Raw genomic sequence first — 57671 nt, 5'->3', positions numbered from 1 at the left:
TACTTTTTTACTCGCTTTTATCGCTATGCACCTCATTTATGCGTGGGCAGATGCAACATTTTATCGTCCCATTACAGCACAACGTTCTAATCTTCCGCTCTCTTATCCAATGACAGCAAGGAAATTTTTAGAGAAAAATGAGCTATTAGATGCAGAAAGTTATCAAGAAATATTAACAAGTAGCGGACGTGCTGATGCACGTTATCTTGATTATCCAAAACGTACTATTAGATATGCTGCAACTGAACAAATGCCAAATATTCTTTTAATTAATCTTTCGGGTTTACACACAGCAGCTATTTCGGAAACAACAACACCAGCCTTATCGCAATTTGCACAACAAACCATTAATTTTCAGCAAAATTACAGCAGTAGTAATCAAGCACAAGCAGGTTTAGTTGGTTTATTTTATGGTTTACCTGGCAATTATTTGGATAGTATCTTATTTAGTAAAACACAACCTGTCTTACTCAAGCGTTTGCATGAATTAAATTACACAATCCAAGCACAACTCACACAAAAAAATGCTCAACCACTCTTTTCCGTGTTATTTGATAAAACTGAAAAGCAATATACCGCCAATAATATTACTGCCGTTAAACAATGGCAAATATGGTATGCTCAACAGCAAAAGATTGAAACTAAACCTTGGTTTAGCTTTATTGATCTATCTCTGACAACTATTCAACAACACAAAAATACGCAAAAAAATACAACAGATAGCATTTCTATTTATCAATATTCACAAAATTTATTACAAGTTGATCAAGCCTTTGCCGAGTTAATAGATACCCTAAAACAAAACCAGCAGTACGATAATACTCTGATTATTGTTACCGCTGATAATGGTTTTAGTGAAAATGAAGATTTGTCTAATTTTTCACCAGAAAAAATTAAAGTCCCGCTATTTATTCATTGGCATGAGAAAGCAGCAGAACAACAAACTTACCTAAGCAGCAATTTAGATATCGCACCAACTCTATTAAAGCATATTTTTAAAGCTGAAAATCCAGTAAGTGATTTTGCATTAGGTAACAATCTCTTTTCAGATAAAGCAAATCAAGACAAGTGGACATTAAGTGCCAATGCCCGTTGGACAGTTATTATTGATAATGATGGCGTACAATATCAAATTGATAAATACGGTAACTATAAGAAATTCAATGCTGCCTATCAACAACAAAACTCTGCACGTCCACCATTAGGTCTATTCTTAGCCGCTTTTAGTGAAATACGTTCTTTTACTGAACATTAATTTTGGCTAATTGCTGTTGCACACGCATAAGCAGAACTCCAAGCCCATTGAAAATTATAGCCACCTAACCACCCAGTTACATCTAAGACCTCACCGATAAAGTAGAGTCCTTTAACCCCCTGTACTTCCATTGTTTTAGAAGAAATATGTTGTGTATCCACCCCACCAAACGTTACCTCTGCGGTACGATACCCCTCTGTTCCATTCGGCATAAATTGCCAATGTTGGAATGTCTGCACTAAAGTAGCAACGACTGATTTACTTAGATCCGCTAAAACAATCTCTTTAATCCCTAAACGTTGCCAAAAAACATCAACTACTTTATTTGGCAACAACCGCTGTAAAGCAGTACATAATTGCAATTTAGGTGAGGTTTGCCTTAATTCCCATAAATATTCCGCTAAATCACAACTTGGTAATAAATCAATTTCCACCGATTCTGTTGGTTGCCAATAATTAGAAATTTGCAAAATTGCTGGTCCAGAAAGTCCTCGATGAGTAAATAACAGTGCATTACTAAAACATTTGCCATTTTTTGCCGTTACTGTAATTGGTAAAGAAATACCTGATAATACACCAAGAACTTTATCTTGTTCCAAGTAAGTAAAAGGTACTAATGAAGCTCTTGGCGGAACGATACTCAATCCAAACTGTTCTGCAAGTTGATAGCCAAATGCTGTTGCCCCTAATTTCGGCATCGATAGTCCACCTGTCGCTACCACAACATTATTTGCCTGAAAAACATTTTTATTGGTCAGTTCTAGCACAAAATGCTTATCCATTTTTTGCACTGATTCAATGTTTGTTTGCAATCGAATCTCAACTTTACCAAGCTGGCATTCTTGCAACAACATAGCAACAATCTGTTCAGAACCCTCATCAGTAAATAGTTGCCCTGCCTCTTTTTCGTGATAATTGATACCATATTTCGCTACTAAGGCAATGAAATCCCATTGGGTATAACGGGCTAATGCCGATTTTACAAAATGAGGATTTTGCGATAAGTAATTGACTGCACTCACCTCTAAATTCGTAAAATTACAATATCCACCACCAGACATCAGGATTTTTCTACCCGCTTTTTTGCCATTATCTAACACCAATACAGACTTTCCTTGCTGCCCAAGTTGTGCAGCACAAAATAAGCCTGCAGCACCTGCACCAATAATGATCACATCATAATGTTGCATTGATTAATTCTCTTTACTTGATATATCAATAATCATTACTTCCGAACGTGAACCAAGTCGAAATGGTACGCCCCAAAAACCATAGCCAGAGGTTACAAAAGTATGCATTTGCGCAAACTGCTGGTAACCATAACTTAATGGATAAACAAATTTCGCAATCAGATTACCAGGAAAGATTTGCCCATTATGCACATGACCAGAAACTTGAATATCTGCACCTACTCTAGCATTTTCTTCAATAGAAGCTGGACGATGATCCAACAATAAAATAGGGAGTGTTTTACGTTCGTTCATTGATATCGTTGATAAAATCTTTTCTATCGGCTGGCGTTGACGATCCATTTCATCATTGCGTCCAACGACAATAACACGATCTGATACTACCACTGCTTGATCTGTAAGTAAGTAGGTACCTTCACGTCTAATTTCATTCGCTATTTGTGCGGGTTGTTGAAAAAAATCATGATTACCGAGTGTAGCATATACCCCTAATGGAGCAGATAATTTTGCGAAATAAGGTTGCATATTCTCCGCAAAATATGCCTCAAGGTTATCATCTATAATATCACCAGGTAATAACACCATATCGACATTCTCTTGTGCAAAAATCTGCTGTAATTTTTCTAATTGTTTAGCACCAAATAACCGCCCCAAATGGAGATCACTCGCGACACCAATACGCAAGGGCGCTATTTGTTTATCAATCTTGACCGCATAATGTGTTACTTGTGGTACATAAGCCTGATAAACGCTAACACCAAATAATCCAAATAAAATTATTAACGCTATTCCTCGACTCAATAAAGGGTAGTCCGTAAATTTTACTTGCCAAATAGAAATAACTTTTTTAATCAAATACAACACTATCGTTGTCAACGTAACATACCACAAAGCTGTTAACAGCAAGGCTGAATAGCGAAACCCATTTGGAATGACACGCAATAACGAAAAGACAATTAAACCATTAATAACAAGGTAATTTATCCACACGAATTTGCGTTTATATTGTGCAACGACTGGTTTATTCATCATTAGCCAATCAAAAGCTTTTACCCAGATAAATATTAATAACTGTAATACGATTAGTACTAGACTAAACGTGATAACATAACGTAACAATGTAAAATCCTCCGATAAATAGCATTACGATGCTAATAAGGCATTCTTTTTTATTCAGTAAAAAATAATGGATAAATCTGCTATTCACAGAATTTACCCATTCACTTTAACAACAAGACTCTATTTAGCGAAGTTCATCTAACGCCGCTAACACCATTTCAGGCTGAATATCAATTAATGATTGATGATACCCTTGTTCACTATCCTTACTTTTACGAACCTTAATCAACCCACCGCTAATTAGGCGAATAATTTTTACTTTTTCAGCTAATGGTGGCGTATATTCAGGACTTGTCGGACCATAAACAGCAACTAATGGGCGTTTTAATGCCGCTGCAATATGCATTAATCCAGAATCATTACTTACCACTGCTGTGCAGCTTGCGATTAAATCTATCGCCTGCGGTAGCGAAGTCCCCCCTGCTAAATTAATACAATAACGTTGACACTCTGCTGGTAAACTTGCCCGAATTTCTTCACCAACTTGATGATCTTTAGCCGATCCAAATAAGCAGACTTGTTGTCCTCGTTCAATGAGCTGTTGAGCTAAATTAGCATAATGATAATGTGGCCAACGCTTTGCTGGACCAAACTCAGCCCCAGGGCAAAAACCGATAATTTCACGTTCAGTATCAATTTGAAAACGTGCCGTAAATTCACGCAGTGTTTCCTGTACTTGATGTAAATCGGTTTGTAAATAAGGATAAGGTAAGGGAAGATCTTTCGCTGCTGGAATAGTCCCTTTATCAAAAGCTAGCGCAATATAACGTTGTACCATCAAAGGGTACTCACGTTTATTACTGCGTAAATCATTTAATAACCAATAGCGACTTTCTCCCTTCCAACCTCGACGTAATGGGATCTTTGCAAATAATGGAATAAACGCAGATTTCAACGAATTTGGTAATACAATCGCTAAATCATATTGACCTCGTAATGCTTTACCAATTTGATAACGTTTACTGAGATTAAATTCACCATGTCCTATTGGCATAGCTAATGCCTGATTTACTTCAGGCATTCTCGATAACAATGCTCGACACCAATTTGGCGCTAAAACATCAATTTCACAATCAGGATAACGTTGTTTTAAAATTTGATATAAGCTATGCGACATCATCATGTCGCCGACCCAAGATGGACCAATCACTAAAATTTTCATCGAATTATCAATTATTTATTTAACCACGCCATATATTCTGCAACACCTTCAGCCACTTTTTTGAATGGCTTGTCATACCCTGTTGCACGTAATTTTGTTAAATCTGCTTGCGTATATTCTTGATAACGGCTCTTTAAATGCTCTGGGAATGGAATGGTTTCTACTTCGCCTTTACCATGATATTTCACTACGGCTTTCGCTACTTCTGCAAAACTTTCTGCATTGCCAGTACCACAGTTGAAAATACCTGAAATACCATGTTGCCAACACCAAATATTCACCGCTGCCACATCACCAACATACACAAAATCACGGCGGAAATGTTCGCTTCCCTCAAAGAGTTTTGGATTTTCACCTTTTAGTATTTGATTATTTAAATGGAATGCCACGCTCGCCATACTGCCTTTATGATTTTCACGCGGTCCATAAACATTGAAATAACGGAAGCCACATACTGGCGATTGTGCTTCAGGTAAAATTTGGCGTACATATTGGTCAAATAAAAATTTTGAATACCCATAAACATTAAGTGGGTGTTCAAATTGGCGTTCTTCAACAAATTCTAAACGATCGCCATAAGTGGCAGCAGATGAGGCATATAAGAAAGGAATTTGACGATCTAAACAGTAATGCAATAACTCTTTTGAATATTCATAGTTATTTTGCATCATATATTTTCCATTCCATTCCGTTGTCGCTGAACACGCCCCTTCATGGAATACCGCATCAATTTCACCAAGATCATCACCTGCGATAATAGACGCAATAAAATCCTCTTTATCACAGTAATCTGCAATATCTAAATCGGCTAAATTAGCAAACTTAGTTCCATCAGTTAAATTATCTACAACTAAAATATCTTTACGACCTAAATTATTGAGTGCTTTAACAATATTGCTACCAATAAAACCTGCACCACCTGTTACAATAATCATTTTTCTTCCTTCATTAGCTAAATAATATTGCCCGTTATTTTAATAGATTTATCTAGTTGGCAAAACAAAAAAATCCCGTCGTACTTCTCAGTTAAATACTAATTACTACCAATACTAGAGTTATATCAATAAAATATTCATCATTCCTTTTGATTATATTCACATCGCTTTTAGACTATTTGTTATTTTTCTAGAAATACCACTAAAGCCTTTTATGATAAGCCTCTCAACAGAATGTTTAACTATTTTTATACTATATACAAAAACTAATTAAACAACTGTTGCCATACTTGCCTGATAAACGTTCGTCTCTCTGCAAATTCAGCCTCTTCAACTACAGAGTTTTTCCCTGCTAAATTTAAATGATGAATATGATTGCGTAATTCCACATAAATCTCGGTCAATCGTTTACCGACTTCAGGAATAATAACTTGATATTTCACCATATCCTCAAAAATTCGCACATTATCTGACCAAGTAGTTAACTCAGGAATATCCATTGCATTTGCTAACATCAAATATTGCGCAATAAATTCAATATCCGTAATTCCCCCACGATCTTTCTTAATATCAAAATAGCCTGTTGGGGTATGCGATAAATGTTCATACATTTTTTCTCGCATTTCACGCACTTCAACTTTTAGCATGTCTTTCTCCTGCGGTGCAGATAATACTTCGTGGCGAATCTGTGTAAAACGTTGTTGCATTTCTGCTTCACCATATACTGGTCTGGCTCGTACTAATGCTTGCTTTTCCCATGTCCACGCTTCATGTTGTTGATAATCCTTAAATGCATTAATCGAACTTACCAATAACCCTGCACTGCCTGAAGGGCGCAACCGCATATCAACTTCATATAAGATCCCTGAATTAGTATTAATATTAAAAATACTATTAATTTTCTGGGCTAGACGTAAATAAAATTGTCCACTATCAATACTACGCTTGCCCCCCACAGTCTGCCCATTCATTGGAGCATCATATAGAAATACTAAATCAAGATCAGATTTATACCCCAATTCAATCCCACCTAACTTGCCATAACCAACCACCAAAAAACGCTTTTCATCTGCTTGAAGATGATCAGGCGTACCAAAGCGTTGCGTAACTTGTCGCCACGCTAAATTCACTACACTGGCGATAATTGCTTCCGCTAAATACGTCAGATGATCGCTTACTTTCATCACTGGCAATGCCCCTAAAATATCAGCCGCCGCAACCCGTAATTGCGTTGCTAGTTTGAATTGGCGCAATACATCAATCATCTGTTCTTCATCTTCTTGCGGTACACGCAACAGGTAATGTTCTAATTCAGCTTGGTATTGACTAAATGGTGGTGGTGATAATAAGGTATTTGGATTTAGCAACTCGTCCAATAACAATGGATAATCAGCAATTTGGCGAGCGACAAACGGAGATGCACTACACAGTTTCATCAATAATGTCCGTGAATTTGGATTTTCCCGCAGCAATTCCAAATAAGTCGTCCGTGTCGCAATACGTCCAATAATTTCTAGAATGCGTGGTACTAATACCACAGCGTGTTCCATTGCTAACATTTCATCAATTAATGTTGGCAATAATTGTTCTAATACATCTCGCCCTCGTACACCAATCGATTTGCGTAGCATCTCCTGTTTAAATTGCCAAAGATTTTCTGCAATCTGTTCTGCTTCTGTAATGGCTAATTTATGCAATAGCGTCATCACATCTTGATAGTTAAAACTAATCCCGAGAAAATCCTGCCACTCACTATTACTCGCTTCATCTTTTTCATCTTCACTACCAATAAGATGATGAAAAACTTCCCGAACATTCTGTTGATGTTGAGTCAGTACCTGATAGAAACTTTGCCAATCACAAATTGGGTATTCAAGCGTTACCAACTGCCCTTGTTGATTAAAATAGGTAAAGGCTCGGCAAGCCTCTACTAATCGTTGTCGATCTTGCTCATTGGTTGGTAGTAGCTGGGTTTGTTGATCATTAATCGCTTGTAAGACATTTTCTACTCTGCGTAAAAAGAGATAGGCTTGCGATAACTGAGTAACTTCTAATTGTGTCAATAAATCTAATTCAACTAATTTAGGTAAAATCAACAACAACTCTCGTTGTTGTAAACTTTTTTCTCGACCTCCACGGATAAGCTGGAATACTTGTACAATAAATTCAATTTCCCGAATCCCACCCGCACCTAATTTAATATTATCGACTAAGCCACGGCGACGAACTTCAGCATTAATTTTTTGTTTCATATCTCGCAATGATTGGATTGCACTAAAATCAATATAGCGACGATAAACAAAAGGTCTTAATAACTGATTCAAGTAACGATGATTAATATTTTGGCTATCTTCTCCCATAATCCGCGCTTTAATCATCGCATAACGTTCCCAATCTCGCCCTTGCTCTTGATAATAATCTTCCATTGCAGCAAAACTTAAAGCCAATGCCCCTGCCTCACCAAATGGACGTAAACGCATATCAACTCGATAGACAAAGCCATCTATAGTTTGTTGTTCTAATGCTTTGATAAAACGTTGTCCTAAACGCACAAAAAACTGCCCATTATCAATACTGCGTCTTGCCCCTACGGTTTCGCCATGATCTGGATAGGTAAAAATCAGATCAATATCAGAGGAAAAATTTAGTTCTCTGCCACCTAATTTTCCCATACCTAAAATAATAAGCTGTTGAGCTTCACCCTCTGCATTCGTTGGTGTGCCTAATTCACTGCACAGCTTCTGATATAACCAATCTTTCGTTACAATAATAATCGCTTCTGCTAATGCTGAAAGTTGGCGGAAGATCTGTTCAACTGATGCTAAATTTAGACTTTGACAAAAACTTAATTTAGCCATTTCCTGATGGCGAAATTGTCGCAACACTTGATAAAACACATTCTCATCAGTTACTGATGCGAGTTTCTCCGTTAAACGTTGTTTATAATTATTACACTCTATAAATTGTGGAAGGCTAACTAACCATTGTTGTAATAAAGTCGGATATTTTTGTAAAGTATCAGCAACAAAATCAGAAAAATAAATGGCTGTGGCTATCTGTTTTAAGGAATCTGGTAGAGTGGAAAAATCGAAAGATAAGGAATATTGTTCAGCGTATTCTGTCGTTTGTAATAGATCAAATAAGCGTTGTTGTTGTGCTTGCGAAAGTTGCATAAGCGTATCCTTATAGTAAATTTGCTTCACTATATTGTGTTCACTAGCAAAATACTAGCAAACACAAATACTGGTATGAGAATACTCTCTAATTTACCAATTTTTCTAAGGTCGCTAAAACAATTTGTGAAGATTGTTTGACGGCTATCGGTAAAAACTCATCAAAGGAAATATGGGATTCTTTATCGGCAACATCTGAAATTGCACGAATAACCACAAACGGTAGATTAAACGCATAACAAATATGAGCAATCGCAGCCGCTTCCATTTCAACAGCGGCAACTGCTGGGAAATCTTGACGAATGCGTGCTATGGTTTCTTGTCCATTAATAAACTGATCACCAGAGCAAACCAAGCCGATTACGGCATTTTTTCCTTGTTCATGTACTACTTCTGCTACGGTATTGATTAATTTTTTATCCGCACTAAATTTTTCTGGACAAGCTGGTAATTGCCCTTTGGCATAGCCAAATGCAGTAACATCTGCATCGTGATAACTCACATAATCAGAGACAATAATATCTCCAATATTCAGTTGCGGATTCAACCCTCCCGCCGATCCTGTATTGATAATACAATCTGGTTGGCAAGTAAGAATTAATGCTGTTGTTCCCATTGCAGCGGCACTTTTTCCTATCCCCGATTGTAATAAAGCAATATTGTGTTGCCCAATTTGACCTTCATAAATAGTGCAAGTAGCTAATTTTTTTTCTTGTTTATTTTTCATTAAACTTTGTAGAATCTCTACTTCCTGAGCCATTGCACCGACAATACCAATTTTCATTTTTGTCCTCATTATTCTTGTAAAAGTTTTGTCGTAAGTGAATCCAATACTGCAATAGTATAATCATCATTATATAGCGTACCTTCAGTTAATACATATCGTCCCGCTACAGACACAAATGGTAATGTAAATACACCATACTGTTTTGTTTCCATGATAGCTTGTTTAACTTTCGCTTCAGTAGCTGGGGAATTAAGCAGTTCAGAAAAAGCATTAATATTCACACTCTTTTTCGCTAGCCACTGTTGCAAAAACTCACCACGTTCTTTTCCTTTTTTGTCAAATTTTAATTCTGCTGTATCAAAAAGAAATAAATCCGCTAGATCGGGGCGTCCTAAATTTTCTAATGCATAATATACTGAAGCTGAATAATGACCATTTTCTGTTGCGGCAGGTATCCACTCAACTTCTACCTTATTTGGGTTTAATCGTTTATATAAACTCAAATTGTCCGCAGCAATTAAACAAATTCGACATTCATACGCAAAGAAAAACTTAATCCGAACATTTTTCTTTGTTAACGACGTTTCTTGTAACGGTTTTTTATAGGAAAAATAATCTTTGCCATCTTTAAAAATAGGTAATTGTTCTGCATAACTTATTGATAAAAAAGTGCTTATTATGATTAACAGTAAAAAACGCATTACAAATATCACGCTGTTCATGGATTATCCTAGTGCTTCTATATAATTGACCAATAATTGTACTTGTCTATTCCCACGATATTCATTTACTGCTAGATGATAGACTACTCTAGCTGACTTAATTGATAGATCTGGATATAAACGTGTATCCACATTAAATTGAATTGCATCTAGCAGATTCCCACCACCTATCGGCTCTACCAACATTTTTAAATGTTTTTCCCCCACAATCCGCTGTTGCAGAATGTTAAATTCACCATCAAATTGTGGCTCTGGAAAGTGCTGTCCCCATGGACCAGCAAACTGTAATTTTTCTGCGGTTTCCACATTCATTTGTTGTGAAGTTAATTCACCATCTGTATAAACCACACCCTGTAATGATCTTTCATCTAACCACTCTTTAGCATATTGGTTAAATAGCTGCTGAAACGTTGGAAAATATTGCTCACGAATACTTAATCCTGCTGCCATTGCATGTCCACCAAATTTAATCATAATTTCAGGGTGCTGGCAGTGTAAATATTCTAATAAATCGCGAATATGCAATCCTTCAATAGAACGTACAGATCCCCGTAGAACACCTTCCTCTTCTTGCGCAAATACCGCTGTTGGGCGGTGAAATTGATCTTTCATTCTTGCTGCTAAAATACCTAAGACCCCTTGATGCCAATCAGGTTGATATAATGCAATCGCAAAGGTATCTTGCTGATAAGCAGGTTTTAATTCACGTAAGAAATGCAGCGCCTCTTGTTTCATGCCATTTTCAATTTCTTTCCGAGTTTGGTTCAAGCTATCTAGCTCAAGCGCTAATGCTCGTGCTTGTTCCATGCTTTCTGCCAATAACAACTCAACACCGATTGACATATTATCAATACGTCCCGCTGCATTCAGTCTCGGTGCGATGGAAAAGCCTAAATTACTCGCCACTAACTGGGAAATATCTAAATTAGCCACTTCAATTAATGCGCGGATACCGCAATGGCAATTCTGCGCACGAATTCTTGCTAATCCTTGTGATACTAAAATGCGATTATTATAATCAAGTGGCACAACATCAGCGACGGTACCTAATGCGACAAAATCCAGTAACTCGGCAAAATTGGGTTCTTGGCGATGAATAAATAAACCTTTTTCGCGAAACGCCGCACGCAATGCCACCATTAAGTAGAAAGCAACCCCTACTCCAGCTAAGTATTTCGATGGAAAACTACAATCTCGCAAATTTGGGTTAACTATCACATCTGCATTTGGCAACTGTTCACCAGGTAAATGATGATCAGTAACAATCACTTCTACTTGATGTTGTTTTAGATAATCAATTCCTTCAAATGAAGACACTCCATTATCAACAGTAATTACCAATTCAGCTTGTTTTTTAATCACATCTTTAGCAACAGAAATACTTAAACCATACCCTTGCTCAAAACGATCTGGCACTAAATAATCAACTGATGTAAAACCTAATTGCCGTAGGGCAAAAACAGTTAATGCAATACTGGTTGCCCCATCAGCATCAAAATCGCCGACAATAACAATTTTTTTCTGTTGTTGATATGCGTTAACTAATAACTGCACTGCTTGTTCAAGGTGAGTTAATAATGCAGGCGGTAGCATAAATTTCAACGCATAGTTAAGATGTTGGTCAGTAGCTATTCCTCTACTACGATAAAGACGATCCAACAAGGGATCATCACTTACGCAAATTCCCTCTGGTACAACTCTCCTTTCTATTTTTTTTAGCACAACCACGACCTTATATTAACAACTTAACCTATATGACATTTTTATTGATGCTATTTTTAGAATGCAAACCAATTACAGATCTTGTAATACTTTCAATAATTCTTTTGGTGGGAGGTATCCCCCTAATAACTCACCATTAGGTAAAATAATACTCGGCGTACCATTTACCCCATATTGCAAACCTAGTCGATAATGTTTCGCCACCATGTCTGCTGTTTTTAATTCTTTTGGTAAGTTACCTTTCTCAGCTTCCTCTAGCGCATAAACAGGATCTTTTGCAACCCAAATGCTCTCCATTTGCTGTGCTGTTTTTGAACTAAGTCCTGCGCGAGGAAAAGCAAGATAACGAACAGTAATACCAAGATCATTATAATCTTTCATTTGTTCATGTAAGAGGTGGCAATAATGGCAGGTAATATCCATAAAAACCGTTACCACATATTTTTCATTCTTCGCTGGATAAACAATCATTTGTTCAGAAAGTTTATCCACTTGGCTCATCAGTAATTTATTAGAAAGATTAGCTGGTCCTTTATCTGTTACTTGATAAAGGCTTCCATATAACACATATTTGCCATCTTCTGACATATAGACAATGCCTTGATCAGTAATAGCCGCTTTCATTCCAGGCAATGGGGAGGGTTGAATTTCAACTTCTTTCACACCTAATTTTTTCAACTCTGCAGTAATTTTGGCATCATCTGCCAACGCCGTTGTCGCTGTAACCGTTAATAACAAAGCTAATATTAATTTTTTCATACACTATCCTTTTATGTATTGTTTAACTGGAGCAAAACTTCGCCGATGTTCTGGCAAAATTCCATATTTTGCTAACATTTCTAAATGAAATGCTGTTGGGTAGCCTTTATGGCGATCAAAACCATAGTCTGGATATTTTTGATGTAACTCAACCATTTCCTGATCACGTGCAACTTTCGCCAAAATTGATGCTGCACTAATTTCTGCAACTAAACTATCTCCTTTGACAACAGCTTGCGCAGGAATCCCCAGCGCTTGCGGAATACGATTACCATCAATTAACACAAAATCAGGTTGAATCGCTAATCCTTGTACCGCACGACACATTGCCAACATGGTTGCTTGTAAAATATTCAAATGATCAATTTCACTAGCCTCAGCACGCCCTAAACTCCAAGCTAACGCTTTAGCCTTAATTTCTTCAGCTAAAATTAAACGTTTTTTTTCAGATAACTTTTTGGAATCAGCTAACCCTAGAATCGGCTGATTAGGATCTAAAATCACCGCAGCCGTTACTACAGCTCCAATTAATGGACCTCGACCTACTTCATCTACACCAGCAATCAATTTTGCCTCTGGATAACAAAATACCATTATATGTTTGCCTCATTTGCTAATACACTCACAACCGCCTCTGCCGCAAGCTTATCAGCATCTTGTTGAATCGAACGATGTAAATCGGTAAAGGTTTGCCGTAACTGTGCTTTATGACGTAAATCTGCCTCTTCCGTTGAAAAATAAACAGCTAATTTTACCGCCAATAACTCGGGCTCACACTGTTCCTGAATCATCTCTGGAACTAATAAATCATTAGCTAAGATATTAGGTAATGAAATATAGTTAGTTTTAACTAAACGTTTTGCTAGCCAATAAGTACTTGCTTTCATTTTATAACCAACTACCATTGGCGATTTGCATAGCATCGCTTCTAAAGCCGCAGTGCCTGATGCTAGCAGAGTTGCTTCTGCTGCAATCATAGCTTGTTTTGCGTGCCCATCAATTAAAATCATCTCTAAATCAGGTGCAACCTGCTGCAAAATTTGCTCAAATTGTTGACGCCGCTTTTGATTTACTAACGGTACAAGTAACTTGATATCTGGATATTGCTGTTGCAATAAGATTGCCGTTTTAATAAACGTTTCAGCTAAAAAAGCCACTTCATTTTGCCGACTTCCCACCAAAATGGCTAAATAACGTTGATTTGGATCGATCTGTAATAATTCGCACGCGTCTAAACGATCGGGTTTAAGGGGTAACGTATCGGCTAGCGTATGCCCAATAAAACGACAAGGCACTTGATGTTGATCATAGAATGCTTTTTCAAACGGCATAAATACCAACATCATATTCACGGCTTCGGCAATCTTATGAATACGATTTTGTCGCCACGCCCAAACAGAGGGGCTCACATAATGTAAAGTCTTAATCCCTTGTTGCTTCAATTTATGCTCAACAGCAAGATTAAAATCTGGTGCATCAATGCCAATAAAAACATCTGGTTTAATCTCAATAAGATTTTCCAGCAAAGCTCGACGTATTTTCACTAATCGAGGTAAATGCTTCAGCACTTCAACGAGCCCCATTACACTAAGCTCTTCCATATCAAATAGCGTTTCGCACCCTTCTTGTAACATTTTAGGACCTGCTATTCCAATAAATTTAGCTTGTGGATAATGGATCTTTAAAGCACGAATTAACCCAGCGCCTAAAATATCACCTGAAGTTTCCCCTGCTACAATCGCAATCGTAGGGGCAGTAGGTGCATCAGTTATATCTGAAATGGTTTGTTGCATTTTTCCTCTCCAGAGTATAAATAAACCGCATTTTCTATCTATGCACTCATATGATAAAAAATGCGGTCAATGACGAAATATTAGCGAATAATGCCACGTGTTGAACGCTTAAAGAAGTCAATAAAGAAACTAATTGATGATTCTGTTTCAGCAATTTGTTCAATTTCAGGCATAACTTGTTCTAATGTTTTTTCACTACGATAGATCAATTTATACACACTGCGAATGACGTGCAATGTTGGTTTATCAAATCCTCGTCTTCTTAATCCTTCAATATTGATACCAAATGGACGAGCATGATTACCTTGCGCCATCACATATGGTGGAACATCTTGGCTAACCATTGAACCACCACCAAGCATAACGTGCGCTCCCACAATAACAAATTGGTGAATTGCAGACATACCACCAACAATCACAAAGTCATCTAGCTGTACATGACCTGCTAATGTGGCGTTATTAGCAAGAATACAATTATTTTTAATTTGGCAGTCGTGAGCGATATGCGCATTGACCATAAAGAGATTATTATCGCCAATCTTCGTAACACCACCACCTTGCACCGTACCTCGATGGATAGTAACGTGTTCACGAATACGATTATTATTACCAATAATCGTTGTTGTTGGTTCACCTGCATACTTCAGATCTTGGTTTACTTCACCAATCGTTGCAAATTGATAGATTTGGTTATTTTCCCCAATCTTCGTTTTCCCTTTAATCACAATATGCGAGTTCAAAACCGTATTGGCACCAATTTCGACATCTTTTTCAATAATACAAAACGGACCAACAACAACATTAGCCCCAAGGATTGCGCCCTCTTCGATAATTGATGTTGAATGGATTTTAGCACTTGGGTGGATCATCTTAAACTCCTCGTCTAGCACACATTAAGTCAGCTTCACACACTAATTGTCCATCAACGGTTGCAATTCCCTTAAAACGCATCACACCCCGTCTTTCACGTTCAAATTCAATATCTAATAACAGTTGATCGCCTGGCACAACTGGCTTTTTAAAACGCGCATTATCAATTGCTGCAAAATAATAAAGCTCATTTGATGATAACTGAGACGTTTTAAATGCTAATACTCCAGCAGCCTGCGCGAGTGCTTCTAAAATTAATACGCCAGGAAAAATAGGCTTTTGTGGAAAATGCCCTGTAAAACAGGGTTCATTTACACTGATATTTTTTACTGCCTTAATCCATTTTCCTTCTTCAAAATCTAACACACGATCAACCAATAAAAATGGGTAACGGTGTGGCAAAAGCTGCATAATTTCATTAATGTCAACTTGTCTTGGTTCTCGTTGAATTGTCACTTTGGTTGCCCCTTAATATACCTTTATTACTTATTGATATTTTTAATTCGTTTTTCTAATTCTTTGAGTCGTTTATTCATATCATTAATACCTAACGTCAAAGCTGCTGTTTTACGCCACTCTTTGTTTGGTTGTAATGGAATACCCGAAGAATAAACGCCAGGCTCAGTAATTGGGCGCATTACCATTCCCATTCCTGTTACCGTTACGCCATCGCAAATTTCCATATGCCCATTGATCACACTAGCCCCACCAATTAAGCAATAGCGTCCGACATGTAAACTTCCAGCCATAATCACACCACCAGCAACCGCAGTTCCTGTACCAATATGAACGTTATGCGCAATTTGGCAAAGATTATCAATAATCACATTATCTTCTATGACCGTTGCATCTAATGCACCACGATCAATACAGGTACAAGCACCAATTTCGACATGATTACCAATAATCACTGTTCCTGTTTGTGGAATTTTAATCCATTTTCCACGTTCATTTGCATAACCAAAACCATCGCTACCAATCACCGCCGAAGATTGGATTAAACAATCTGTACCGATTTCAACTGCATGATAGATAGAAACATTTGCCCATAACTTAGTTCTAGCACCAATTTTGGCATTTTTACCAATAAAACAACCTGCACCAATACAAACATCATCACCTAATACGGCACCATCTTCGATGACTGCATTAGCACCAATACTGACATTTTTTCCTAATATAGCTGTCGGCGAAATGACAGCACTATCAGCAATGTCGCTAGCAGGTTTCGGGGTGTTGTCCATATATTGCGCCAAAATCGCATAAGCCACATAAGGATCTTTTACAATAATAATATTTTGTTTTTCAGTACAATACGGAATATCTGCTTCACTTACCAATAAAACACCAGCTTGGCTTTCAGCAAGCAATGGGCGAAATTTTGGGTTAGAGATAAATGTTAAATGTTGTGAGGTTGCACGCTCTAACGGTGCAATACTTTCAACGAAAATATCGGCGTTACCCTTTAGAGTACCGCCGACTTTTTCCGCCAAATCACTTAGACGGTATTGTTGCATAATTCCCGCTAGTCCTTATTTTTTCTCAGAGACTGCTTCTTTTTTTAAGAGTTCAATTACTTGTTCGGTAATATCTTTACTTGAATCAGCATAAGCAAATGCAGTATCAGTCAAAACAAATGTATATTTCTTCTCTTTTGCAACTTGAGCGATTAAACCTTGTATTGATTTAATTGTTCTATCCTGCTCTTCTGCAACAAGTTCATTATATTTTTGCTGTAATTGATACACTTCATTATCGTGTGCAGCAATTAATTTTTGAATTTCTTCTTCACGTTTTTTGATATCTGCTTGGCGTAAATTTTTGCTATCTTTCTCTAACTTTTTACGCTTATCTTCAATTTCTTTTCTTTTTGGTTCTAGTTTTTTCACCAATTCAGCTTCTGCTGCTTTGTATTCATCTTGAATCTTAGCAATTTTTTGTTGAATATTGCTGCTATTTAATAATAGGTTACCATTTACATATGCAATATTTTCCTCTGCACTTGCCATAGAAGAAAATAATGTTGTACTTGCTAATGCAATAGCTAATCCTGTAACTTTTAATGCTTTTTTCATATAAAACTCCTAATTTTATGTTATAAACAATTTTAAGGGAGCTTATTTGAGTCTATAAACTGCAATAAGTTCCCCAAATATAATTAAAATGAACCACCAATACTAAATTGGAACTGTTCTACATCATCACCTTCATATTTTTTGATTGGTTTTGCATAAGAGAAAACCAATGGTCCTATTGGCGATTGCCATTGGAATGAAATTCCAGCAGAAGCTCTAACACGTGAAGGATCACTATAATCTACAACATCATATCGTTTAGATAATTCTTTATCCCATTTCGTATTCCATACACTTGCAGCATCTACAAAGAGTGATGTTCTGACCGTAGTTTGGCTTTTATCGCTGACAAATGGCGTTGGTACAATTAATTCAATACTGGTTGTCGCCATAGCATTACCACCAATAATATCTGTACTCTCTCCATTCATATAACATTCAAATTCATTATGAATCGCACCATTCAAACACCCATTAGGTGCATCTTTAGTAAGATAAAACGCATTCGGACCTACTGAACCATAAGAGAAACCACGTAATGAGCCAATACCGCCCGCAGTATAGTATTGATAGAATGGTAATTTCTTACCACCAAAGCCATTCGCATAATTAAGGCTTGCTTTACCTGAAATAACCCAAGTTTCTGCACGGTTCAATGGATAATAACCAATAACACTTGCATTTAATTTATAATATTTATTATCTGACCCAGGAATACTGATTCGACCACCAATATTCGCTTTTACACCTTGCGTTGGGAAGAAACCACGATTTAAACTGTTATAACCCCAGCCAAAGCTGAAATCAAAGTCATGATTAGAAAACTCCCAACTGTTTGCTTTGATTGATTGTAAATATAACGCTCGTTGATATTCTGGTTGAATATCTTTTAATTTATTATGCGCATATCCTAAGCCTAAATAGTAAGAGTTATTTTCATTTACAGGAAAACCTAATGTGGCATCAATCCCGTAAGACGTTTTTGAATAAGATGCTTGATTATTATTTTTTGAGTTATCGTATTTTTCATAATAAACATTACCACCAAGACTCACGCCATCTTTGGTAAAATAAGGCTCATTATAGCCTAGTGCAATGCTCATACCGTAATCGTTACGTGTACCAGATAGACTAGCAGATGCGCCTGTTCCTAAGAAATTATCTTGTTTCACACTTGCATTGTAACTAAATCCACTTTCTGTACCATAACCAATACCGAAATTAATGCTACCTGTATTACGCTCTTTTACTTTATAGATCACGTCCATTTGGTCATTTGTTCCTTTGACCATTTCTGTAAAACTATCTACTGTTTCAAAGAAACCTGTACGTTCTAAACGAAGCTTACCTTGCTGAATCGCTGCCAAAGAGTATAGCGAACCTTCTTGTTGGCGCATTTCTTGTCGTAATGTTTTATCTGCACTTGAATCATTACCTTTAAAGAGAATATTGCGCACATAGTAACGATGCCCCGCATCAACCACATACGTTAAATTCACTTCATGTTTTTCTTCATCAAATTCAGGTACTAAATTGACTTGTGGTGCAGCATAACTATTATCACCAAGAATTTGTTTAATACTCTCTTCAACATCTTTTGCATTATCGCCATTAAATAATTCACCCACATAGATTTTTTTCAATAATGGTTCTATTTGAGGCATCAAACCAGCTGTATCTCCTACAACACGAGCGCCACTAACTTTATATTGTTCACCTTCAAATAGATCAATGGTAATAGCAATATCTTTCTTATCATCACTCACTTTTGTCTTCACGTCAGTGATATTAAATTTCGGATAACCTTTATTTAGATAGAAAGTTTTAAGCGCTTGCAGATCATTTTGGAATTTTTGTTGATCTAATTTACTACTTGCAAAGAAATTCCACCATGAAGTATCAGGCTGTATTTCCATTTGCTCTAGCAATGTTTTACGATCAAATGCCTGATTCCCTACAAAATTGATTTCTTTAACTAACGCTCGCTCACCCTCAATAATATTTAGCTTTACATCTGCTTGATTACTTGAAACTTGATCAACTGCAAAATCAACTTGCGCATTATAAAAACCAATGGAGTGATAATAATTTATTAACTCATCACGGAACGCATTGAGTTTTTCACGGTTCAACAAGCTTCCTTTTTTGATATTGTTAGCATTTAAATTCTCCTGCAATGCGTCTTTCGGAATAGAATCATTACCAGAAAAGTCTAAACTATTAATCACTGCATGTTCTGCAATATGAATAACCAATGTATTTCCTTCACGAGAAGCTTGTACATTAGAGAATGAACCATTAAGGTACAGCGCTCGCACAAGATCTGAAATATCTCTATCAGTGATAGTCTGTCCAACTTTCACTGGCAAACGCGCTAAAATAGCGCCTTTATTCCCCTCTGAAATACCATCTAATCGAATGTCTTTCACGACAAATGGGGCTGCAAAACTTATGGTGCTACTAAATAATAAACTGGTTAACAAAATTTTCTTCATAGTAATCAATCCTGGTGTTTTCAATAACAGTAAAAATCCAACATTCAACTGCTGCATTATAAACGCATTATATCATTAAATAATACAAAAACTGTAAGCCATAATAATAACGCAATACCAATACGATACGCGATATTTTGAATTTTTTCTGGCACAGGTTTTCTGGTGATCCCCTCAATTAAGAGAAAGACAAGTTGCCCACCATCTAATACTGGCAATGGGAATAAATTCATAATCCCTAGATTTACGCTGATCAGCGCCATAAAGCGTAAAAAATAGGTTAACCCATTTTCAGATGATACTCCCGCCCCTTGAGCAATAGAGATTGGACCACCCAAGCTGCTTAGACTCACCTCTCCCGTAAAAAGTTTTCCAACAATCTTAATTGTTGCCCAAGAAAGTTGTCCGACCATTTGCCAAGAGTGCGATAACGCAGACAATAAGCCATAACGTTGTATTTCAATATCCGTCGCACTAAGCCCTTGAACAGCTGGCACTAACCCAACATATGCTTTACCTTTTTCATTTAATTGTGGAGTTAATTCAATATTTTTCGTGATGCCTTGCCGTTCAATACGAAGTTGTAAAGGTTGATTTGCTGAACCTTGAATTTTCTGCACAAACGCTGTCCAACTAAGTTTTTCGCCATTCACCGCTAAAATTTTATCACCTATTTGTAAACCACTTTTGGCTGCAGGCGAATTTTCAGCCACTTTAGCAATCACATTCTCCACTTTTGCACGTTTAGGCTCAATTCCCAAAGCGGTAAATGCCGTTTCATTACTTGGATCAAATTTCCATGCTGAAAGATCGATTGTACGATGAATAAGATGATCTGAGTTGTCATCTTGCAAACTAATTTTCACCTTGCCATCACCCATCTTTGCCGCCAACACTAAATTCACCTCTTCCCAATTATGGATCGGCTCATTATCAATCGCAGTAATACGATAGTTCGTAGGCAACTGCGCTTGTGCTGCTAATGAATCTTGACGTAACTCAGCAATAATGGGCTTTAAAGTTGGAATCCCAATTAAATAGACAAGCCAAAACGCGACAAGAGCAAATAAAAAATTAGCTAATGGACCTGCTGCATAAATCAGAATACGAGAGAAAACTGGCTGGCGATTAAATGATTTAGCAATTAATTCAGGTGCTACCTCTTCATTGCGTTCATCTAGCATTTTGACATAGCCACCAAGTGGAATCAGCGAAACAACAAACTCTGTACCATGTTTATCCGTTTTTCGCCAAAGTACTTTACCAAACCCAATCGAGAAGCGTTGTACCGCTACCCCACATTTTCTTGCCACCCAAAAATGCCCAAACTCGTGTACAAACACTAATACGGCAATAACAACAATAAATGAAATAACTGTCCACAAAAATGATGGCATAACTTATCCAACTAAGCTAATACAAAGAAAAAGGAACAAAACACTGGTAACGCTGCCGTTAAACTATCTACACGATCTAAAATGCCACCATGTCCAGGAATCAACTGACTACTATCTTTAATACCACAATGACGTTTAAGCATACTTTCGGTGAGATCACCCAAAATTGATACCATAACAGTTAATACCGATACCACAACCAAGCCCGCAAATGAAAGATTTGTTGCTTCATATAGTGGTGTAATCGTTAAAAAGATAGCCGCAACAATAATGGTTAAAGCAATACCACCGATTACGCCTTCCCACGTTTTCCCAGGGGAAACTTTTGCCGCTAATTTATGCTTACCAAATTTTCGACCAGCAAAATAAGCCCCCGTATCGGCAGCCCAAACCAATAAGAAAACATATAAAAGTAAGATAATTCCTTGATAACTACTGCTGTTATACTGATAAAAACGCAGTGCTAATAAACTTAGGAAAAAAGGCGTCAGTGTAAAAAATGCAAATAAAAGTTGTGCAATAGCTGATGTCCCCCAGAATGTCGTACTTTTTGGATAGGTAATGACCAAAATAAAGGCAATACTCCACCATACCAATGAAGAAACTATCAACAATTCCGAGACATCATTTAAAATTTTACCACTAGCAATAAAATCACTACTTGCATAAATAAATAGATAAAGCAATGCAGCAGCGATACTCGTAATAATCCCACGCATAATAGGTTGTTTAACCTTAGCAAATTGAGTCCATTCCCAAACAGCTAATACAACTAGTAATGCACAAGTACACGCAAATAATAGGGGCGGGAAAACAAAGAGCACGATAAATACTAGACTAACTAATACTAGTGCTGACAAAATTCGAGCCTTTAACAAAATAAACTCCTATTATGATCTTTTAGAAAGTGAGCCAAAACGACGCTCTCGTTGTTGATAAAAATCCAGTGCAGCCTCAAATTCCATTTCTGAAAAATCTGGCCATAAAACTTCCGTAAAATAGAGTTCTGCATATGCCACTTGCCACAATAAAAAATTGCTAATTCGTTGTTCGCCACTGGTACGAATTAATAAATCAACCATTGGTTGTTCTGCTGTTGTTAAGTAATCTGCAAATTTTGTTTCATCTAATTGTTGTAAATCTAGTTTGCCAGCTTGTACTTCTGCGCAAACACGCTTAGTTGCCTGTAAAATATCCCAACAACCACCATAATTTGCAGCAATATTTAACGTTAATTGAGTATTATGTTGAGTTAGCTCTTCCGCATGACGGATCCGTTTTTGCAAGCCATCACTAAAACGAGAAATATTACCTAACACTTTTAAGCGAATATTATTTTTATGTAATTTCCCCACTTCCAGATCTAGCATTCGCATAAATAAATCCATCAACGCGTTCACTTCATGTTCTGGTCGTTGCCAATTTTCACTACTAAATGCGTATAAAGTCAGATATTTAATACCCGTCTTAGCAGCATAATAAACTGCACGCCTTACTGCTTGTGCACCATTACGATGACCAAAAACACGTAATTTACCTTTTTGTTTCGCCCAGCGCCCATTGCCGTCCATAATAATTGCAACATGTTGAGGGATATTTTCAGGATCTAATGCCATATAATATTTAAAATTGCGTAACTAATACCGAGCGACAATATACCACGCAAGTGATTAATTAAAAACTTAAAATCCAATCATTTGCCAATTCTCTGGCGATTTTATCAACGGCTAAGACATCTTCTACCGAACAAATATGCTGTGCAGGAATCTTTTCCACGACCAAACGATTTAATTCTGCAATCTGGGTAAATTTAATTCGTTCTTGTAAAAAAGCAGCAACCGCAACTTCATTAGCGGCATTCATTGCCGTGGTTGCATATTGTCCAGCATCAAATGCTTCAATCGCTAATTTTAAATTTGGATAACGTTGAAAATCTGGCGCCATAAAGGTTAGCTCTGCAATCTGCGTAAAATCTAATGGTGCCACGCCAGACACAATGCGTTGTGGATAAGACATTGTTTCCGCAATCGGCGTTCGCATATCAGGATTACCCATTTGTGCAATCACACTACCATCAATATACCGTACCATAGAATGAATAATAGATTGAGGGTGAATAATAATCTCCATTTGTTCAGCACGAGCATTAAATAACCATCGAGCCTCAATATATTCCAATCCTTTATTCATCATTGTTGCTGAATCAACGGAAATTTTTGCGCCCATTGACCAATTTGGGTGCGCAATCGCTTGCGCTGGGGTAATACGCTCAAATTCATCTAAAGGTTTGGTTCTAAATGGACCACCAGATCCCGTCAAGACAATTTTACTAACGCCTAATGCTGCTAAATCACAAAAACCAATATTTTGTTGTGCTTCTACTGGTAATGATTGAAAGATCGCATTATGCTCACTGTCAACTGGCAACAAAGTAGCCCCATATTTTTTCACCGCATCTAAAAAGACCTGCCCACAAGTAACCAATGATTCTTTATTCGCTAATAAAATACGTTTCCCAGCTTTAATCGCCGATAACGTTGGCAAGAGACCTGCCGCACCAACAATCGCCGCCATGACCATATCGACTTTTTCATGGGCGGCAAGTTCACAAATCGCTTCTTCACCTGCCACGACTTCTGTCGCACAACCTTGACGTTTTAATCTTTCTGCAACTTGTTTTGCTGCACTATGATTCGCCATTGCAACAAATAAAGGCTCAAATTCTAAACACTGCTTTGTTACTAACTCAACATTACTATTCGCAACTAAGGCAAAAACTTGATAATTTTTATTATGCTTTATTACAGAGATGGTACTTTGGCCAATTGAACCAGTAGAACCTAGAATGACGATATTTTTCATGATATGTGCAGCTTGTTGTTAAAAATAAAAAAATAACTGGCGCAATCTAAATTACGCCAGTTACCGAAAAGATTAATTAGAAATCCATTAGCTCTTTTTCTTTTTCTGCTAACGCCTCATCAACTTTTTTCACATAAAGATCCGTTAATTTTTGGATCTCTTCTTGTGCTTTACGTTCTTCGTTCTCGCTAATTTCTTTATCTTTCAACAATGCTTTAATTTTATCATTTGCATCACGACGGATATTACGTACTGCAACACGCCCTTGCTCAGCTTCGCCACGAACAACTTTAGTTAAATCACGACGACGCTCTTCTGTTAAAGGCGGTAATGGAACACGAATAGTTGTGCCAGCAGAAGCTGGATTCAAACCAAGATCAGAAGCCATAATCGCTTTTTCTACCGCAGAAATTAAACTACGATCAAATACGGTTACTGCTAATGTACGAGCGTCTTCGGCAACAACGTTAGCCACTTGGCGTAATGGTGTCGCTGCACCATAATATTCTACATGAATACCATCTAATAAACTTGGGTGTGCACGTCCAGTACGAATTTTAGAGATTTGGCTTTTTAAGGCTTCAACGCTTTTTTCCATACGTTGTTGCGCTTCATCTTTAATTGTTTTAATCACACTATTTTCCTTTTTAAATTAAGTTGAATAACAACTGCTGCCGAATTTTAACTAATGTAATGCTTTTTTTAAATCTATTTTTTATCGGTAATCAACGTACCTTCCCTCTCACCTAATACAACTTGACGTAATGCACCAGGTTTATTCATATTAAATACACGAATTGGCATACCGTGATCTCGTGCTAAGGTAAATGCAGCTAAATCCATTACTTTTAACTCTTTTTCTAATACTTCTTGGTAGGTTAATTGTGAATATAATTTTGCATTTGGATTGGTTGCAGGATCACAATCATAGACACCATCAACTTTCGTTGCTTTAAGCACGACATCAGCTTCAATTTCAATACCTCGTAAACAAGCGGCCGAATCAGTCGTAAAGAAAGGGTTACCTGTCCCTGCTGAAAAAATCACAACTTGTCCTTGTTTTAACAAACGAATTGCTTGAGCCCAACTATATGTATCACACACCCCATTAAGAGGAAATGCCGACATCAATTTCGCATTCACATCTGCACGATGTAATGAATCACGCATCGCTAAACCATTCATTACTGTTGCTAACATTCCCATATGATCACCAACAACACGGTTCATTCCAGCTTTCGCTAATTTTGCACCACGGAATAAATTACCACCACCTAATACAACCGCAACTTGTACACCTAATGCCAAGAGATCTTTAATTTCAGCTGCCATACGATCCAAAATAGAAGGATCGATTCCAAAACCCTCTTCACCTTGTAATGCTTCACCACTCAGTTTAAGTAAAATACGGTTATAAATTGGTTTTAATTGACTCATTGTGATTTTCCTTTTCATATTGTTGTGAAAATATAAACAAATAATTTTCTACTTCAGTTAAGCACTGCAAAATACTTGTTTATATTTTCAGCTTATAAAAAAAGCGAGTTTCCTCGCTTTTTTCAGATGGCTAATTAAGCTTTTGACATCGCAGCTACTTCAGCAGCAAAGTCAGATTCAACTTTCTCAATACCTTCACCCACTTCTAAACGGATAAAGCCAGAAACTGAAGCGTTTACTGATTTTAAGTAGCTACCCACAGATTGTGAAGGATCCATTACAAACGGCTGACCTGTTAATGATACTTCACCTGTGAATTTCGCCATACGACCTTCAACCATTTTTTCTGCGATTTCTTTTGGTTTGCCAGAGTTCATCGCGATTTCAATTTGAATTTCACGCTCTTTCGCAACCACATCAGCAGATACATCTTCAGGGTTCACGAATTCAGGTTTAGATGCGGCAACGTGCATTGCGACTTTTTTCAACTCATCTTCCGCACCTGCACCTGCTACTAATACACCGATTTTTGCACCGTGTAAGTATTGTGCGATCACTTCACCTTCTAGGTATTGCACACGACGAATGTTCATATTTTCGCCGATTTTAGCTACTAACGCCGCACGTTTTTCTTCAAATGCCGCTTTTAAATCGTCAATTGATGCGCCTTTGTTAGCTAAAGCATAATCTGCCACTTCGTTTGCAAGTTCTAAGAAGCCTGCATCTTTCGCTACGAAGTCTGTTTCGCAGTTCATTTCCACTAATGCACCAAAACCTGCGCCAATACGTGCAAGAATAACGCCTTCTGCTGCAACACGACCTGCTTTTTTCGCCGCTTTTGCTTGACCTGATTTGCGCATATTGTCGATTGCTAATTCGATATCGCCGTTTGCTTCAACAAGTGCTTTTTTGCACTCCATCATACCTGCGCCAGTACGTTCACGAAGTTCTTTTACTAATGATGCTGTAATTTCAGCCATTTTTAAATCCTCTTTCTGTGTCAGTTAGACCACATTTTATATAAAACAGGGAACCCTAATGAGTCCCCTGCTAACCAATTAGTTTACTGTGGTTAATAAGGGATTTAACCTTATTAGATCCCAATAAGATTATTCTGCTTTCGCTTCAGCTTCTGCTGCTAATTGTTCAAAAGCTTCTTCTGCAACCGCACCTTGAGCTTGTGCTTTACCCTCTTTCACAGCTTGTGCTGCTGCAGTTAAGTAAAGTTGGATTGCTCTTACTGCGTCATCGTTACCAGGAATCACATAATCAACGCCATCTGGATCAGAGTTAGTATCAACAATCGCAAACACAGGAATACCAAGATTATTTGCTTCTTTTACTGCGATATGTTCGTGATCAGCCGCGATAACAAATAACGCATCTGGTAAACCGCCCATATCTTTGATACCGCCAAGACTTAACTCTAATTTTTCCATCTCACGAGTACGCATTAACGCTTCTTTTTTGGTTAATTTATCAAAAGTACCATCTTGAGATTGAGTTTCTAAATCTTTTAAGCGTTTGATTGATTGACGAACTGTTTTCCAGTTAGTCAACATACCACCTAACCAGCGGTGGTTTACATAGTATTGTTGGCAATCTAATGCTGCTGCTTGCACTGGATCAGTTGCGGCACGTTTTGTACCAACGAAAAGCACTTTACCGTTGTTTGCTGCAATACGTTTTAACTCTTCTAACGCTGCATTAAACATAGGTAATGTTTTTTCTAAGTTGATAATATGAACACCATTACGTGGTCCGAAAATGAATGGTTTCATTTTTGGATTCCAGTAACGAGTTTGGTGACCGAAATGAACGCCAGCTTGTAGCATTTCACGCATTGTAACTTGTGCCATAATTTTTTCCTTATTTGATTGGGGTTTAGCCTCCACATATCCCTAAACAATCGACCGTTTGGCACCCCGATTGTTAGTATAGATATGTGTGTGAAATAATAAATTTGCCTTTCAAAATTTTTACGACAAAAAGGCGGTGCGTTTTATACCATAAAATGCAGAAAAAACCAATGTTTATCGATAAATATTTTCGTTAAAAGCCATCTAAAACTTGCAAAGCATCACTCAATTTTTTCACCACAAAAACCTGCATATTCTCAATCGGATTTTTGGGACGATTGGCATAAGGGACGATTGCTCGGCGAAAACCATGTTTAGCTGCCTCACTAATCCGTTCCTGCCCACTAGGTACAGGGCGAATTTCGCCTGCTAACCCCACTTCTCCAAATACGACTAAATCTCGTGGTAATGCTCGATTGCGGAAACTCGAAATCAACGCCAATAACAATGCAAGATCTGCACTGGTTTCACTAACTTTTACACCACCGACCACATTCACAAAAATATCCTGATCAGCCATTTGCAAACCACCATGGCGATGTAAAACCGCTAACAACAAAGCGACTCGGTTATGATCCAACCCTACCGCTACTCGACGTGGATTCGCTAACATTGAATGATCAACTAACGCTTGAATTTCTACTAATAGAGGGCGAGTTCCTTCCCATAAAACAACTACCGAACTACCAGGTGTTTGTTCTTCGCCACGGCTTAAAAAAATTGCAGATGGATTTTTTACTTCTTTTAAGCCTTGCTCAGTCATACCAAATACACCAAGCTCATTGACGGCACCAAAACGGTTCTTCTGACTACGCAAGGTACGAAAACGAGAATCCGCTTCGCCCTCTAATAAAATCGAGCAATCAATACAGTGTTCTAATACTTTTGGTCCAGCAAGGGTACCATCTTTCGTTACGTGTCCAACCATAATAATGGCAACTTGTTTTGTTTTTGCATAACGCGTTAAAAAAGATGCACATTCACGCACTTGCGCCACACTTCCAGGTGAAGATTGTATATCCGCCAAGTGCATCACTTGAATAGAGTCAATGACCATAATTTTCGGTTGTAATTGATCGGCTAACAGGCAAATTTGTTCAACGGAAGTTTCTGAAAGCACTTGCAACGTTTCTGTGGGTAAATTTAAACGCTTTGCCCGCATTGCTACTTGTTGCAACGACTCTTCCCCCGTTACATATAACGTTGACATTTGTTGTGCCAAGCCACACATCACCTGCAACAATAAAGTACTCTTTCCTGCCCCTGGGTGCCCTCCAATTAAGATCGCACTACCTGGTACAATACCACCACCTAGTACCCGATCTAATTCATTAAATCCACTCGCAAAACGCGGCAACTCTGACAAACTAATTTCCGATAATTTCTGTACTTTACTGCCACTTGCCCCAGCATAGCCACTAAAGCGATCATTTTTGCTTGGTGTACTTGCTAATCTCACTTCTGTAATGGTATTCCATGCTTGGCAAGCACTGCATTGCCCCTGCCAACGTGCATATTCTGCACCACAATCATTACATACATATGCGGTTTTTACTTTTGCCATTTTCTTATTTCAAGGTAACTTTTAATAAATTAATCATTCTTTGTAGATACTTGCCTCGAGAGGTAAATTCCAATAATTGTTGAATTGCTTTGGTATGATCTTGCTGCTCAACATGCCGTGCAATCATTTGTTTAATTTGTTGGTAAAACATCTGATTAGTTTCTTGCAACTCTTCAACGATCTCTTGTTGTGATACAGGTAATTCCATCAATAATTGCGCTAACAACTGCGGCTCATTTTCATAATATTGATATAAATTAAAAAATAAGCCAATTAATTCTATCGTAGCAAAACCATCTAACACGGATACTTGCGTATTAACTTTCTCTAAATATTTTAACAAACGCCACTCGTAATCAAGTAATGCCACCACCTTTTGGTGTGCAGTAGGAAAGGATTGATGCAATAAATTCCGCCAATCTTCAATTAGAACTGGCTTGCTCTTTTTACCTAATCCAGCGAGTTGGTAACCTCTTTCTGCTTTGCTTTCTTGCCCAATTCGTATTCCATCAAGAAAAAGTAAATTCTGTACAAAATTCAACACATCAAGCACTGATCCTGTTTTTAATTCAATTTCTATCTCGCTAATCGGTGCCTGTTGTTGATTAGCTAGAATTTTCCCTTGATCAATCGCAATCTCCAACTGCGTCCCACTACCAGTTTCCAACACATAATACTCACGCTGAAAATCTGTACTAAAAATTGGCATTAATGAGGATTGTAATACGGCATAATCTTGCGCCAGTTGTAATTCTGAATATTGATGAAATAAAGTAAGATCTGGCTTTTCGCAAGATAAATTCACATTATATTCAGGACGAATATGCAAACCACCTTGTACTTTACCTGCTGTTTTTAATGTCATGGTATAACATTCATTTTCTTTTCTGACGCGTAGTCCCATTTTTTGTCGGGAGAAAAAATGATCTTGTGTATCAAAATAAATATTTTGACTAAAAACCTGTTGCTGTTTAATTAATTTAAAGTGGCTAAGTTCTTGTTTTATACTATTGATAAGACCTTGATTTACCAATAGCTTTAATTCAATTTCTGGCGACATATTGTATTTCTCAATTTTCATGATAAGCCCCATTACTTTAACAAAGTTTTACCTTGCTGCACAAAATAAAATCTTGTAACGGTAAAAAGGTCTATTGTAAAATTCGCCCAGTTTTGTCTTCTATGATTTGCTTAAAACTCACAGATAAGGAGATGTTTATGGCAATTAATAACATTCTTGGTCTATTTGCCCAATCCCCGCTTAAACCACTACAAAAGCATTCCACTAAAGTTAATGAAGCTTGTGCAATGTTAATTCCTTTTTTTGAAGCTTGTTATACTGATGATTGGGAAACGGCAATGCAATTCCGTAATAAAATCTCTGAATTAGAAAAGCAAGCTGATTTACTCAAACGTGAAATCCGTTTGAAATTACCACGTGGTCTATTTATGCCCGTAGAACGTACAGACTTATTAGAACTTGTAACGCAATTAGATAAATTAGCGAACTATGCAAAAGATATTTCTGGTCGGGTAATTGGTCGTCAACTAAAAGTCCCTGAAGAAATTCAAGCTGAATTTTTAGCCTATGTACGCCGTAGTTTAGATTCAAGTGATCAAGCAAGACGTGTAATTGATGAAATGGATCAATTACTAGAAACAGGGTTTAGAGGGCGTGAAGTGAATTTTGTAAACGATATGATTACAGAATTGGATAAAATTGAAGATGATACTGACCATATGCAAATTCTCTTACGCCGCAAATTATTAGCCTTAGAATCATCTTATAATCCGATTGATATGATCTTTTTATATAAAATCATTGAATGGGTCGGGGTGTTAGCAGATCAAGCTCAACGTGTTGGCTCTCGCATTGAATTAATGTTAGCGCGTTCATAATGCAATCGATGATTAACCATCATTTAATTTATTAGGATGACTTATGGAAACATTATCTCATTACAGTACGTTGCTGGTGATTCTAACGGCAGTTTTCGGTTTTTTAATGGCATTCGGAATCGGCGCAAATGATGTATCAAATGCGATGGGTACTTCCGTTGGCTCAAAAGCAATCACCCCTCGTCAAGCTATTATTATTGCCATTATCTTTGAAGGTGCAGGAGCATATCTTGCTGGAGGAGAAGTCGCAGAAACCATAAAAGATGGCATTATTGACCCAACACTATTCATTCATCAACCCGAGATCTTAGTTCTCGGTATGATGGGTTCGTTACTTTCTGCTGGCTTTTGGCTTGTTTTTGCTTCTCGTCTAGGCTGGCCTGTCTCTACCACCCATACCATTATCGGGGCTATTGTTGGCTTTGCTTGTGTAACTATCGGTAGCGATGCTGTCGAATGGGGAAGATTATCAGGTATTTTTGGTAGTTGGATTATCACGCCTTTTATTGCTGGCATTATTGCTTATCTTATCTTTAGCAGTACGCAAAAATTAATTTTTGATACAGACTCTCCACTTAATAATGCAAAACGTTTTGCACCTTTTTATATGGGATTAACCATTTTCATTATATCGCTAGTAACCATTAAAAAGGGGCTTAAACATATTGGTTTACATCTTACCAACGGTGAAACGTTTATTATTTCTCTTGTTTTAAGCATTGTTGCCATTATTGGTTGCTTCATTTATTTACGCAGTCAATCTTTCGAGAAAAAAGCAACTGCTGGATTTGGTGCAGTAGAAAAAGTCTTTCGTATGCTAATGTTATTAACAGCTTGTTCTATGGCATTTGCTCATGGCTCAAATGATGTTGCCAATGCGATTGGTCCATTATCTGCTGTTGTTTCCATTATTGAACATGGTGGCGTGATTGCAGGAAAAACAACCATGGCATGGTGGGTATTACCATTAGGCGCATTAGGTATCATTACAGGTCTTGCGGTTATGGGGAAAAAAGTCATGGAAACAATTGGAACAGGAATTACAGACTTAACCCCAAGTCGTGGTTTCTCTGCACAATTTGCCACTGCAACCACGGTAATCCTTGCTTCTGGTACAGGATTACCAATTTCCACAACACAGACTTTAGTAGGGGCGGTACTTGGCGTTGGTTTTGCCCGTGGTATTGCTGCGCTCAACTTAACCGTTATCCGTAATATTATTTCATCGTGGATTATTACCCTACCAGCGGGTGCAGTATTCTCGATTATAATTTTTTATATCCTAAAAACTGTGTTATTGTAAAATACATAACTAATCGCTAAATGCAGTTTAAACTGCATTTAGTGGTAAATCTTACCTATCTAACTAACTGAAAATCATCAAAAAAGTACATATTTATGAAAAATTTTTCTCGTCTTTTGGGGATATTTTCAACCCTTATTATTAGCCAGTGTGCCTTTGCGCAAACTCAATATGTATCAGAAAATTTGAATACCTACCTCAGAAAAGGGGCGGGCGATCAATTTAAAATTGTCGGAACAATCAAATCAGGTGAAGCAGTTACCGTATTAGAAAAAAAAGACAAATATACGCAAATTCGTGATAGCCGTAATCGTGAAGGTTGGATTCTCTCGAGTGAACTCAGTAGCGCTGCAAGTAGTAAGGAGCAAGTTCCTGCCTTACAAAAACAGATTGATGAACTCACATTAAAACTAAATCGTATCAATCATGACTGGCAACAACGTACCAACGAAATGCAACGTCGTACACAACAAGCCGAAAAACAAAGTAGCGAACTACTCGAACAAAATTCTCAATTAAGCCGCCAATTAGACATCATCAAAAATAAAAATAAAGATTTAGAAGCAATGCTTGATTCGGAAAAACGTGGCATTATTATTCGTTGGTTTATTTATGGTGGTTCTGTTTTAGCTGTTGGTCTTCTCCTTGGGTTAGTTATCCCAGTCTTAATTCCAAGACGTCGCCGAGATCGTTGGTAATGGTAAAACAACAACCAGAAGTTTATTTAGTAGGCGGCGCAGTTCGTGATCGCCTACTGGGTTTACCCGTTAAAGATAAAGACTGGCTGGTCGTTCATGCAACCCCTGACTACCTCTTACAACAAGGCTATCTACAAGTTGGGAAAGATTTTCCTGTTTTTTTACATTCAAAAACCAAAGAAGAATACGCTTTAGCCAGAACTGAACGCAAAACAGGCAAAGGTTATACTGGTTTTTATTGTGATTTTTCACCTAACATCACGCTAGAACAAGATTTAATACGCCGTGATCTAACGATTAATGCGATTGCCGAGGATTTACAAGGAAAGTTACATGATCCTTATCACGGTATTTCTGATCTAAAGAAGAAAATCTTACGTCATATTTCACCTGCATTTTGTGAAGATCCTTTGCGTGTACTGCGTGTTGCCCGTTTCGCAGCTCGTTTCTATCAACTTGGTTTCCAGATCGCCCCAGAAACATTAGCCTTAATGGAAAATATGGTAAAAAGTGGTGAATTACAGGATTTAACGCCTGAACGTGTCTGGCTAGAAACAGAAAAAGCCTTAAATACCGCTAACCCTGAAATCTATTTCCAAACATTAAACCAAATTGGTGCAGGTGAGTTATTTAATGAATTACAACCATTGTGGCAATCAGAAAATCATATGGTAACTCACGCGTTAACTCGCTTAAATAAACTTTTAAGCAAGCAAATTATTGATGATAAAATTGCACGTTTTGCCTTACTTTGTGTTTGTTTAACATCTCAAACAACACACTCTATCCAGCAAATTACCCAACAAATTCAACAACTGTGTCAACGATATAAAGCACCTCTTGCTTATCAAGAATATGCGATTTTGGCTACACAATTTGTTGAGCAATTTACAAGAACAGATCAACTTTCTGCCGATCAGATTGTTACTCTTTTTGATCAATTAGATTGTTGGCGTAAACCGCAACGCTTATCTGATTTATGCTTGATCTATCAAGCCTTTTTCCCTGATTTTACTGCTCAACAGCAACAACAATGGCAACACTGGTATCAATTAGCAAAAGCAGTTGATGTGCAACAAATTATTACTGCTGGCTTTCGTCAGCAACAGATTAAACAAGAACTTTATCAACGCCGTGTATTAGCGATTTCTCATGCAAATTAAAGGATATAAACATACATGATTAATAATCTTGAACTAGAACAACAACTTAATCACTTACTAAATAGCGATAAAATTAATGATTATGCCCCTAATGGCTTACAGGTTGAAGGTAAACCTCAAATTCAAAAAATCGTTACTGGTGTAACAGCATCACAAGCCCTGCTAGACTATGCGATAAGTGTTAACGCAGATGCAATTATTGTTCACCACGGCTATTTCTGGAAAAATGAAAATCCTTGTATCCGTGGCATGAAAGGTAAACGCATTCAAACTTTATTAAAAAATGAGATCAATTTATATGCTTATCATCTGCCACTGGATATGCACCCAACACTAGGCAACAACGCACAATTAGCCCAATTACTTGGTATAGAAAATTTGCAATCCTTAGAAGATTCCCCTAATTCAATCCCAATGTGGGGAACGCTACCTCAAGCTATCTCTGGTGAAGCCTTTGCCGAACGTATCAATCAAACATTAGGTCGAGTTTGTTTACATTGTGCCAATAATCCAGCACAACTGATTCAAAAAATAGGACTTTGCACTGGTGGTGGGCAAGGTTATATCGATCTTGCAGCAAGTAAAGGTTGCGATGCTTTTATTACTGGGGAAGTTTCCGAGCAAACCGTTCATTCTGCACGGGAACAAGATATTCAATTTTTTGCTGCAGGACATCACGCTACCGAACGCTATGGTATTAAAGCTTTAAGCGAATGGTTACAGCAAAATTATGCGCTGGAAGTTGAATTTAAGGATATTGATAATCCAGCTTAATGCAAGGAAATCTATACAAACCACTGACAAACTTCGTTTTAAGAAAGATCTTTATAAATCCTCCATAGGATTCCCTTGTGCCTTGCCCGAATGTAGGAAAGATTTTTAGGCAAAAAACGTCTAATTTTTCTGAGTTTTGCGAAGAAAAATATCAGTTTTTTGCCGCCCGAAAAATCTTGACGGAATGAGGAAATAGCAAGGTACTAGGGCGTGCTTTTTTTGCTTCGTTTTTTTGCACGAGCAAAAAATGAAGTCGCCCTTTAGGGCGAAACCTAAATCTAAATTTAGCTAAGAATATTGATAAAGATTAATTCATTCGACTGTATCAATAAATTAAATATAAAACTAATTTAACACTTCCCCATCTTCTCTTTATAATGCTGACGGCAGACAGATAAATAATGATCATTCCCGCCAATCTGAATTTGATCGCCCTCTTTAATCACCTCACCCTGCTCATTCAGGCGTAACACAAAATTCGCTTTACGACCGCAGTAACAGATCGTTTTTAGCTCTTCTAATTGATCAGCCCACGCTAACAAATAGCGGCTACCTTCAAATAATTCAGCTTGGAAATCAGTGCGTAATCCATAACATAACACGGGAATATTTAATTTATCGACAACATCTGTCAACTGATAAACTTGTGCTTTGGTTAAAAATTGTGCTTCATCGACTAAAATACAATGTAATTTTTGTTGTTGATGTTGTGCTTGAATATCAACAAACAGATCGGTTTTTGCATCAAATAATTTTGCTTGTTCTTCGATCCCAATTCTTGAGGTAACTTTCCCCACGCCATAACGGTTATCAATCGCTGCCGTATAAACTAACGTATGCATTCCTCGCTCACGATAGTTATATGAAGATTGTAATAACGTGGTCGATTTTCCTGCATTCATAGAAGAATAATAAAAATAGAGTTTTGCCATAGCCCAATCCTTTATAAAAAACGGCGCTAGTATAACGATATTCAGTGTTGATTAATATATTTGATTTTACACTTCAGGCTTTAGACTTTGAGCGGAACTCTCTATAATAACCCAATCAAATTTATACACGAGGTAAGTATGCAGTTTTCCAAAATGCACGGATTGGGTAATGATTTTATGGTGGTTGATGGCATTACCCAAAGTGTTTTTTTCTCTGAAGAGATTATCCGCCGTCTAGCAGATCGCAATCGAGGCGTTGGTTTCGATCAATTATTGCTAGTTGAAGCACCTTATGATCCAGAATTAGATTTCCATTATCGTATTTTTAACGCCGATGGTAGCGAAGTGGAACAGTGCGGTAATGGAGCGCGATGTTTCGCTCGCTTTGTCCGTTTAAAAGGCTTAACCAATAAAAATGAGATTAAAGTCAGCACCGCAAAAGGTAAAATTGTTTTAATTGTCAATGATGATGAAACAGTGCGTGTCAATATGGGTGAACCAATTTGGGAACCCGCTAAGATTCCTTTTATTGCCAATAAGTTTGAGAAAAACTATATCCTGCGTACAGATCTACAAACTGTATTATGTGGCGTTGTTTCCATGGGAAACCCGCATTGTGTATTACAAGTAGATGATGTTACAACAGCCAATGTCGAACAATTAGGACCATTATTAGAACAGCATGAACGCTTCCCCGCTCGTGCGAACATTGGTTTTATGCAAATCATCAATCGTCAACAGATTAAACTACGTGTCTTTGAACGTGGGGCTGGTGAAACACAAGCTTGTGGCACAGGCGCATGTGCAGCTGTTGCGGTTGGTATTATGCAAGGTTTATTAGATAACAACGTCAGCGTAACACTACCTGGTGGAAAATTAGAAATTGAATGGCAAGGGCAAGGATACCCTCTTTATATGACAGGTGATGCCACATTTGTCTATGACGGCGTTATCCAATTATAAGGCGTAATTATGTGTGATATTGATACAAATTTTGAACAACAGATTGCCGAATATTTGCAATCTCACCCAGATTACTTTGCACGTCATTTGCCATTATTAGATCAATTACAGATCCCACACGAACGCAAAGGCATGATCTCCTTAGTGGAGGCACAATTAGGGCGACAACGGGACAAAATTGCCCAGTTAGAAAACACTCTGCATCAAGTAAGCAATACCGTACAACAAAACGAAACCCTATTTTTCAGTTTATTACCTTTGCAAAAACAGCTTTATCAAGCAAAATCCGTGGTTGAAGCTAATCAAATATTAAACCAATGGGCAAATGAATTAGGGTTAAAACAAGCAAAATTGCTCTTACTCAAAGATGCTTGGCAAACAGAACTTCTTGAGTCAGAACAATTCTGGTTAGATCGGAAAGCCTTTGAAATTATTCGCTTAGAACGTTTTGGCTTACAATCTTTTTATCTTGGCAAATTAACTAATCGCGAAAAATCATTACTCTTTTTACCTGAAGAATTACCGATTGGTTCTGTCGCATTATGCCTATTAAACAATAAAGCAGATCATAAGCCTTATCACACTGTTTTACTCTTCACCGCATTACATGAGAGGCATTTTTACCGTGGACAAAATACTGATTTTCTTGAAACTGTAATTGAATTACTCGAACCTTTACTGCATCAATGGTTAACTTATAAAAAATAGCGTATGTTACAACAGTGGTTAGAACAATATTGGAATTATTTGCGAATTGAACGCCAACTAAGCCCTAAAACTCTCGAAAGTTATCAACAGCAAATGGACGCCTGCGTTGAATTGCTCACAACTGAAGGCATTACCGATTGGTTGCAAGTCGATGGGAGTGTCATTCGTTTTATTTTAACTCAAGGCAAAAAGTCAGGATTACATGAACACAGCCTTGCATTACGTCTTTCGAGTTTACGTGGCTTTTTCCAATTTTTATTGCGTAAAAAAGTGATTACTGTCAATCCAACAGATGGTATCTCTGCACCGAAAGCAGGCAAACGCTTACCAAAAAGTTTGGATATGGAATCAATTACCCAACTACTTGATATTAAAAGCAAAGAGCCGCTTGCCTTACGTGATAAAGCGATGATGGAATTAATGTATAGTTCTGGGTTACGTCTTTCTGAATTAAGAGGTTTAAACCTTGAAGATATTAATTTCAACGCTAAGGAGTTGAAAGTATTAGGGAAAGGAAACAAAGAACGTATCCTACCATTTGGTCGTTATGCTGCTGGTGCATTGCATGAGTGGTTACGGGTACGAGCGCAATTTCAACCAAAAGATAATGCGCTATTTATCAGTCATCAGGGTAATCGCCTGACCAGTGCCGCTATTCAACAACGTTTAGCGCAATGGGGCGTTAAACAAGGCTTAAATGCGCATTTAAATCCACATAAACTTCGCCACTCTTTTGCAACACATATGTTAGAAGCCACATCTGACTTGCGTGCCGTACAAGAGTTATTAGGGCATGAAAATCTCTCTACCACCCAAATTTATACACATCTTAATTTTCAACATCTTGCTCAAGTCTATGATTCGGCTCACCCTCGTGCTAAACGTAAAAAGTAAGGAATTATTGTTATGCTGCATTTCTACCGTACCTTTAATCGCCCTAAAGTCATTAGTTTTGATCTCGATGATACCTTATATGATAACCACCCTGTTATTCGCCAAGCCGAGCAAGCCTTTTTAGACTGTTTACAACAATTTGTGCAATTTACACCTGCGTTATGGCAACAATATAGACAACAGGTATTACAAGAAGATCCTATTCGCTATGAAGATGTTGTTGCTTGGCGGCAGGCAACAGCGACTTGTTTACTGCAAGCCTTAGGCAAACACCCCTCCGAAATTAATAAAATCCTTAATGAAACTATGGCTACTTTTGTTGAATGGCGGCATAAAATTGAGGTGCCATTAGCCAATCAACAATTTTTAACGCAGCTCGCCCACGATTATCCATTAGTTGCCATAAGTAATGGGAATGTTTATCCACCGAAAATTGGTTTAAACCAATTCACCCTAATATTACGCGGAGGAGAACATGGTCGAGCTAAACCTCACGCCGATCTATTTCAACAAACCGCTAAGTATTTTTCTTGTCATCTCAATGAGATACTTCATGTTGGCGATAACCTTATTACAGATGTACGAGGCGCAATGATTAATGGTTGCCAAGCTGTGTGGGTGAATCGTAATCAAGTTAGAATTAGAAAGAGTAGTGAAGCAACTCACTTGCCAACTATTGAAGTTTTTGATGTTACCGAGTTAAATTTTCTGCTTAAATAAACAGCAGAATTTGATATAAGATAAACTTTTTTTTAAATCTTGTTCTTTTTTTTTAACTGGATCTTGCGATATTTTTACCTTTCTTTATCATTACCTCAATTTAGTTATCCCAAATAATTTTATGAGGTTTTTATGCTATATGCTGAATTTCTTTTGCTACTTTGTTTTTTATATGTAGGTAGCCGTTACGGTGGTGTTGGCTTAGGTGTGGTATCTGGTATAGGGCTATTAGTTGAGGTCTTTATTCTTCGTATGCCACCATCATCTCCGCCAATTGATGTAATGTTAATTATCTTGGCCGTTGTAACCTGTGCTTCTGTACTTGAAGCTGCTGGTGGCTTGAAATATATGTTACAAATTGCCGAACGTATTCTACGTAGCAATCCGAAACGGGTAACGATTCTTGGTCCTATGGTTACGTATTTTATGACCATCATTCTAGGAACAGGTCATGCCGTCTATACCATTATGCCAATTATTGGAGACATTGCCCTCAAAAATGGTATTCGCCCAGAACGTCCTATGGCGGCAGCTTCTGTCTCATCTCAATTAGCGATTACAGGTAGCCCTATTTCTGCCGCTGTTGTTTATTATTTAGGACAGATTTCTGAACTCCCAGGATTTTCTCACGTTAGTTTATTAACAATCGTTTCAGTCTCTATTCCAGCAACCTTTTGTGGAATGTTAGCACTCTCTTTATATAGTTTACGTCGTGGTAAAGAGTTAAAAGACGATCCTGAATATCAACGTCGCTTAAACGATCCTGAGTGGAGTAAACTTATTCAAAATACAACGAGTACTAGTTTAAATGAAGTTTTACCTCCATCGGCAAGAAATTCAGTATTACTTTTCTTATTTGCTTTAATCCTTATCGTGGTTATCGCAATGGTACCTGAGATTAGAACGATCGGAGATGCTAAAAAACCTATCTCTATGGGCGTAATCATTCAAATGATGATGTTAGCTTTTGGGGGCATTATTCTATTAGCAACCAAAACAGATGTTAAAAAAGTCCCAAATGGCGTTGTTTTTAAATCTGGTATGGTAGCTACTATCGCAATCTTCGGTATCGCTTGGATGAGTGATACTTACTTTACTTATGCAATGCCATCATTTAAAGCAGGTATTACAGATATGATCCAAGCTTATCCATGGACATTCGCTTTCGCGCTCTTTGCCGTTTCTGTGGTTATTAACAGTCAAGCGGCGACGGGTAGAATGTTATTACCAGTAGGTATTGCTATGGGATTACCTGCTCCATTACTTGTTGGTTTACTTCCTGCTACTTATGGTTATTTCTTTATCCCTAACTATCCATCAGATATTGCTACCGTAAACTTTGATGTATCAGGTACAACAAAAATTGGTAAATATTATTTCAATCATAGCTTTATGATGCCTGGTTTAATTGGTGTTGTGGTAGGCTGTGCAGTTGGAATCAGTATTGCAAATGTGATTATGTAAGTTTGAATCTAAGTAAAAAAATACCTCGCACTACAGCGAGGTATTTTTATCTGTATTACGCTTAAAATACTCTTTTAAACGGTTTGACGATCACTTCACCATATACCCCAGCCTCAACATAAGGATCTTGTGATGCCCATGTTTTCGCTTCTTCTAATGAAGTAAATTCAGCAATGACTGTTGAACCTGTAAAACCTGCGCTGCCTGGGTTTTCATCATCAATCGCTGGGTTAGGACCTGCGACTAATAACCTACCTTGTTGTTGCAACAAATTAAGACGAGCCAAATGCTGTTCTCTTACCGCCAAACGTTTTTCTAATGTATTAGGTAAATCTTGCGCAAAAATAACATAATACATAAAAATATTCTCCTTTATTAAGAGTGTTTAATAATATCTAACGCCTGAGTTAATTCTGCGTTATTTTCTTTGGGAACAGGACTTGGGCGACCATGTTCATCAATCGCAACATAGGTAAAAACCGCATCAGTAACTAAATAGCGGTCAGAAACCGAATCGTGAAATACTCTTTTTACCCAAACTTCTACTTTCACCTGAATTGAAGTATTCCCCACTTTCGTGCAGCGTCCGTAACAGCAGACAACATCACCTACTGAAACGGGTTTATGAAATGTCATATTGTTGACGTGAACAGTTACAACACGACGGTGAGCAATTTCTTTTGCCAAAATCGCCCCACCAATATCCATTTGCGACATAATCCAACCGCCAAAAATATCACCATTTGCGTTAGTATCTGATGGCATTGCCAAGGTTCTTAATAATAATGTGCCATCAGGCGTACGAGCTGTATCCATTTACTTATCCTTTTGTTGTTGTGATTGTATTGAAAGATGTGGATAGATATAAACACCAGTTAATAATGAAGCCACTAATGTCATACCAAAGAAACCGAACGATTTAAAATCAACCCAAATATCATCTGATAAAAATTGACTAACAAAGAGATTAATGAACATACAGAGAATAAAGAAAACTCCCCAGCCAAGATTGAGATTCCCCCATACTCGATCTGGTAGTTGAAGTTCTTTCCCTAACATACTTTTAATCAGAATCTTCTTAAATCCATATTGACTAACTAACAGGATTAATGCAAAAAGCGCATAAACAATCGTAACTTTCCATTTCAAAAATTCGAGATCATTAAAATAGGCAGTTAAGCTACCAAAAAATACTACCCCGACTGCCATAATCCATTGTGATTTCTCAATTTTTCCGTACTTTACCTTGAGGATAATAAATTGCACAATGGTAGCAATAATTAAGGTTATCGCGGCTTCACGCACGCCAAAGAGTTTATAAACAGCAAAAAATAAAATTAATGGAATAAATTCTAAAAGTTGTTTCATAGTGAGTTTGACTTAATAAAAATATGGTAAAAACGATAAGCAAAAATGAGTGAAAATAAATTGATAAAAGCATTGATGAAAATAGATAATATCAATAAATTTTCCCCAAGTAACTCGATTATTACACCACTTAGATACATTGGTATAAAATAAACTAATACAAGATAAACAAGTATTGCTAAATAAGATCTTCTTACATTCACTAACTGATATAACGCTTTAAAACCTTTCTTTCCAGGTTCAACAAGATAAGCAATAGGTAATAATATGACGCGTGCCGCAAAATAAACACTAATCAGTAGAAAGAAAGCGCATATGAAAAAAAACTGAAGATCTCCGCCGCCCCCTAAAGAATTAATTGTAAGGACAATACTCGCACCAATAATAAATGGTGTTAATACAAGCATAATGAGCAAATTATAACCAACAAATCCGACTATTTTTTGTAATATCATTGGAACACAAGCAAAAATATCTGCAACACGATTCGTTGATACTTGATCAATCGTTAAAATAAACCAAATATTCAGCACTAAAGAAATGAATAAATTAAAACAAGCGAGAAATACTTCACTAGAAGAAATTTTACTTTGCCCCGCTTGTAACATTTCTAAATCAAATGGATTAAAAAAAGCGTATAAAATTAATGTATTCAATGCATATAGCATAGTAAAAGTAGCAATTATTGGATAACGATTACGCACAAAATAGCTACTTTCTTGCAAAATTCGTACAAAATTCATCAAGATTGTTTCCTTTTTTCTTTATATATAATTTAAAACTGGCTGAGTATAACAATTTCAGCTAAGAAATTCAGCTGTAACTATGCTAAACTATTTTCTTTTTATTTACCTGATGGTCATAAAACAGTATGAATAGAAAATATTTGTCATTTCTTTTAACAAGTTTCTTATGTTTACTCGCCGCTGTCGCTTCCGCAAATTTATTTAATAGTAAAAAAACATTTTTAACCGTAGAACAAGCATTCCCTTTTTCTATTCAAGCAAAGTCGCAAAAAATAACATTACACTGGGATATTCAACCCGATTACTATCTCTATAAACATAGCGTAACCGTCAATAGTGAGGATATTGCCTTTAATCAGCAAATTGTCCCAATTATGGAGAAAAAACATCAAGATCCCTACTTTGGCGAAACCCTTATTTTTGAACAAGGTTTAGATATTTATCTCACCCCAAAACAAAATGAATTTCTTCCACAGGGGAAATTATTAGTCAATTACCAAGGTTGTACTGAAGGATTATGCTATCCGCCACAAACTCAAGAAATTGATCTTGCTCAACTGATTAAACCTACACAAACAAATACGGCGACAACTAGCCTAGATACAAAAAATGAAACTAACCAGTTTAGCCAACAGCTTTTCCAAAGTAAGTTTGCCGTTTTTTGGTTCTTCTTATTGGGGTTTGGTTTAGCTTTTACTCCTTGTGTACTGCCGATGTTGCCTTTGCTCTCCGCTATCGTTATTGGTAAAGAACAACGAGTAAATACAGGAAAAGCCTTATTATTAAGTTTTATTTATGTTCAAGGCATGGCGTTGACTTATTCACTTTTAGGCTTAGCGGTTGCTGCAGTGGGTTTATCATTACAAGTCTGGTTGCAAAGCCCTTATGTTTTAGGTACTTTTGCTCTACTCTTTATTCTGCTTGCTTGTTCAATGTTTGGCTTATTTACCTTACAACTGCCAAACAGCTGGCAAAATAAGTTAACCCAATTAAGCCAAAAACAATCATCTGGCATGTATGGTGGTGTATTTATGATGGGAGCGATTGCAGGATTAATTGCCTCGCCTTGTACATCTGCACCACTTTCAGGTGCACTACTCTATGTTACCCAAACTGGCGATCTCACAACTGGTGCATTAACGCTTTACCTTTTAGCACTCGGCATGGGGACACCATTAATGGCGATTACTGTATTTGGTAATAAAATTTTACCGAAATCAGGTGCTTGGCTAGAAAACGTCAAAATTGCATTTGGTTTTGTCTTATTAGCCTTGCCTATTATTCTGTTATCACGTTTCTTACCAGCAAATTGGGAAGGAATATTATGGTCATTGCTAGGCATTAGCTTTTTTACTTGGCTAATGACACTTGCTGGGCAACATAGTCGTTTATGGCAAGTTATCTGCGTGATGCCAATCATTATTTCAGCAGCGCCTCTCTATCTCGCTATTCAACAAATGATAAGCACTGAATCGGTTGCTAAGGCAACACAAGATAACTTTATCACTGTGCAAGATTTAAATGAATTACAACAACAGCTTCAACATAATCCACATAAAATTGCGATGCTTGATCTCTATGCAGATTGGTGTGTGGCTTGTAAAGAATTTGAGCATAAAACCTTTAATCAACCACAAGTACAACAACGCCTACAACAGATCCAATTATTGCGCGTAGATATGACGAAAAATAGCGCAGCGAATCAAGCGTTAAGCAAAAAATATCAAGTACTTGGTTTACCAACCATTCTGTTTTTTGATCAACAAGGCAATGAAATACCAAACAGTCGCATCACTGGTTTTTTAGATGCCGACCAATTTAGTCAATGGTTAGATGGGTTATCAAGTCAATAAAAAATAGCCCCACATCTGTGGGGCTTAGTTAACCTTCATATAAACCTAAAGGGCAAACAACAATATCGCCAATAACTGTGGCGAGATAATCCGCAAGAACATCACTAAGGGATACACAGTGGCATAAGAAAGAGAAGCCGCGCCACTTTCTTCTTTAATTGCATTAGCAAACGCAAGCGCTGGTGGATCGGTCATCGAACCAGCAAGCAAGCCACAGAGAGTAAGATAATTCAGTTTGCCATATAGTCTTGCCACTATTCCCGTAATAAAAAGCGGAATAAACGTGATTAACATACCGTAAAGTACCCATTCTCCGCCATCACCATCAACTAATGATTCAAGGAAATTTCCCCCTGATTTCAAGCCAACAACGGCAAGGAAAAGAACAATACCAATTTCACGTAATGCTAAATTCGCACTTGGTGGCATAAACCAATAAAGCTTACCAATACTTCCAATTCTCGCTAAAATTAAGGCTACAACTAATGGTCCGCCCGCAAGCCCCAGTTTTAACGCCACAGGGAAACCTGGAATTTGTACTGGAATAGATCCCAATAATACCCCCAGACCGATTCCAATAAATACGGGCAACATTTGTACTTGTTGTAGTTTTTGCTGTGCGTTCCCAATAATCGCAGTAACAGCTTCAATCGCATCTAAACGTCCGACAAGGTTTAACACGTCCCCAAATTGTAAACTTGTATTTTGGCTAGGAACCAATTCCACCCCAGCACGGTTTAAACGCGAAATCACCACTTCATATTTTTGATGAATATTGAGATCACAAATTTTCTTTCCTAAAACTTGTTCATTCGTAACAACAACGCGAACAGTACGCAAATCAGTCCCGCGTGTCGTTAATAGCTCACTTTCTGCTAATTCTCCCACAACTAATTGCACACGATGTAATGCCGCTGCTTCACCCACTAAGTGCAAATAATCATTGATATTCACTATAGTATCGTCTTTCGGTACCAACAACGTATTACCTCGTTTTAGGCGCGAACAAATGACTTCTTTTACTTCTAATCCTGGAATTTCACGAATACAAAGTCCCTCAAGATTTGGGTTAGTAATTCGTACATTAATTGCACTTAACGTATCTTTATCATGATTAACTTCACGTTCAAATGCCGCTGCTTCCTGATCAACTTTAATTTTGAAGAACAAGCGAATGAACCACATCGTCAGTAAAATACCGCAAATACCAAACGGATATGCCATTGCATAAGCAGTCCCCATTGTTTCAGTAATATTAGTAAACCCTAACTCAGCAAGGATTTGTTGACCTGCACCAAGTGATGGTGTATTGGTAACTGCACCAGAAAAGATTCCAAGGATCACTGGCAACTCTAGACCAAAACCTTTATAAAGAATAACAACTAACAAGGCACCTAAAAAAACGATCATCATGGCAAACAAATTAAGCTTTAAACCAGATGATCGTAGTGAAGAGAAGAAACCAGGACCGACTTGAATACCAATGGTATAAACAAACAGAATCAAGCCAAATTCTTGCACAAAGTGCATAGTATGCGGATCTAGGATAATGCCATATTGCGTTGTAAAATGAGACACTAATATCCCACCAAACAATACACCGCCAATCCCTAAACCGACCCCTCTAATTTTCCAGTGTCCTATCCATAATCCAAGTACAGCAACTAACGATAGGAGACTGATAGTGATAGCAATATCACTCATACAACTACTCCTTAATAGTTAAAAAATAAACTGTACAAAATTATATTGCTTTCTATCAGGAAAAAAACTGAGCAAAGGCAAATTTTGCTAATTTTTTTAGAAATTTTTTGCTTAAAGTGTTATCTCTAGGCAAAATAGGCAGGTTTATAGCAATAATTCATCATTCTAGGTTGTAATTACAATGGATCTACTGTCAGAAGCAATCACTTCGCTCTTTTGGATTGTTAAAAGTTTCATTATTAGTAGCATTTGTTTTGTTATCGCATTAATGTTACTCATTAAATTTACCCGTTGGGGACATCAATTTTGGCAACTCACCAAAAATTATTTTCTTGGTAAACAAGGGGTTGTACCATTACTAACTTTTACTATAATTGTATTATTAACCTTACTCTCTGTTCGTATTGATGTGATTTTTTCGCAATGGTACAACAATATGTACAAATCATTGCAAGATCTCAATGCAGAAGCATTCTGGCAACAAATGATCGTTTTTGGTGTCATTGCAGGTATAAATCTCGTTAACGTACTCGTAATTTATTTTGTCAAAAGCAAATTTAATATTCATTGGCGAGAATGGCTAAATAAGCAATTTCTCGATCGTTGGCTAAGTGATCAAAGTTACTACAAAACACAATATACCTATAACCAACTAGATAACCCAGATCAACGTATCCAACAAGATATTACCTCATATGTTGAAAATTCAATGAGTTTCTCCACTGGTGTGATTAGTGCTTGTGTTTCGATTGTTGCTTTCACTGGTATTTTATGGAATCTTTCTGGGGCAATGACAATAGCTGGCGTTGAAATTCCACATATGATGGTCTTTCTTGTATTTATTTATGTCTTAATTACCAGCGTCTTTGCTTTTAAATTAGGGCGTCCACTTATCAAATTAAATTTTGCCAATGAAAAATTAAATGCGGATTATCGTTATTCTTTAATTCGCATCAAAGAATATGCGGAAAGTATTGCTTTTTATTCAGGTGAAAAAATAGAACGTATTCTGCTTAATGCACAATTTAAACACATTATTGATAATGTTTGGCAATTAATTTATCGAACCTTAAAACTCTCTGGTTTTAACTTAGTGGTTAGCCAAGTATCCGTTATTTTCCCATTTATTATTCAGGCACATCGCTTTTTCTCTAAACAAATCACACTAGGTGATATGATACAAACCGCCCAAGCTTTTGGGCAAGTCCATAGCTCACTATCCTTTTTCCGTAATAGTTATGATGCGTTTACTGGATATCGTGCCACCCTTGAACGGTTAAGTGGATTCATTGCTGCAATCCAAAATTGCCAACAAAATGAAATCGCACAAATTAGCCACGACAATAATGACATTGTCTTTGCAGATCTATCTGTTTTTAATACTGAAGGTACAACCTTATTAAACCAACTCAATTTAACCCTAAAAATGGGGCAACGTTTATTAATTCAAGGCGCCTCAGGTGTAGGAAAAACAACATTATTACGCACTATTTCAGGCTTATGGCTTTACTCCAGTGGCAAAATTAGCTGTCCAAAAGAGGCGCTCTTTCTCTCACAAAAAAGTTATTTGCCACAAGGTACTTTGCGTTCAACCTTATATTATCCAAATGATATTGTTGAAAATGATCACCAACGTGCAGTAGAGATATTAAAAGCAGTACAGCTTCCTCATCTTATTACAAAATTAGATGAAACTCGTGATTGGACAAGAATTCTCTCTTTAGGCGAACAACAACGCATCGCGATTGCTCGTTTATTATTAGCTGAACCCAAAGTTGCATTCCTTGATGAAGCAACATCTAGTATGGACGAGGGCTTAGAGTTTGCAACGTACCAATTATTAATTGAACGTTTACCAAATACGATTTTAATTAGTATTGGTCATCGTTCAACCTTACATCAGCATCATACTGATTTGTTACAATTATTAGGCGAAGGAAAATGGCAACATTACGCTTTGCAGTAATGGATAAAAGATGTCGGATACAATATATCCGACATTCATTTTTTATTTCACCGTTTGGAAAGTCCGATTGAAATAGACTAATCCCGCGCCCTCATGTATATCAATCTTATCGATGGTAACAAAAAATAGCGAATGCGTACCAACATCATGAACAGCAGTAATTCTACCGTGTAAATTGGCAAGCGAACCTACTAATGCAGGTGCGTGTTCTAGTTCATCTTTTTCTTGCCAAACTTCCATACGAAAACGTTCTTCCATAGAACTCTCTCGCATTCCCGCAAAATGATAAGCCAATTCTTCTTGCTCTGCCGAAAGCACATTAATACAAACTTGTTTATTTTGTTGGAACACCTCATTCATCTGACTATTTCGATTAACACACACTAACACCGTTGGAGGCGTGTCAGTAATAGAACAGACCGCTGTTGCAGTAAGACCGCAAGTACCCGCTGAACCATATGTCGTAACGATATTTACCGCTGCTGCCATTTGTGCCATAGCATTACGAAAATTTTGTTGCGCTGGAGTAAGTTGTTGCTTTGATCTCATTTCTACTGCCTCAATATTTTTATCTCTCTCAGATCTCTTATCTGATATTCATAAACTAGTTATAGAATTAAAGCTCTTGAGGATAGTAATATCATCTCAATTCGTCAAGTAAGGCATTTTCCACTTCAGATTTCTCTTCCCCTACCAAAACACGGCTGCCTAGCGCAAAATATTTTATCGATAACAAAAAAGCATTACAAAATTGAACTTGAAATTGCTAAAGTGGTAAGTATTTATTACCCCAACCAATTTTTAAATAATCCTGTAATATGGATTCCATAATACAAACAAAGGAGACCGATCATGGATATGACACAATTCCCCCTCTTACGCACGCAATCCTACATTAATGGTCAATTTGTCGCTGCTGAATCAGGCAAACTTTTTCCTGTAACCAATCCTGCTACAGGGGAAATTCTCTGCCAAGTGAGTGATGCAGGGATAAATGAAACGGAACAAGCACTTTATGCAGCTCAACAAGCACAATCTGCTTGGGCAGCTAAAACAGGCAAAGAACGAGGTCAAATTTTACGCCGCTGGTTTGAATTGGTCATGGCAAATCAAGAAGAATTAGCGCAATTATTAAGTTTAGAACAAGGCAAACCAATTACAGAAAGCCGTGGTGAAATTGCTTATGGCGCAAGTTTTTTGGAATGGTTCGCCGAAGAAGCAAAACGTTCTTATGGTGAAGTCATTCCACAAGATAAAATCAATCGCCGCATTGTGGTAATTAAACAGCCTATTGGTGTAGTATCAGCCATTACCCCTTGGAATTTCCCGAATGCAATGATCACGCGTAAAGCAGCACCTGCATTAGCAAGTGGCTGTACGATGGTGCTAAAACCTGCCCCAGAAACACCTTTATCTGCTTTAGCATTAGCCGTACTTGCTGAACAGGCAGGTGTTCCTGCTGGCGTATTTAATGTAGTGATTGGCACAGATGCTGTTGGTATTGGCAAAGTATTAAGCCAACATTCCATTGTAAAAAAACTCACTTTCACAGGTTCAACTCGAGTGGGCAAAATTTTAATGGAACAATGTGCCTCAACGGTGAAAAAAGTTGCTTTAGAATTGGGTGGTAATGCCCCCTCCATTATTTTTGATGATGCGGATTTAGATAATGCGATTGAAGGCGTGATTGCCTCAAAATTCCGTAATGCAGGACAAACTTGTGTTTGCACTAATCGAATTTATGTACAACGGGGTATCTATGCGGCATTTGTTGAAAAATTCACTGCGCGAGTACAACAAATGAAAATTGGTTCTGCCTTTGAGCAAGGCGTGGAAATCGGCCCCTTGATTACAGAAAATGCAGTAAAAAAAATCGAAGCTCATATCGCTGATGCGTTAGCCAAAGGGGCAACCCAAATTTGTGGAGGAAAACGCCATGCCTTAGGTGAGACATTCTTTGAGCCAACAATTTTAACCAATGTTACGCAAGATATGAAAGTGGCAAAAGAAGAAACCTTTGCACCATTAGCACCATTATTCTGTTTTGATAGCGAAGAAGAAGCAATCAAAATGGCAAATGATACCGAGTTTGGTCTAGCTTCATATATTTATACGAAAGATATGAGCCGTATTTGGCGTGTCAGTGAAGCATTAGAATACGGTATAGTAGGCATTAATGAAGGTATTATTTCAACTGAGGTGGCACCATTTGGTGGCGTGAAAGAGTCTGGTCTTGGGCGTGAAGGATCACATCACGGTATAGATGAGTTTATGGAATTGAAATATTTATGTATGAAGATTTAATATTCACAAGTTAAACGACATAAAAGCTACGTTTATCCTCGTCATTTAAACGCAATAACAGGCGATATTGTGTCCAATTCAATTGTGAACGCAGTGCGTTCACAATTGGGAAAGTGCGGTAAAACTGGCGATACCAATTTAAATTTCGGTAAGAAAAACTCGAACCAAACTCAGGCTCAAGCTGTTGTGCAAGGAGCTTTATCAAATAAGCCCCATAATCGGCACGATCTTGCCCTTGTTGCTCTTCTTCAAAAATTCGCTTACCGATATGCCAGTGCATCAGCACACGTTGAAAATCCACCGCACGCACCGCATTTTCACGCGATTGCGCAATAATCTGTTTAATATCTGTAATAATGGCGTTCTTCAGTTCCATTTTTCACCTATTTTTGGGGTTACAAGCGGTCAATTTTTTATAAAATATTGCAAAAATCAACCGCACTTTGTTGTGAGATTACAACACACCTTTAGAGCTTGGTAGCTCGTTGCCCTCGATGCGAATGGCTTGTCGGAGCGTTCTGCCGAAGACTTTAAATAGGCTTTCGATTTTGTGGTGATCGTTGTCGCCATCCGCTTTTAAATGTAGCGTTGCCAGCATTGTGAAAGCGATTGATTGGAAAAAATGTTCGGTTAATTCGGTGCTGAAATCACCGACTTTATCCCGTTTGAAATCCGCCTTGAATTTGATAAATGGGCGGCCTGAGAGATCCATTGCACATTCGGCTTTGCATTCGTCCATGGGTAACACAAAGCCAAAACGAGCAATACCTCGTTTGTCACCAATCGCTTGTTTGAGTGCTGTGCCAAGAGCGAGGGAGGTATCTTCTACAGTGTGATGCTCATCGATCCAGAGATCGCCCTTGCAAGATACATTCATTCTAAATCCGCCGTGCGTGGCGATTTGGTCGAGCATATGGTCGAAAAAGCCTACGCCTGTGCTGATTTGATTGACACCGGTTTCATCTAGCCAAATTTGTACGTTGATGTCGGTTTCTTTGGTTTTGCGTGCGACTTCGGCGTAGCGTGGCGGTCTTTCGCCAATGTTGGTTACGGCTTCGCCGAGTAATTTTTCCGCAATTAAATCCCAATTGAGCTTTTCAGGGTGATATTGCAATGCCTGAATGCCCAAATTTTCTGCCAGTTGCACATCGGTTGCACGGTCGCCAATCACAAAACTTGTCGCAGGGTCGAACAGCTGACGGCTGATATATTTTTCCAGCAATTTCACTTTCGGTTTGCGACAATCGCAGTTATCCTCAGGCTTATGTGGGCAGATTAGCACCTCATCAAAATGAATACCTTGTGAGTTGAAAATCTGCATCATTGCGTTGTGTGGCTTATCAAAATCCGCTTGTGGGAAAGACGCTGTACCCAGCCCATCTTGATTGCTGACCATCACAAAACGGTATTTTTCCTTCAATTTCAGCAAGGCTGGAATCACATTCGCTTCCAGTTTTAATTTTTCAAGGCTATCAATTTGAAAATCTGTTTTAGGCTCATCAATTAACGTGCCATCTCGGTCGATAAAAAGAATAGATTGTTGTGTCATTGCATTTTTCCTTATGATTAAATATGTTGAATAGCGTTTATCACTCGCTGATTTTCCGCCGCGGTGCCAATGGTTAGGCGAATGCAGTTGGCAAGCCCTAATGCAGTGTGCTGATTGCGTAAGATAATTCCTTGATCCCAAAGGTGTTGGAATACTTTTTGTCCATCGGTAAATTTAACCAACAGATAATTTGCGTTGCTGTCAAAAATGTGTTCCACTTGGGGTAAGGTTTTTAGCTGTTCGATAAGCCATTGACGTTGCGTGATCACCTCACTGACATTCGCTTGCATTTGCGATAATCCCTGTTCGCTCAAGGCTTGCACGGCAATATCAGATACTGGCACAGGGATAGGATACGGGGCGATGACTTTTTGTAGCACATCAATTAACGCTTTATTCGCCAAAGTGAAACCACAGCGTAAGCCTGCAAGGGCAAAGGCTTTAGAGAGCGTGCGGACAATCGCTAAATGCGGATAGGTTGCCAATTCCGTTGCCATTGTGCTTTCAGGGCAAAATTCGATATAGGCTTCATCGACCACGACAATCGCTTTACCTGCGGTGATTTGCAAAAGTTTGGTTAAATCAGACCGCTTGAGTAGTGTCCCCGTAGGGTTATTTGGGCTACAGACAAACACCACTTTCACGCCTGTTAATTGGCGTTCAATTTCAGGTAAATTGAGTTGAAATTCCTCTGTCAGTGGCACTGTTTTGCAGGCAATACCGCAGGTTTCGGCACTCACCGCATACATTCCATAAGTCGGCGGACAGTACAGCACGGCATCATCATTTTCACAAAATGCACGGATAATCAGCTCAATGCTCTCATCACCGCCACGGGTAACGATCACATTTTCAGGCTGAACCTTGGCATAGTTGGCATAAGCCTGCACCAGTGCTTCAGGCTGTGCTTCAGGGTAGCGGTTAAACGTGCGGTGCTGTAAATCAAAATCAGGTGAAAGCGGATATTCATTGGCATTTAACCAAATATCCCCCTTGCCCCCCAAACGGCGTGCCGATTGGTAAGGGGTGAGAGCTTGTATATTTTTGCGTGAAAGTTGTGTAATGCGCATAATTTTTTTCCTATTTTTATTAATAAAAAAATCCTCTCGAAATTATCTTCCGAGAGGATTATGTTTGCTATCAAATGCTCGGAAGATCAATTAATCTTCCAATGCACCATCGCCTGAAAGATTAATCAGGTTGATAATGGTGATGATGAGCGATTCGATTAAAATTCATTTGTTTATCCTAATATAAAAACTGTTCTTTACACTACTGGGTTCAGAAAAAAAATGCAATAGATTTTCTCTGAAAAATTTGACGATTTATTCCCCATAACTTCCTAAACAGCCTTATCTGTATAAAGTTCTACACCAGTCATTAATGACATTTTTTGTACATATGCAGCCACTTTATTTGGAAATTGAATCCCTTTTACAATCGTGAGATTGCGTAAAATTGGAAATAACACAATATCCTCTATCGCCAATTCACCTGAACTTGCTTTTGGACTCACAATTAAATCATTTAATTCAATTAAATCCTGATTAATACGGGCTAAATATTCTGCTGTTTGTGCTAAATTTTCTGCAAAATTACCAATAATTTTACTTTTTTTCATCACAAAATATTCTATTGATTCAGGCATTTCAAATTCTTTTAAACCAATTTGCACAAAACGAGGTAAAACTAAATGGTTATGATAACTGGTAACTTTTCTCAGCCATTGTTCAATATTTTCTCGCACGTTTTCTGTTAAACAAGGCTCCCCAAATTTTTTATCCACATAACGTACAATATCTAAACTTTCAGGCATCACCATTCCGCCACTATCCGCTAGGATCGGCACAACTTTTTTACCAACTAGTTTAATGGGGGTCTCATCATGATGATTCGCTAACACAATCACATCTACTGGAAGCTTTTTTAAGCCAAAAATCATTCTGGCACGAACGCAATATGGACAGTGTTCATAAGTATAAAGTCTCATCATTAGTTGGTTCTCCTTATTACTCTTTCATTGCTTTACTATTCTTCAATAAAATGATTGCTTTAGCAAGTTTGTAAATAAAGGTATTACCAAAAAAGAAACCCCATAAGAAAATTTCTTATGGGGTAATCTAATTAAAAAATACTATTAGAGGGAATAGTACAATTCAAATTCTGCTGGGTGTGGTAATAAGCGTATATGATCAACTTCTTTGTTTTTCAACTCAATATATGCGTCAATGAAGTCATTACTGAACACACCACCACGAGTTAAGAACTCATGATCTGCGGCTAATGCTGCAAGTGCTTCATCTAATGAACCAGCCACAGTTGGAATTTCTTGTAATTCTTCAGGTGGCAAATCATAGAGGTTTTTATCCATTGCATCACCTGGGTGAATCTTATTGATAATACCATCTAAACCAGCCATTAATAATGCAGAGAATGCTAAATATGGGTTCGCACCTGGATCTGGGAAACGCACTTCAATACGGCGAGCTTTCGGGCTTGATACTGTTGGAATACGAATTGATGCCGAACGGTTACTTGCTGAGTAAGCTAACAATACTGGCGCCTCATATCCTGGCACTAAACGTTTGTAAGAGTTAGTTGTTGGGTTAGTAAACGCATTTAATGCTTTAGCGTGTTTAATAACCCCTCCGATGAAATAAAGAGATAATTCAGATAATCCCGCATATTTATCACCAGAGAATAAGTTCACACCATCTTTGCCTAAAGAGATATGGCAGTGCATACCTGAACCATTATCACCGAACAATGGTTTTGGCATAAAACACGCTGTTTTACCATGTTCAAATGCGACGTTATGTACCACATATTTATAAATTTGGGTTTCGTCCGCTTTCAATGTTAACGTATTGAAACGACAAGCAATTTCATTTTGACCTGCGGTTGCTACTTCGTGGTGATGCGCTTCAATTACTAATCCCATATCTTCCATCACTAAGCACATTTCAGAACGTAAATCTTGTGATGAATCGACTGGAGGAACAGGGAAATAGCCACCTTTCGTTGCTGGGCGGTGTCCTTTGTTTCCACCCTCATACTCTTTATCAGTATTCCAACTCGCTTCAATATCATCAATCTGATAGAACGAACCAGACATACCCGTTTTAAAACGCACATCATCAAATAAAAAGAATTCTGGTTCTGGACCAACTAATACAGTATCTGCAATACCAGACGCTTTTAGATATTCTTCTGCACGAATTGCGATTGAACGTGGATCACGATCATAACCTTGCATTGTAGTTGGTTCATAAACATTACAACGAATTGATAATGTTGGTACGCTAAAGAATGGATCAACTAATGCACTTTCAGGAATTGGCATTAAAACCATATCTGATTTATTAATTGTTTTCCAACCAGCGATTGATGAACCATCAAACATTTTTCCGTCTTCAAAGAAATCTTCATCGACAGCACTCACTGGTACGGAAACATGCTGTTCTTTTCCTTTAATATCCGTAAAACGAAGATCAACGAAACGGATACCGTGTTCCTCGATAAGTTCAAAAACTTTGTCAATGTCTTGTGTGTTTGCCATAATCAATTCCTCTTATTATTGAGTAGTTAATTTATAAAGATGATGTTGTTTTTTTAAATTCAGATAAACAATATCCTATTTTTATTAAAAATAAAATAATTTTTTTTGTTTTTTTCAAAAAAATATCTAAAAACAAAAAAGTGGTATCCACATTATTTAATAGCAGACTGTTATAAAACACTGTATAATTTGCCACCTTTTCACCCGTTATACTGTAAACGTTGGCTTCTATAAGGCAACAAGGCATGTTCAGTATAGCGAAACCCAAACTTTTTCAAAATACTACAACCCGAATAAACGAAGATAATTTTCAAATGAAAAATAATTTAGATATTAGTAAATTGCGTAATATTGCGATTATTGCGCACGTTGACCATGGTAAGACCACCCTCGTTGATAAACTTTTACAACAATCAGGTACGCTAGAAGCCTCTCGCTCAGGTGATACCGATGAACGCGTTATGGATTCTAACGCACTAGAAAAAGAACGTGGCATTACTATTCTTGCCAAAAATACTGCCATTAACTGGCATGATTATCGTATCAATATTGTAGATACACCTGGACACGCCGATTTCGGTGGCGAAGTTGAGCGAGTACTATCTATGGTTGATAGTGTTTTATTACTCGTTGATGCCTTTGATGGTCCAATGCCACAAACTCGCTTTGTTACCCAAAAAGCCTTTGCACACGGTTTAAAACCGATTGTCGTTATCAACAAAGTTGACCGCCCAGGTGCAAGACCTGACTGGGTTGTAGATCAAGTTTTCGATCTTTTTGTTAATTTAGGCGCAACTGATGAACAACTCGATTTCCCAATTATTTATGCTTCTGCATTAAATGGTGTCGCTGGTTTAGAACACGAAGACTTAGCTACAGATATGACCCCACTATTTGAAGCGATAGTTAAACACGTTGAACCCCCACAAGTTGAGCTAGATAAACCTTTCCAAATGCAAATTTCCCAACTAGATTACAACAGCTATGTTGGCGTAATTGGCATCGGACGGATTAAACGTGGTTCAGTTAAGCCAAATCAAGCAGTTGTCATTATTGATAGTGAAGGCAAAACCCGTAATGCACGAGTAGGACAAGTGTTAGGTCATCTTGGATTACAACGTTATGAAGAAGATGTTGCCCATGCAGGTGATATTATTGCGTTAACAGGACTGGGTGAACTCAATATTTCTGATACGATCTGCGATGTTAACAATGTTGAAGCACTCCCTGCATTAACCGTTGATGAGCCGACTGTAACCATGTTCTTCTGTGTTAATACCTCGCCGTTCTGTGGTCGAGAAGGTAAATATGTTACTTCACGTCAAATTTTAGAACGCTTAAATAAAGAATTAGTCCATAACGTCGCATTACGTGTAGAAGAAACCGAAGATCCAGACGCTTTCCGTGTTTCTGGGCGTGGAGAATTACATCTTTCAGTATTAATTGAAAATATGCGTCGTGAAGGTTATGAGTTAGCAGTATCTCGTCCAAAAGTTATCTTCCGCCAAATTGATGGTCGCAAACAAGAGCCATTCGAACAGGTTACCATTGATATTGAAGAACAACATCAAGGTGCGGTAATGGAAGCATTAGGTATTCGTAAAGGTGAAGTACGTGATATGGTGCCAGATGGCAAAGGACGTACCCGTTTAGAATATATTATTCCTAGTCGTGGCTTAATTGGTTTCCGTAATGAATTTATGACAATGACGTCTGGTACAGGATTACTCTACTCAAGTTTTAGTCATTATGATGATGTCAGACCTGGTGAAATCGGACAACGTCAAAACGGCGTTCTCATTTCTAATGCCACGGGTAAAGCATTGGCTTACGCACTCTTCGGCTTACAAGATCGTGGTAAATTAATGATCGATCACGGTACTGAAGTATATGAAGGGCAAGTAATTGGTATTCATAGCCGTTCAAATGACCTGACTGTCAACTGCTTACAAGGGAAGAAATTAACTAATATGCGTGCCTCAGGCAAA

The 57671-nt window shown here is 37.7% G+C and carries 52 protein-coding genes, 1 pseudogene and 1 other annotated feature (2 of these 54 running past the window's edge); of the genes and pseudogenes, 15 read left to right on the top strand and 38 right to left on the bottom strand.

Going from position 1 to position 57671, the window contains the following annotated elements; genetic code table 11:
- Positions 1–1255 carry the 3' portion of a DUF3413 domain-containing protein gene (locus ACFFHK_RS05540; protein WP_382370354.1) on the top strand. It extends 527 nt beyond the left edge of the window, so the window shows 1255 of its 1782 coding nt (coding positions 528–1782); its start codon lies off the left edge, out of view; the stop codon is at positions 1253–1255.
- Here ACFFHK_RS05540 and ACFFHK_RS05535 read toward each other — a convergent pair.
- From ACFFHK_RS05535 to ACFFHK_RS05410, 26 genes are all read right to left on the bottom strand, one after another.
- Complete coding sequence (locus ACFFHK_RS05535) at positions 1252–2445, bottom strand: BaiN/RdsA family NAD(P)/FAD-dependent oxidoreductase (protein WP_382370352.1); 1194 nt, start codon at positions 2443–2445, stop codon at positions 1252–1254. The two genes, ACFFHK_RS05540 and ACFFHK_RS05535, sit on opposite strands and share 4 nt — an antisense overlap.
- A gap of 3 nt (positions 2446–2448) precedes the next feature.
- Entirely contained in the window at positions 2449–3564 is a 1116-nt protein-coding gene (locus ACFFHK_RS05530) for a metallophosphoesterase (protein WP_382370350.1), read from the bottom strand.
- Between the two features lie 124 nt (positions 3565–3688).
- Positions 3689–4726, bottom strand: coding sequence for a lipopolysaccharide heptosyltransferase II (gene waaF / locus ACFFHK_RS05525; protein WP_382370348.1), 1038 nt, complete (start codon positions 4724–4726; stop codon positions 3689–3691).
- Between the two features lie 11 nt (positions 4727–4737).
- Positions 4738–5661 carry an ADP-glyceromanno-heptose 6-epimerase gene (rfaD, locus tag ACFFHK_RS05520; RefSeq protein ID WP_382370346.1) on the bottom strand — a complete coding sequence of 308 codons (924 nt, stop codon included), beginning with the start codon at positions 5659–5661 and terminating at the stop codon, positions 4738–4740.
- Between the two features lie 266 nt (positions 5662–5927).
- Complete coding sequence (glnE, locus tag ACFFHK_RS05515; protein WP_382370344.1) at positions 5928–8834, bottom strand: bifunctional [glutamate--ammonia ligase]-adenylyl-L-tyrosine phosphorylase/[glutamate--ammonia-ligase] adenylyltransferase; 2907 nt, start codon at positions 8832–8834, stop codon at positions 5928–5930.
- Between the two features lie 88 nt (positions 8835–8922).
- Positions 8923–9618 (bottom strand): 5'-methylthioadenosine/S-adenosylhomocysteine nucleosidase, encoded by a 696-nt coding sequence (gene mtnN, locus ACFFHK_RS05510; protein WP_382370342.1) that lies wholly within the window; start codon positions 9616–9618, stop codon positions 8923–8925.
- A gap of 11 nt (positions 9619–9629) precedes the next feature.
- The gene (locus tag ACFFHK_RS05505) at positions 9630–10283 is read right to left on the bottom strand and encodes a thioredoxin domain-containing protein (RefSeq protein ID WP_382370340.1); all 654 of its coding nucleotides are present in this window, start codon (positions 10281–10283) and stop codon (positions 9630–9632) included.
- A gap of 3 nt (positions 10284–10286) precedes the next feature.
- Positions 10287–12005, bottom strand: coding sequence for a single-stranded-DNA-specific exonuclease RecJ (gene recJ / locus ACFFHK_RS05500; protein WP_382370338.1), 1719 nt, complete (start codon positions 12003–12005; stop codon positions 10287–10289).
- A 72-nt stretch (positions 12006–12077) separates the two neighbouring features.
- The gene (gene dsbC, locus ACFFHK_RS05495; protein WP_382370336.1) at positions 12078–12764 is read right to left on the bottom strand and encodes a bifunctional protein-disulfide isomerase/oxidoreductase DsbC; all 687 of its coding nucleotides are present in this window, start codon (positions 12762–12764) and stop codon (positions 12078–12080) included.
- A gap of 3 nt (positions 12765–12767) precedes the next feature.
- Positions 12768–13358 (bottom strand): ribonuclease HII, encoded by a 591-nt coding sequence (rnhB, locus tag ACFFHK_RS05490; RefSeq protein ID WP_382370334.1) that lies wholly within the window; start codon positions 13356–13358, stop codon positions 12768–12770.
- On the bottom strand, positions 13358–14557 hold the full coding sequence (gene lpxB, locus ACFFHK_RS05485; protein ID WP_382370332.1) for a lipid-A-disaccharide synthase: 1200 nt from the start codon (positions 14555–14557) through the stop codon (positions 13358–13360). Before lpxB ends, rnhB begins: the two co-directional genes overlap by 1 nt.
- 80 nt (positions 14558–14637) lie before the next feature.
- Complete coding sequence (gene lpxA / locus ACFFHK_RS05480; protein WP_382370330.1) at positions 14638–15426, bottom strand: acyl-ACP--UDP-N-acetylglucosamine O-acyltransferase; 789 nt, start codon at positions 15424–15426, stop codon at positions 14638–14640.
- 1 nt (position 15427) lies between these two features.
- The gene (gene fabZ / locus ACFFHK_RS05475) at positions 15428–15883 is read right to left on the bottom strand and encodes a 3-hydroxyacyl-ACP dehydratase FabZ (RefSeq protein WP_382370328.1); all 456 of its coding nucleotides are present in this window, start codon (positions 15881–15883) and stop codon (positions 15428–15430) included.
- Positions 15884–15909: 26 nt separating this feature from the next.
- The gene (lpxD, locus tag ACFFHK_RS05470; RefSeq protein WP_382370326.1) at positions 15910–16944 is read right to left on the bottom strand and encodes a UDP-3-O-(3-hydroxymyristoyl)glucosamine N-acyltransferase; all 1035 of its coding nucleotides are present in this window, start codon (positions 16942–16944) and stop codon (positions 15910–15912) included.
- A 15-nt stretch (positions 16945–16959) separates the two neighbouring features.
- Positions 16960–17502 carry an OmpH/Skp family outer membrane protein gene (locus ACFFHK_RS05465; RefSeq protein WP_382370324.1) on the bottom strand — a complete coding sequence of 181 codons (543 nt, stop codon included), beginning with the start codon at positions 17500–17502 and terminating at the stop codon, positions 16960–16962.
- Positions 17503–17585: 83 nt separating this feature from the next.
- The gene (gene bamA / locus ACFFHK_RS05460) at positions 17586–19997 is read right to left on the bottom strand and encodes an outer membrane protein assembly factor BamA (protein ID WP_382370404.1); all 2412 of its coding nucleotides are present in this window, start codon (positions 19995–19997) and stop codon (positions 17586–17588) included.
- A 56-nt stretch (positions 19998–20053) separates the two neighbouring features.
- Positions 20054–21394, bottom strand: coding sequence for a sigma E protease regulator RseP (rseP, locus tag ACFFHK_RS05455; RefSeq protein ID WP_382370322.1), 1341 nt, complete (start codon positions 21392–21394; stop codon positions 20054–20056).
- An 11-nt stretch (positions 21395–21405) separates the two neighbouring features.
- The gene (locus ACFFHK_RS05450) at positions 21406–22272 is read right to left on the bottom strand and encodes a CDP-archaeol synthase (RefSeq protein ID WP_382370320.1); all 867 of its coding nucleotides are present in this window, start codon (positions 22270–22272) and stop codon (positions 21406–21408) included.
- 12 nt (positions 22273–22284) lie between these two features.
- Positions 22285–23010 (bottom strand): polyprenyl diphosphate synthase, encoded by a 726-nt coding sequence (gene uppS / locus ACFFHK_RS05445; protein ID WP_382370318.1) that lies wholly within the window; start codon positions 23008–23010, stop codon positions 22285–22287.
- Positions 23011–23068: 58 nt separating this feature from the next.
- On the bottom strand, positions 23069–24256 hold the full coding sequence (gene ispC, locus ACFFHK_RS05440) for a 1-deoxy-D-xylulose-5-phosphate reductoisomerase (RefSeq protein WP_382370316.1): 1188 nt from the start codon (positions 24254–24256) through the stop codon (positions 23069–23071).
- A gap of 76 nt (positions 24257–24332) precedes the next feature.
- Positions 24333–24890 carry a ribosome recycling factor gene (gene frr / locus ACFFHK_RS05435; protein ID WP_065237278.1) on the bottom strand — a complete coding sequence of 186 codons (558 nt, stop codon included), beginning with the start codon at positions 24888–24890 and terminating at the stop codon, positions 24333–24335.
- A gap of 74 nt (positions 24891–24964) precedes the next feature.
- Complete coding sequence (gene pyrH / locus ACFFHK_RS05430; RefSeq protein WP_382370313.1) at positions 24965–25693, bottom strand: UMP kinase; 729 nt, start codon at positions 25691–25693, stop codon at positions 24965–24967.
- Between the two features lie 134 nt (positions 25694–25827).
- Positions 25828–26673 (bottom strand): translation elongation factor Ts, encoded by an 846-nt coding sequence (gene tsf, locus ACFFHK_RS05425; protein ID WP_382370311.1) that lies wholly within the window; start codon positions 26671–26673, stop codon positions 25828–25830.
- A gap of 129 nt (positions 26674–26802) precedes the next feature.
- Positions 26803–27552 carry a 30S ribosomal protein S2 gene (gene rpsB / locus ACFFHK_RS05420; RefSeq protein ID WP_382370309.1) on the bottom strand — a complete coding sequence of 250 codons (750 nt, stop codon included), beginning with the start codon at positions 27550–27552 and terminating at the stop codon, positions 26803–26805.
- A 193-nt stretch (positions 27553–27745) separates the two neighbouring features.
- Entirely contained in the window at positions 27746–29116 is a 1371-nt protein-coding gene (gene radA / locus ACFFHK_RS05415) for a DNA repair protein RadA (RefSeq protein WP_382370307.1), read from the bottom strand.
- A 4-nt stretch (positions 29117–29120) separates the two neighbouring features.
- Positions 29121–30197 carry a CYTH domain-containing protein gene (locus ACFFHK_RS05410; protein ID WP_382370305.1) on the bottom strand — a complete coding sequence of 359 codons (1077 nt, stop codon included), beginning with the start codon at positions 30195–30197 and terminating at the stop codon, positions 29121–29123.
- 137 nt (positions 30198–30334) lie between these two features.
- Between ACFFHK_RS05410 and ACFFHK_RS05405 the strand changes: the two genes are divergently transcribed.
- The 5 genes from ACFFHK_RS05405 (at position 30335) to ACFFHK_RS05385 (ending at position 34953) form a co-directional block, all read left to right on the top strand.
- Positions 30335–31015: a TIGR00153 family protein gene (locus tag ACFFHK_RS05405; RefSeq protein WP_382370303.1), complete on the top strand. Its 681-nt coding sequence runs from the start codon at positions 30335–30337 to the stop codon at positions 31013–31015.
- A 43-nt stretch (positions 31016–31058) separates the two neighbouring features.
- Positions 31059–32318, top strand: coding sequence for an inorganic phosphate transporter (locus ACFFHK_RS05400; RefSeq protein WP_382370301.1), 1260 nt, complete (start codon positions 31059–31061; stop codon positions 32316–32318).
- Between the two features lie 95 nt (positions 32319–32413).
- The gene (locus ACFFHK_RS05395; protein WP_382370299.1) at positions 32414–33016 is read left to right on the top strand and encodes a TIGR04211 family SH3 domain-containing protein; all 603 of its coding nucleotides are present in this window, start codon (positions 32414–32416) and stop codon (positions 33014–33016) included.
- Positions 33016–34179, top strand: a complete 1164-nt coding sequence (locus ACFFHK_RS05390) for a multifunctional CCA addition/repair protein (RefSeq protein WP_382370297.1) — start codon at positions 33016–33018, stop codon at positions 34177–34179. The genes ACFFHK_RS05395 and ACFFHK_RS05390 overlap by 1 nt, the downstream gene beginning before the upstream one ends.
- 18 nt (positions 34180–34197) lie before the next feature.
- Positions 34198–34953: a Nif3-like dinuclear metal center hexameric protein gene (locus tag ACFFHK_RS05385; RefSeq protein WP_382370402.1), complete on the top strand. Its 756-nt coding sequence runs from the start codon at positions 34198–34200 to the stop codon at positions 34951–34953.
- 350 nt (positions 34954–35303) lie between these two features.
- Here ACFFHK_RS05385 and ACFFHK_RS05380 read toward each other — a convergent pair whose 3' ends face one another.
- Positions 35304–35885, bottom strand: a complete 582-nt coding sequence (locus ACFFHK_RS05380) for a thymidine kinase (RefSeq protein WP_382370295.1) — start codon at positions 35883–35885, stop codon at positions 35304–35306.
- 138 nt (positions 35886–36023) lie between these two features.
- On the opposite strand from ACFFHK_RS05380, the gene dapF reads away from it, so the two are divergent.
- The 5 genes from dapF to ACFFHK_RS05355 all read left to right on the top strand — a co-directional run bounded on the left by dapF (position 36024) and on the right by ACFFHK_RS05355 (position 40634).
- Complete coding sequence (gene dapF, locus ACFFHK_RS05375; RefSeq protein WP_382370293.1) at positions 36024–36848, top strand: diaminopimelate epimerase; 825 nt, start codon at positions 36024–36026, stop codon at positions 36846–36848.
- A 9-nt stretch (positions 36849–36857) separates the two neighbouring features.
- Positions 36858–37556, top strand: a complete 699-nt coding sequence (locus tag ACFFHK_RS05370) for a DUF484 family protein (protein WP_382370291.1) — start codon at positions 36858–36860, stop codon at positions 37554–37556.
- A gap of 3 nt (positions 37557–37559) precedes the next feature.
- Positions 37560–38450, top strand: coding sequence for a tyrosine recombinase XerC (gene xerC / locus ACFFHK_RS05365; RefSeq protein WP_382370289.1), 891 nt, complete (start codon positions 37560–37562; stop codon positions 38448–38450).
- A 15-nt stretch (positions 38451–38465) separates the two neighbouring features.
- Positions 38466–39170: an HAD-IA family hydrolase gene (locus ACFFHK_RS05360; RefSeq protein ID WP_382370400.1), complete on the top strand. Its 705-nt coding sequence runs from the start codon at positions 38466–38468 to the stop codon at positions 39168–39170.
- A gap of 132 nt (positions 39171–39302) precedes the next feature.
- A complete protein-coding gene (locus ACFFHK_RS05355) occupies positions 39303–40634 on the top strand; it encodes an anaerobic C4-dicarboxylate transporter (protein ID WP_382370287.1) in 1332 nt (443 codons plus the stop codon).
- 61 nt (positions 40635–40695) lie between these two features.
- Here ACFFHK_RS05355 and ACFFHK_RS05350 read toward each other — a convergent pair whose 3' ends face one another.
- From ACFFHK_RS05350 to ACFFHK_RS05335, 4 genes are read right to left on the bottom strand one after another with little or no spacing between them, the layout of a single operon-like run.
- Positions 40696–40992 (bottom strand): YciI family protein, encoded by a 297-nt coding sequence (locus ACFFHK_RS05350; RefSeq protein WP_382370285.1) that lies wholly within the window; start codon positions 40990–40992, stop codon positions 40696–40698.
- A 17-nt stretch (positions 40993–41009) separates the two neighbouring features.
- Positions 41010–41450, bottom strand: coding sequence for an acyl-CoA thioester hydrolase YciA (yciA, locus tag ACFFHK_RS05345; protein ID WP_382370283.1), 441 nt, complete (start codon positions 41448–41450; stop codon positions 41010–41012).
- A complete protein-coding gene (locus tag ACFFHK_RS05340) occupies positions 41451–42002 on the bottom strand; it encodes a septation protein A (protein ID WP_382370281.1) in 552 nt (183 codons plus the stop codon).
- Positions 41999–42745, bottom strand: coding sequence for a hypothetical protein (locus tag ACFFHK_RS05335; protein WP_382370398.1), 747 nt, complete (start codon positions 42743–42745; stop codon positions 41999–42001). The genes ACFFHK_RS05340 and ACFFHK_RS05335 overlap by 4 nt, the downstream gene beginning before the upstream one ends.
- Before the next feature lie 128 nt (positions 42746–42873).
- On the opposite strand from ACFFHK_RS05335, the gene ACFFHK_RS05330 reads away from it, so the two are divergent.
- Entirely contained in the window at positions 42874–44601 is a 1728-nt protein-coding gene (locus ACFFHK_RS05330; RefSeq protein ID WP_382370279.1) for a protein-disulfide reductase DsbD, read from the top strand.
- Between the two features lie 45 nt (positions 44602–44646).
- Here ACFFHK_RS05330 and ACFFHK_RS05325 read toward each other — a convergent pair whose 3' ends face one another.
- Positions 44647–46305, bottom strand: coding sequence for a putative transporter (locus tag ACFFHK_RS05325; protein ID WP_382370277.1), 1659 nt, complete (start codon positions 46303–46305; stop codon positions 44647–44649).
- A 181-nt stretch (positions 46306–46486) separates the two neighbouring features.
- Between ACFFHK_RS05325 and ACFFHK_RS05320 the strand changes: the two genes are divergently transcribed.
- Complete coding sequence (locus ACFFHK_RS05320) at positions 46487–48271, top strand: ABC transporter ATP-binding protein/permease (protein ID WP_382370275.1); 1785 nt, start codon at positions 46487–46489, stop codon at positions 48269–48271.
- Positions 48272–48313: 42 nt separating this feature from the next.
- On the opposite strand, the gene hpaC is transcribed toward ACFFHK_RS05320, so the two are convergent.
- Positions 48314–48820, bottom strand: a complete 507-nt coding sequence (hpaC, locus tag ACFFHK_RS05315; RefSeq protein WP_382370273.1) for a 4-hydroxyphenylacetate 3-monooxygenase, reductase component — start codon at positions 48818–48820, stop codon at positions 48314–48316.
- Between the two features lie 309 nt (positions 48821–49129).
- Between hpaC and ACFFHK_RS05310 the strand changes: the two genes are divergently transcribed.
- Positions 49130–50575, top strand: coding sequence for an NAD-dependent succinate-semialdehyde dehydrogenase (locus tag ACFFHK_RS05310; protein ID WP_382370396.1), 1446 nt, complete (start codon positions 49130–49132; stop codon positions 50573–50575).
- A gap of 16 nt (positions 50576–50591) precedes the next feature.
- Here the strand turns inward: ACFFHK_RS05310 and ACFFHK_RS05305 are convergent.
- The 5 genes and pseudogenes from ACFFHK_RS05305 to glnA all read right to left on the bottom strand — a co-directional run.
- Positions 50592–50951: pseudogene (locus ACFFHK_RS05305) on the bottom strand (DUF1016 N-terminal domain-containing protein); the annotation flags it as partial.
- 78 nt (positions 50952–51029) lie between these two features.
- Entirely contained in the window at positions 51030–52124 is a 1095-nt protein-coding gene (hisB, locus tag ACFFHK_RS05300; protein ID WP_382370269.1) for a bifunctional histidinol-phosphatase/imidazoleglycerol-phosphate dehydratase HisB, read from the bottom strand.
- A gap of 17 nt (positions 52125–52141) precedes the next feature.
- Entirely contained in the window at positions 52142–53194 is a 1053-nt protein-coding gene (gene hisC, locus ACFFHK_RS05295; protein WP_382370267.1) for a histidinol-phosphate transaminase, read from the bottom strand.
- A 24-nt stretch (positions 53195–53218) separates the two neighbouring features.
- Positions 53219–53340: a sequence feature (His leader region), on the bottom strand.
- 126 nt (positions 53341–53466) lie between these two features.
- The gene (gene grxB, locus ACFFHK_RS05290; RefSeq protein ID WP_382370394.1) at positions 53467–54114 is read right to left on the bottom strand and encodes a glutaredoxin 2; all 648 of its coding nucleotides are present in this window, start codon (positions 54112–54114) and stop codon (positions 53467–53469) included.
- Positions 54115–54261: 147 nt separating this feature from the next.
- Positions 54262–55683, bottom strand: coding sequence for a glutamate--ammonia ligase (glnA, locus tag ACFFHK_RS05285; protein ID WP_382370265.1), 1422 nt, complete (start codon positions 55681–55683; stop codon positions 54262–54264).
- A 314-nt stretch (positions 55684–55997) separates the two neighbouring features.
- On the opposite strand from glnA, the gene typA reads away from it, so the two are divergent.
- Positions 55998–57671: the 5' portion of a translational GTPase TypA gene (gene typA / locus ACFFHK_RS05280; protein ID WP_382370263.1), read on the top strand. The gene runs 180 nt beyond the window's last position; only the first 1674 of its 1854 coding nucleotides appear in the window; it begins with the start codon at positions 55998–56000; the stop codon falls past the right edge of the window.

The sequence above is a fragment of the Gallibacterium trehalosifermentans genome, assembly GCF_042433055.1.
Lineage (GTDB): Bacteria > Pseudomonadota > Gammaproteobacteria > Enterobacterales > Pasteurellaceae > Gallibacterium > Gallibacterium trehalosifermentans.
The sequence above is the reverse complement of the archived record's forward strand: the minus strand, read 5'-3'. Positions and strand labels throughout refer to the sequence as shown.

Coding starts and splice junctions, on each gene's coding strand:
- ACFFHK_RS05535 (WP_382370352.1), bottom strand. CDS start 2,445: ATGCAACATTATGATGTGATCATTATTGGTGCAGGTGCTGCAGGCTTA.
- waaF (WP_382370348.1), bottom strand. CDS start 4,726: ATGAAAATTTTAGTGATTGGTCCATCTTGGGTCGGCGACATGATGATG.
- rfaD (WP_382370346.1), bottom strand. CDS start 5,661: ATGATTATTGTAACAGGTGGTGCAGGTTTTATTGGTAGCAATATTGTT.
- glnE (WP_382370344.1), bottom strand. CDS start 8,834: ATGCAACTTTCGCAAGCACAACAACAACGCTTATTTGATCTATTACAA.
- mtnN (WP_382370342.1), bottom strand. CDS start 9,618: ATGAAAATTGGTATTGTCGGTGCAATGGCTCAGGAAGTAGAGATTCTA.
- ACFFHK_RS05505 (WP_382370340.1), bottom strand. CDS start 10,283: ATGAACAGCGTGATATTTGTAATGCGTTTTTTACTGTTAATCATAATA.
- dsbC (WP_382370336.1), bottom strand. CDS start 12,764: ATGAAAAAATTAATATTAGCTTTGTTATTAACGGTTACAGCGACAACG.
- rnhB (WP_382370334.1), bottom strand. CDS start 13,358: ATGGTATTTTGTTATCCAGAGGCAAAATTGATTGCTGGTGTAGATGAA.
- lpxB (WP_382370332.1), bottom strand. CDS start 14,557: ATGCAACAAACCATTTCAGATATAACTGATGCACCTACTGCCCCTACG.
- lpxA (WP_382370330.1), bottom strand. CDS start 15,426: ATGATCCACCCAAGTGCTAAAATCCATTCAACATCAATTATCGAAGAG.
- lpxD (WP_382370326.1), bottom strand. CDS start 16,944: ATGCAACAATACCGTCTAAGTGATTTGGCGGAAAAAGTCGGCGGTACT.
- ACFFHK_RS05465 (WP_382370324.1), bottom strand. CDS start 17,502: ATGAAAAAAGCATTAAAAGTTACAGGATTAGCTATTGCATTAGCAAGT.
- bamA (WP_382370404.1), bottom strand. CDS start 19,997: ATGAAGAAAATTTTGTTAACCAGTTTATTATTTAGTAGCACCATAAGT.
- rseP (WP_382370322.1), bottom strand. CDS start 21,394: ATGCCATCATTTTTGTGGACAGTTATTTCATTTATTGTTGTTATTGCC.
- uppS (WP_382370318.1), bottom strand. CDS start 23,010: ATGGCATTAGATCCTGAAAATATCCCTCAACATGTTGCAATTATTATG.
- ispC (WP_382370316.1), bottom strand. CDS start 24,256: ATGAAAAATATCGTCATTCTAGGTTCTACTGGTTCAATTGGCCAAAGT.
- pyrH (WP_382370313.1), bottom strand. CDS start 25,693: ATGAGTCAATTAAAACCAATTTATAACCGTATTTTACTTAAACTGAGT.
- tsf (WP_382370311.1), bottom strand. CDS start 26,673: ATGGCTGAAATTACAGCATCATTAGTAAAAGAACTTCGTGAACGTACT.
- rpsB (WP_382370309.1), bottom strand. CDS start 27,552: ATGGCACAAGTTACAATGCGTGAAATGCTACAAGCTGGCGTTCATTTC.
- radA (WP_382370307.1), bottom strand. CDS start 29,116: ATGGCAAAAGTAAAAACCGCATATGTATGTAATGATTGTGGTGCAGAA.
- ACFFHK_RS05410 (WP_382370305.1), bottom strand. CDS start 30,197: ATGAAAATTGAGAAATACAATATGTCGCCAGAAATTGAATTAAAGCTA.
- ACFFHK_RS05405 (WP_382370303.1), top strand. CDS start 30,335: ATGGCAATTAATAACATTCTTGGTCTATTTGCCCAATCCCCGCTTAAA.
- ACFFHK_RS05400 (WP_382370301.1), top strand. CDS start 31,059: ATGGAAACATTATCTCATTACAGTACGTTGCTGGTGATTCTAACGGCA.
- ACFFHK_RS05395 (WP_382370299.1), top strand. CDS start 32,414: ATGAAAAATTTTTCTCGTCTTTTGGGGATATTTTCAACCCTTATTATT.
- ACFFHK_RS05390 (WP_382370297.1), top strand. CDS start 33,016: ATGGTAAAACAACAACCAGAAGTTTATTTAGTAGGCGGCGCAGTTCGT.
- ACFFHK_RS05380 (WP_382370295.1), bottom strand. CDS start 35,885: ATGGCAAAACTCTATTTTTATTATTCTTCTATGAATGCAGGAAAATCG.
- dapF (WP_382370293.1), top strand. CDS start 36,024: ATGCAGTTTTCCAAAATGCACGGATTGGGTAATGATTTTATGGTGGTT.
- ACFFHK_RS05370 (WP_382370291.1), top strand. CDS start 36,858: ATGTGTGATATTGATACAAATTTTGAACAACAGATTGCCGAATATTTG.
- xerC (WP_382370289.1), top strand. CDS start 37,560: ATGTTACAACAGTGGTTAGAACAATATTGGAATTATTTGCGAATTGAA.
- ACFFHK_RS05355 (WP_382370287.1), top strand. CDS start 39,303: ATGCTATATGCTGAATTTCTTTTGCTACTTTGTTTTTTATATGTAGGT.
- ACFFHK_RS05350 (WP_382370285.1), bottom strand. CDS start 40,992: ATGTATTATGTTATTTTTGCGCAAGATTTACCTAATACATTAGAAAAA.
- yciA (WP_382370283.1), bottom strand. CDS start 41,450: ATGGATACAGCTCGTACGCCTGATGGCACATTATTATTAAGAACCTTG.
- ACFFHK_RS05340 (WP_382370281.1), bottom strand. CDS start 42,002: ATGAAACAACTTTTAGAATTTATTCCATTAATTTTATTTTTTGCTGTT.
- ACFFHK_RS05335 (WP_382370398.1), bottom strand. CDS start 42,745: ATGAATTTTGTACGAATTTTGCAAGAAAGTAGCTATTTTGTGCGTAAT.
- ACFFHK_RS05330 (WP_382370279.1), top strand. CDS start 42,874: ATGAATAGAAAATATTTGTCATTTCTTTTAACAAGTTTCTTATGTTTA.
- ACFFHK_RS05325 (WP_382370277.1), bottom strand. CDS start 46,305: ATGAGTGATATTGCTATCACTATCAGTCTCCTATCGTTAGTTGCTGTA.
- ACFFHK_RS05320 (WP_382370275.1), top strand. CDS start 46,487: ATGGATCTACTGTCAGAAGCAATCACTTCGCTCTTTTGGATTGTTAAA.
- hpaC (WP_382370273.1), bottom strand. CDS start 48,820: ATGAGATCAAAGCAACAACTTACTCCAGCGCAACAAAATTTTCGTAAT.
- ACFFHK_RS05310 (WP_382370396.1), top strand. CDS start 49,130: ATGACACAATTCCCCCTCTTACGCACGCAATCCTACATTAATGGTCAA.
- hisB (WP_382370269.1), bottom strand. CDS start 52,124: ATGACACAACAATCTATTCTTTTTATCGACCGAGATGGCACGTTAATT.
- hisC (WP_382370267.1), bottom strand. CDS start 53,194: ATGCGCATTACACAACTTTCACGCAAAAATATACAAGCTCTCACCCCT.
- grxB (WP_382370394.1), bottom strand. CDS start 54,114: ATGAGACTTTATACTTATGAACACTGTCCATATTGCGTTCGTGCCAGA.
- glnA (WP_382370265.1), bottom strand. CDS start 55,683: ATGGCAAACACACAAGACATTGACAAAGTTTTTGAACTTATCGAGGAA.